Origin of the sequence: Paenibacillus sp. Marseille-Q4541, assembly GCF_018310695.1 — a bacterium.
GTDB lineage: Bacteria > Bacillota > Bacilli > Paenibacillales > Paenibacillaceae > Paenibacillus.
Genome location: NZ_JAGXCY010000018.1, coordinates 1 through 50,263 on the forward strand (window position 1 = coordinate 1; position 50,263 = coordinate 50,263).

Here is a 50,263-nt window from a genome sequence, read left to right on the forward strand (position 1 = left end):
CTGATAAGTAATGATTTTTTCGTTTCAACGTGTGGTAAATGCTATATAATTAGAATTTCACGTGTTTACAAATCATTGATCTTCAGTAAAAACAAATAATTTTTACTAAGGCGCTATTATACTTTTAGCCAAAATAAGCAACTAAAGAAAAATAAAAGAATCCCTTTTACCTCATGTTCATGAAGTAATAGGGATTCTTCTTTAGATTTGTTCTAGTGCTAGCAACTTTATTCCCAGTAGATCCAATTCGCCATTCGAATACTCTAAACGAGGATTCCTTTCGATGTTCTGACACTTGGCAAACTATATCCACTTATTCTCTCCACAAATACTCTATCTACATGCCCGCCAAGAGTTCCTTCTGCAAAAACAACCTGGTCACTGTGCTCATCCACTTTCTCCGAGACCGCAAATGGAGTATCCTCATTCAGGGTATGGAATAAGGAGATGACATCCCCTGGATGTACATGATGAATGATCATTGATCCATCTTTACCTATTTGGATATCGGATGAAAGTACTTTGGCTGCATGCTCTGGATATCTTTCATCATATAATTCAAACGCATAAATCCGAGTATGACCGCTGCCATCATTGCTCGTCTGTGCTGGCTCAATCACTTGTAGTCTGAAGTACTGCGCAGTAATCTCATCTGCTAGAATCCGGTTGATAACATCTCCACTATTGTCTGTGACTTCATCAATCACCGTAAAGTGTTCCCCATCATGACTAGCTAAGATTTGCACATGCATCGTATTCCACAATCTCGTTTCTCCTGCTTCCGGATGACCGCAGTTCACAATCCGATATTGCTTCACCGTGCATGGCTGCTGCAAATCAACGGTCAGGAATGGACGAAGCTCTGTAGCGCACCATTTCCCTGTACTGATTGCACCATCGATTACTTTGCTCGCATTCGCATTCTCATCCGTGTAACTGGAGGCAGATGCAGTAACGCCGAGTGATTGTAAAGCGATGTTATTTTTCTCATAGGAAGGGACCACTAGCTTTTGTTCTGTACCTGCTGCAACAGCTACTTTTACGATCATGTCCGCGATGAAAGGTTTCATGACGAGTGTTCCTACATCAACGGTAAAATCATGCGGAACTCCTTCTTTTAAACGGTGTACTTTACATGCCTCCATCGAAGTTAGAAGCTTCTGCGCAGCTTCATTATGCTGTTCCATTGCAACAAAGTCACCTGCTTGGAACGCAATTACCGCGTGAATCACCTGCTTTGCCGCTTGTGCCATCCGCTTGAATGCATTCAAAAATGGTTCTAGTTCTTGCACTAAATGGCGATTCGAACACTTCTCATCTATGATATCTGCCGCTTCTTCCATGCGAATAAAGCTTTTCAAGAGCCTGCTTGCGTACTCGCTTACATCCAGCCCTTGTTCAACACTCTCTATTAATCTCTGTACATCCTCTTTCAAATCCCAGGACTCATCAAATAAAAATGTACCGCTCTTGCCTCCGTCATCCTTTAAATAGCAGCTATTAGAAGCAAAAATCTCCAGCTCCTCCGCTACCTCGGGTGCAAGGGCCCTGAATGAGGCCGAATAACTCTTCTCACAATCAAATGCATCTGTATTCCAGTTATGGTCTGCAATGCAGAATAAAGCTTGTTTAGATGCTTGAGATTGATTCATAGGATTGGCGAAAAATCCATTCACATTGTCCAAATCCGAACTTAAATTTTGGATTTTCCCCATTAATATTTTGGAGTCACAATAATCGTTAACTGGGTAGTTCCACCATACAGACAATGGTTTAGCCGAGTTGATCTCTCGTCTTGGAGCATCATATTGTTCTTTTGCAATGTTCGACATCGTCGCTGAACCTGTCCACATGATCTCTACATCATCATGAAGCGTATCTACGAATGGTTTAAAATACCCTGTCATGGAAGGTCCCCAAGCTTCACAATATCTTGTTCCTACCGTAATTAAAGGCTCAATATCGCCCTTAACTTTAACAAATTCAGCATCGATGCGATTAATAAACCTAGCCTGCTCGGCACCATCAGGTATTCCCCCAATATCATCGAAAAGGATACCAAACTGCCGTACTCCTAGTGCATACAGCTGCTCCAGCTTCAAGATTGCAGACTCGGCATCTTCCTCTGAGGAGAGATCAATGGAGTCACCTGGATGAATCGTCCACACGAAATTCATATGATTCTCGTGCCCCGCTGCTGCAAGCTCCGCAATTTCCTTCGCCTTATCGGCAGGGTATAGTTCTCGCCAGTTTTTCCTATGATAAGGATCATCTTTAGGGGCATAGATATAAGTGTTTAATTTCTGTTCTCCGCCAAATTGCATGAGATCCATACGATCTTCATGGCTCCATGGGTAACCATAGAAGCCTTCGATGTATCCTCGATAACGTATTTCAGGATAATCCGTCACGATACAGTTCTTCAAAACTCGGTTACTAGATTGATCTAATATGCTTCTAAGTGTCACCACACCATGGTGGATTCCGTTACTATCACTTCCAACAATCGCTAGATTGCTAACAGAGCTGCCATTAATAATCAGACTATAGCCTTCTGGATGCTTCACCTCGGGAATTTGATCTGAGTAAACGAATGCAGTCCATTCATCTTTCTTATCCTGATCGACTAGAAAAAGGTTCGTTTGATCCTCTACATAATGATCCGTTATCGTATGTACAAAGCCATGTCTCGTAAGCATTTCTTGAAGCATAGGCAGCGTTGCCTGATGAAGCTCGGACTGAATGACGATATTCACGCCATCTGTAATCTTCGCTTCTCCTCCCGGGTAACTTACAGCTTGCGGCACAGGAAATATTGCATATTCCTCATTACTCATTTGCTTGAATCTGTTCATCTAAGATAGCACCTTCTCCACATAGAATAGTATAAGCAAAGATCTCTAACCTTTAAAACTCATTGACTCATGAACTGTTGCTTAGCCATTCATCCTTCTTGCATGCTTTTACTAAACGAGCGCACCTGCAGTTACAATCCGTTGATAGGAATTGGAATCAATCGTCAAATATCCTTGCCCCTCAGGTAAATGAGGATCGAACAATAAAGGCTGTTGCTCCAGCTCTTCTAAACGATCTTCGCGTCCTATCGCAAAATCCCTTAACCGCTCACTTGCAGTTTCCAATCTTGCCATAATTCCACCATAACGGATATCCAATACTTCCCATCCGCACGCCTTATTTGTCTGCATCCACAACTTACGATGTATGCGTCGTAGTTCATTTACTTGTGTGCGAACAGCAGGTAGGCGATGTTCAGATACTTCTAGCAGGGCATCCTTGTTACCGCCTTCATATAGACGCCTAATTTCTAATCCTAACATGCCTTTCATCGCAATGACACCGCTAAGATGCTCATAGAACGCAAACACCGTTCCGAAAGGTCCCTCTGCCTTTTCTTTACTCTTACACCATTGTTGTTGTAGTGACAAGTAATATTGGGGAAGATCTTGTTCTGGATCCCCCTCCAGATGCTTATCAAACAACCCCTGAAGTACATCTTGATACAGCATAAATTTTGACGGTCTTGCCATCCAGTGATTGCCTTCCCCGATCCCAGGTGTTTCATCCATGTACTTTAAAGCAACGATATCATCAAACAGATCCATACCCGTACATGCCGCAAATCGTTTACTCAACTGCTCATCATTTACATCATCAGAATAACCATACTCCGCATACAACTGTAATCCCGGTAGGATCGTGAAATGATTCGTTTCTTGCCCGTTATCGCCCCATGCCGTTGCAATTACCTCTCGAACATCTTGTGCTCTGCATGCACGTAATGCGGGATGCGACGTCTCCCACGTCTTCCCGTAATTGGGACTAAGGCCACCCCAGCAGTGTATCCCTCCTGCAAAGATCGGCGTCGAGCCGAGCTCCTTATGCTTAAGTATAATCTTCTCATACTTTGACTGATCTGTTGTACCATAACACCAATACACATATTGCAGATCAGAAGGCAATTTATCCAGCTGTTCTTTCGCAAAATTAACATCCAGCGGATAATGGAATCCATTCTTATCATTCGATAAGAAATGAAAGATCATATCACTCCAAATCATTGGTTTTAGTCCATATTTACTAGTAATCTCCAGCACCTTACTCAGATGACTTTGCATAATATCAAAACGATCCTGATAACCATGCTTCGCTAAATAACGGCCCAGCCCTACAGCGAATGCTTCGTCCATTCCAATATGTATCCGCTTAGATCGAAAAGGTGCACTTGCCGCCGAAATCATATCTTCGATAAACTGATAAGTTTGAGGTTCTCCGATCAGCAGGATGTCATCGTGATCTTTCATCTCCGATGCGTAAGACCATTTTAAAGCTTGTTGTAAGTGAGCCAGCGTCTGAATGCAAGGAACCACCTCCACCCCGAAGAGTGCGGCATAGTCATCAATCTCCTTCAGTTCTCCCTGCGTATATCGGCCTCGCATGTATCCAAAGTAAGGACGAGATTCTATTTCATAAGTATCCTCGGTATATAGCATAAGCCCATTTAGGCCCATGGCAGCAAGATACCGAATCATCTGTTTGACAGCATTTATGTTCAATACAGCATTGCGCGACATATCGAGCATTGGCCCATTAAAGTCGAACCTTGGACTCTCACATCGTTTAAAATGATTCGTTTGTTTCGCATACTGAGTGAACAATCCTAGAGCACGAAAGAAGTGTATCGGCTGGTCGTATTGGATGAATCCTTGTCCCTGTTCTAAAGAAACAATTAGTTCACCACCTTCTTGAATCACTTCAATTGGTAAACCGTCCTCTTTCCACTCAAAGGACAACTGACCCTCAAGCTCTTCAATTCCCTTACGTAAGGTTTCTATAGATGATCCTATAAAATTCAATTTCATTCTATAATCCCTCCCTTTCGCGCTTGCTTCCCGTGCTGTAATCGGAATTCACCTGCACTAAGTCCGGTATACTCTTTAAACTTTCGATAGAACCAGTCTAGTTGACGATAGCCTACTTCATTTGCAATCATGTATACTTTTTTGTCTGAATGAATCAACTGCAGTTTGGCCTGTTCCATTCGAACTTGCATTAAATAATCATTAAAGGAAATCCCTACTACCGATTTGAACAGATGCCCCAAATACACCGAATTCATAAAGATTTGTTCTGCAATGTTTTTCAAACTTACGTTACTTCCGTACTCGGTCGCAACGATACGCTTAACCTGTTCGATGGCACTCGTATGTTGAGGTTCCCTTGTTTCCTCTACTCGCTGAATAACATCTCTACATTTCTCCTGGGCATATTGAAAAAGCTCTTTAATCGTAGACGCCTTCATAATGCGTCCATATTCATCAGGTGACAAATGTAAGGCATCGTCAAGACTGCTTACTTTTTCACGTTCCAACCGAACTAGACTTGCGAACAGATCCAAGATCATGACCTGAACCAGTGATTTCGGAGCTGATTTTGTAATCAAATGCTCCATATGCTCTTGTAGTAAAGGAATCACTTGAGCGAGATGACCTTGGCTTAGAACATCCTCAAACTGCCTTTTCATATCTCGAATATTGATCATTTCACTTTTACTCAAATCATTCGGCAGATCGATACTATTAATAATGGAAAGGTCACCTAACAAAAATTTACGATCCAACATCATAAGAGCGGTGTAGTAAGAGCTTTCCACTTCCTTGATCGAATCTACAATCTGTCCAATTCCAATGGTCAGTGACACTTTTGCAAATCGCAGCACGCTGCTCTGGATCTCTGTAGCAAGCTGTACATACTGGTCTGGCTCACAATGCCCGTTCTCGTGGCACAACAAGATTCCATAACGTTCCTTTGATTCTTCAAATAGATATCCACGGCGATCAAGCACTTCACTCACGACATTACGTACTGCAAACCGCTCAGCCTCAATATCCTTTTCAGTCATCTTCACATTACTAGCTTCATGAAAATCCATCTCCATGAGCATACAGCAAAAGAAACACGGTTCATTAAATTCGATATTTAGAAGACTCATCTGCTCCAACGCCTGGTCGGTATGAATTCTACCTTGTACCCACAACTTTAAGGTCTGATCCTTAATCGCCGGAATACCGAGATAAAGCTGTTTATTTAATGTCTTCTTCACATGAATCTCCTGCGCGATCTGGGTTAGTAATTTGCTCACATCTTCTTCGCTCACCGGTTTTAACAAATAATCCTTCACGCCGAACTTAATGCATTGCTTTACATAATCGAATTCATCAAATCCGCTTACTACAATAATCGGGATATTCGATTCTGATCTTATGGCCGCAATTAAATCCAAGCCGCTAATACCTGGCATGCGAACATCTGTAATCATAAGGTCATAGTGATGATTTTTCAGCATCTCAATTGCTTCATGACCATTGGCTGCTTCTCCTGTAACCTGAAAACCGAACGTCTCCCAATCTAGTAAATACTTGAACGTTTTGATTGCACCGGGTTCATCGTCAACCAGTAACACATTCATCATGAGATGTCTCCTCCTTCGTAGGTATTGTCAGGTATGATGATGGAGACCTGGGTGCCTTGGCCTTGGACACTTTCAATTTGCAAGCCGTAAGATCCACCATATGTTCTTTGGAGACGCTGATGGATGTTGCGCAGTCCCACTCGGTTTGATCTAGCAATTTCGGAATCTTCATTGATCCATGCTAAGATTTCTTGCAATCGTTCTCCAGATAGTCCGGGGCCATTATCTGAAACCGTAATCCTCACCTGCTGATCATCGTACCTCTCCGCAGTTATTGTCACTTCAGTAACCCCAATGGATTGTTCTAGCGCATGCACGATCGTATTTTCAATTAAGGTCTGCAAGGATAACCTGGGTATAGCAAGCTGCAAGAAATCAGGTGGTACATCAATGGAGTACCTGAGACGGCTGCCAAAGCGGAATACTTGAATCTTTAAAAACGTATCTACAACTTCCAGTTCTTCTCCTACCCCATTCAGCTCGGACGGTTTACTCAGTACTTTGCGAAATGATAACGCTAACAACTTAATTATCTCGGCATTCTCCCTGTCTCCCTTTTCTAGGAGACTGCCCCTGATTGCATTCAATGTATTGAACAAATAATGCGGATTAATTTGTGCCTGCAATGCATACAGCTCAAACTCTTTCTTTAAAATATCCGCTTGGTACACTTCCTTGATCAGTTGATTAATTCGCACTATCATCTGCTGAAAATGATGGCTCAATTGGCCAATTTCATCATTTCCTCGTATCTCAATAGTCGTTGTCAGTTTCTCGATATCCATCGTTTTGATCTGCCTTGCGAATTCCATCAGCCGCTTCGTCATCCGAAGTGAAATAAAATAAATCGCTGCGATAGAGACCGTTCCAGAAGCAATCAACAGGATAAAAGCAACATCCTTCATCTGATTCACTTTTGCGAATAACTCGTCAATCGGCATCATTTGAATGACCTTAAGACCTCGAATACTGCTACGTGAATCTAAGGTTTGTACCGTAAGTAGATACTTCTTCCCATCTTCTTCATAAACGTCCGAATAATCATCGTTTTCTTCAATCAGATTATAGAATGGAAGCTGCTTTGTATCCTTTATATCCCTCTGTTCCACACTAGTATCAACAACGATGGAATGGTTTGGCAATGTACCTTTGAGACTCATTTTCTCGGGAGATCAGATTGTGAATCATCCGATCTTCAATATCGATCACCGTGTACATCTCTCGATTAGTTGCCGCATTATGTACTTTTTGTGCAAGACGAATGGTCCCTTTACGCAGCAAGGCGTATTCTTTGGACACAGTCCACGTTTTTACAAGGGTCTTATTCTGTCCTTGCAAACTGCGATACCAGTCCGTACTCTTCACTTCCTCATCAATGTAATGAACCTGAGCATATTGAAAAGTAGGATTATCTGTATATATGGAAAATTGCAGCAGTTCTCTAGAAGTCGTGATCCATTGTTCATAGGGCTGGATGTAATTTAGATATACCTGCTGTACCTCTGCGAATGAATTGTAATTGTCCAGCAACATATTTTGCATTTCGGTACTTACATACAGCGAATCTACGATCTGCTCATAAGTCTGAAGCAGTGTATCAATATTCTGAGACAGCTGCGAGATGGAGTAACCTGCATCTTCTTTGGCTTTGTCCAAAATGATGTTACTGCTAAATGCGCTCATATACAAAGTAAGTACAGTAAGCAACACTAAAGAAACTCCTGCATTAGCGAGAAATATCTTCATTCGGATGTTCAAGTTAGCTTCACCTCAGGTTCCTAAGCAGGAGATAGCACAACACCGGACACTCCTTGTATAAGGGATGTCCGGCATTTGTTGTTATGATCCGATCGCCGCGTTAAAACGATCCAAGAATTCATTCCAAGTCTTCGTCCACACTTCATCATACTGCTTTCTTCCTGCCTTGTTAACTTGATCCACAAAATTGTCCCACGCAGCATCGAATTCAGCATCTGTTTTGGCCAAAATCATCTTAGGAACTTCTTTATTCAATGTTTCTTCTAGCTTAATGAAGATCGCTTTGCTTTCTTCCGGCTCGGATAATTGCCACAACATAGAGGGTACTCGGATCGGCTCTGATGGCAAGAAATCAGACCATGTCTCTTTTCCGTACTTCGATAATACTTCTTTCGTAGCTTCATCATAGTTTGCTATAACGGATTCTTTCGTGTTGGAGGTAGCATAGTCCCCATCATCGAGCAAAGCACCATCACCGATCGTGAAGTTAGTCATTGGGCCAGCTGGGCCATTTTGATATACGAGATCAGGATTTTTCTTCAATTGATCCACATAATCTGCTTTCTTTACTCGCTTGCCATCTTTCACTTCATACTGCAGGCCTTCCACTCCCCAGTTGATAAGAAGTTGACCCTCGTCTGAGAACAAGAAATCGATCATCTGTACGATACGTTCTGGATTTTTTGCCGTATTCGTAATGGCCCAGTTCGAGCTTGAATTGGTGATCGCCATCATGAAGGATTGATCGACGGTATTTTCATCAATGAGAATAGGAAATTTCGCATACTGACGTTCAGTTAGACCCGCTGCAACGATCGATTTCTCTGGTGTATTCAGCAGCCAACCTGGCATGAATTCAGCGAGTACTCTCCCTTGAGCAATCTTAGATAAGTTCTCTTCTCCTTTACCGAAGATGTTCTTATCTAACATCCCTGCTTTTTGGAGTCTGTTAAGAAACTTGTAGTATTCCTTCGCAAACGGTTCTGTTAAACCAAAGCGAACATTGTTATTCTCATCTACGATACTCCACCCTTGGTCCGGCAAACCTGCTGCCGCAATAACTGGATTCGTAAACGTATACCCTCCCCAATAACCCGAGAAAGGAATGGTTGGCTGACCTTCTATTGTTGGGTGTTTCTTATAATAAGCCTCGATGATATCGAATAATTGATCAAACGTCTTCACTTCCGGATAGCCCGATTCCTTGAGTACATCATATTGAATAATGAAAGAAGCAGCTGCGCTTGCAGGTGGTTCTTGCGAGAGATTAATGCCATAGAGAGAATAAATATGTCCATCTTCATCTCTTAGCAAATCATAATATTTACCAAAACGCTTCTTGATGTTAGGTCCATACTCGTCAATTAAGTCTTCTAGAGGAATAAGAGCATCTGCGTCACGATATTTACCCGTCATATTCGGTGACAATGTTAACATGTCAGGGTAGTCACCCGATGCTAGCCAAAGATCCATCTTTTGAGCTTCATCTCCAACGATCGGAAGATACTCAACGGATACGCCTGTTTTATCTGTAATCGATTTATCCACAGGTGTACCCCATTTCAACTTCGTGTCCGTAGTACTCATGGTGTATGTTGCTGGCGCATTCGGATCCTCATTCTTTACTGAACTTTCTGACTTTCCGCATCCAGCAAGCAAAGATGTGACGAGCAAAAAGCAACTCATAGACAAAGCTATTTTTTTCAAATCATGCCACCCTCTCTATTTCTTTTTTTATACCAACGAAAATAAGTTCCGCAGATAACTATTCTTTAATCGCACCAATTAAGGCGCCTTTGATAAAGTACTTCTGCAAGAATGGATAAACGAGCAGAATGGGGAACGTCACAATGATGGTCATCGTTGCACGGATAGCCTCAGGCGTAATATTTTTCATACTTTCACCATCCACATAACCTGTTGAAGAGGCATTACTCGTCATCTGACTCGTCGATTGCATCAGTATTTTCATCAGCTCGAATTGAAGTAAATTCAGGTTATCTTTCGTATTGTATAAGTAATTATCAAACCAAGAATTCCAATGTCCAACGGAATTGAACAATGTTATAGTAGCGAGAACCGGTAAGCTGATAGGTACGATAATTCGGAATAGAATCTGGAAGTCATTCGCACCTTCAATTCTTGCGGACTCTAGCAAGCCGTCTGGCAAACCTTCCATCGAAGTACGCATAATAATGACGTTAAATACCCCGATAAGTCCAGGTATGATGTAAACCCAGAAGGAGTTCGTCATACCTAATCCTTTGATGAGCAAGTAAGAAGGGATGAGACCACCGCTCACATACATGCTAATAATCATCATTAAATTAATTGATTTTCGCAGGACGAAGTCTTTTCTAGTAAGTGTATAAGCTAGCATCATAGTGCAAGTCACTGACAAGAATGTCCCAAGTACGGTTCGAAGGACCGAGCGCACGGCCGCCATATACAATGAGTGATCCTCGAAGACCAGTTTGTAATTGTCCAAGGTAAACTTATTCGGTAAAAAGTATACTTGACCTCGAATCGTATCCAGCGGATCATTCAGCGATACAGCTAATAGATTAATAAAAGGATATAAGGTGAAAAATCCCAATAAGGCGAGTAATATGTAGTTCACCACATCAAAGCTTAGATCTCTTAAACGAAGCCGAGGTTTCATGGTTGCAAGTCACTCCTTCATTCAGGCTAGAATAAACGTATTCCGCTCGTTTTCTTCGCGAGAAAGTTAACGGATATCACGATGATTAAGCTGATAATCGATTTAAAAATACCTAGTGCTACACCGACTGAATATTGCCCGGAACCAAATGATAGATTTAGTGCATATAAGTCTAGTACTTCTGAATATTCCATATTAAGCGGATTACTTAATAAAAACTGCGATTCATATCCAATATTGATGATATTGCCCATCGATAAGATCAGTAATATAATGGCTGTCGGCATAATACTCGGGATAGAGATGTTCCACATTTTCTGAAATCGCCCAGCTCCATCCACATCAGCTGCTTCATACAAATCCGGATTAATCCCGGCGAGTACGGCCAAGTAGATAATCGTACTCCAGCCCAGTTCCTTCCACAGTCCAATTAATGTGTTGATAAACCAGAATAATTTCCCTTCCCCCATAATAAACATAGACTCTTTCAGAATTCCCATCTTGATTAACAAATCATTTACGATTCCCTCAGGGGCTAAGAAAGTAAGCACGATATTGGCAATAACGACCATGGAAACAAAGTGAGGAATATAGGTTACCGTCTGGATCGTTCGCTTGAAAAAGGAATGACGCACTTCGTTCAAGAGCAGTGCCAGTACGATTGCACCAACAAAACCCGATACAAGGCTCATCCCACTCATCGCTAGCGTATTACGCAACACGAGGAAGAACCGCTCATCATGAAAAAGCGTGACAAAGTTATCGAGACCAACCCAGGGACTTTTCCAGATTCCTTTACCTGGGGAATAACGTTGAAAGGCCATCATCCAGCCCCACAAAGGTATGTATGAGAAAATGAATAATAAGACTACGAATGGGACTGACATGATCAGAAGCTGATATTGAGACTTAAGTTTGATCAGAAGCTTACGGTTCTTCTTCTTTCTTGAATTCAGCTCCGGTGCCGTTGATAAGTTCATGGAGTTTGCTCACACCCTTCTTTTCAATACCTTAATTGTAAGAAAGTGTAAAATAGCTAACAACCACAGCACCTAAAGAATATAGCCATTGTAATTAAAGGGGGTTTCTATTTTATTCAATCAAATGCAATGAAGGCGCTTTGGTAAAAGGCTACTGTTTCGGGGAATAAACACATAACTTAAGGTAAATACCTACCGAAGGATGTGTATCTATGAGTGAAACTCCTATTTCACTGCGGGGAGTGGGAAAGCCTAATTTTCTCGTGCTCCTCGTAGATGAGGAACGATATCCCCCTGTTTATGAATCGGCGGAAATAAAGGAATGGCGCAAACAAAATCTCATTGCTCAAGAACGCTTAAAATCTCATAGCCTGGAGTTCCATAGACATTATATAGGAAGTACAGCATGTTGCCCCAGCCGGGCTACCCTGTTTACCGGGCATTATCCTTCTCTGCATGGAGTTAGCCAGACGACAGGTATGGCCAAGGAATCCTTCGACTCTGACATGTACTGGCTCGATCGAAATACAGTTCCCACCATGGGAGATTACTTTCGCGAAGCCGGCTACCAAACTTTTTATAAAGGCAAATGGCACATATCGGAGGAAGACATTATAAATCCTGGGACGCACCAAAGCCTGCCAAGCTACAACACGATGACCGGCGTGCCAGACAAGAAATTAGAACATTTATATGATCGTGCTGACCGTCTAGAAAATTACGGTTTTTCGAGCTGGATTGGACCTGAACCCCACGGAAGAAACCCACGGAATTCCGGTTCCTCTGCCGCTTTCGGAGTCAGCGGTAGAGATGAATTTTATGCAGATGAAGTCGTTGAACTCCTCCAATCCCTTGAACACCAAAAAAGACATGACCATAACGCAAAACCTTGGTTAGTCGTATCTTCCTTTGTGAACCCACATGATATTGTGTTATATGGAGCAATCACTGCGCAGCTCCCTATGTTCCGGTTTGAGGTAGACCCGACAGTGCCGTCCGTGGATCCTCCGCCAACCCTACATGAGTCGCTGATCACGAAACCCCGCTGTCAGGCTAGCTACCGCGAGATTTATCCAACAGCTTTGCAGCCTATTAATAACGAACCCTTTTATCGTCAGCTTTACTACCAACTGCAAAAGAACGTGGATAGGGAAATGTTGAAAGTGTTGGATGCTCTTACTCGTTCTTCTCTCTATGACAACACTATTGTTATTTTCACATCGGATCATGGGGATTTGTTAGGTGCTCACGGCCATCTCCATCAAAAATGGTACAGTGCCTATGAAGAGTTTCTTCATGTCCCTTTCCTCATTCACAATAAACACCTGTTCCCGCAATCTAGAAATGTAGATACATTGACGAGTCATATTGACCTTCTGCCCACCATGCTTGGGCTTGCTAACGTTAATATTGAAGAAATCCGATGCCGCTTAGAAAGCAGATTCAGCGAAGCACGCCCACTTGTAGGGCGTGACCTCACTCCTTTGATCTTGAAACAAAACCATACGGATATATCGGATGACCCGATTTATTTTATGACAGACGATGATGTCACCCGGGGTCAACACCAAACAAACCCTATGGGGGAGCACTATCCATCGGTTATTCAGCCTAACCATATCGAGACTATAATGATGAACATCTACACGAATGATAAAAAAGAATTGTGGAAATTCTCCCGCTATTTTGACAACGCACAATTCTGGAGTCAGCCTGGGGTAGAAGATGTAACGGTCCAGCCTGTTAGAGGAAAAGCGTCCGCACCATGGGTAAAGACCGTTAAAACAGAGCCTGTACATGATGAGTATGAGTTGTACAATGTATCCGATGATCCTCTAGAATCATGTAATCTAGCGCATCCTGCCTTTGCAACGCAGTATTCTAGAAGCATTCAACAATGGATGATGCAGCAATTGGATGAGCAACGACAGCAAAAACGTCTATATCCTTGTCATACTTGACTATTTTGAAATTTCGCCTAAAAAAGAAAAATGAGATGTTGCAAACATGCAGCATCTCATTTTCTTATTTGTTGTATTTAAGGGGTATCACCCGGCTCTGATGGAACCGAAGATGCACTACTCTCTCTAAGCGCACGGCGCAGCGTTTTGCCGGAACTATTCTTTGGAAGTTCTTCTATAAATTCAATGAAAGCCGGAAGTTTGTATTTGACGAGCCTTTCCTTACAGAACTCCATAAGTCCATCTGAAGTTAGCTGCTGATCATTTCTAACGACAAATGCTTTTACCTTCTCTCCAAATACATCATCCTTAACTCCAATGACTGCCGCCTCAAACACGCCCGGGTGCTGATAGATCACTTCTTCTACTTCCCGAGGATAGACGTTATATCCGCCGACATTGATCATATCCTTTTTCCGATCCACGATAAAAATATAGCCTTCCTCATCCATCTGGGCAAGGTCTCCTGTATAAAGCCAGCCGTCCTTCAAGGCTGCTGCTGTCGCTTCAGGCATATTAAAATATCCTTGCATCACATTCGGGCCCTTCACGATCAGTTCCCCTACTTCTCCGCGAGGAAGCTCATTCCCATCTACATCTATCACTTTATTGATAACATCAGGTATATTTACCCCTACAGATCCCCATTTTCTTATCCCCCCAGGCGGATTAAAAGCCGTCACCGGCGAAGCTTCCGAGAGCCCATACCCCTCACTTATTTTCACTTGAAACTTCTCTTCAAATTTATGAAGTACCTCTACAGGAAGCGAAGCTCCCCCAGAAGAACATAAACGAATGGAGGTAAAATCTTCCCTCTTCGCATCTGGATACTGTAATAAAAAGCTATACATTGTAGGCACACCAGAGAACATGGTTGCCTGCTGTTCACGAATAGTTCTCATGATCTCCGCAGGTTGGAAGCGCGGCATAATCAGAATGGTAGACCCTACAGCAAGAGGAGCATTCACACAGACGGTCATACAGTAGATATGGAACATAGGGAGGACGGTTACCACTTTGTCTGTACTTTGGATACCGAATATCGTATGGAGTGCATGAGCGTTAGTAGCCAAATTTCGGTGAGATAACATGGCTCCTTTCGGCTTGCCGGTTGTACCCGAAGTATACAAAATAACGGCAGTATCATTATTATCATTGTAAACGGATACAATATTATCATCACCAGAGGCTATTAACGCTTCCCAAGAGGAAGAACCTGTCTCTGCATTGGTGTACACCGTAAGCCGAACCGAGGGAATCTTCTCACTTAGTACTGCAATCATAGGTTTCAACGCCCCTACTGCAATCACGGCAGTAGCCCCACTGTTACCGAGAATATAGGCAATCTCCTCCGGTTTATACGTCGGATTTACCGGGACGACAATTCCGCCTAGATGAAGAATACCATAGTAGGAAATGATGAACTCCGGTGAATTGCCTAGCAATAATACAACCTTATCCCCTTTGGCAATGCCATGAGAAGCGAGCCCGGAAGAACACTGGCTAATTTGCTGCATCAGTTCAGCATAAGATGTACTTTTTTCCTGAAACACGTAAGCTGGGTGATCGGGGTTGCTTGCTGCACTCTTCTCCAAAATACGGACCAAATTCCAACTCATGAGGTATCCATCTCCTTTTTTGAACCGCTGTAGGGTCATTTTGGTGATGTCAGCAGTACTCCAATTACCCCTAGATATATTATTGGAAGCGGTAATAAATTCCTATGTAACCATAACAAAGCTTATAAATGTTTAACTAATCTCCCCTATCACTCGCTATAAGTAATTGGGATATGACATAATTTACCTAATGATAAACAATAACTAAACAAGGATGTGATCCACTTCAAGTACTTCATTAAGCTGAATGTCATGAGTATTCTGTATGCCTTGCTTCTCATTATCCTGATCGAACTTCAGGTGAATATATACCAAAAAAAACCACTTCATTATCGAGGCGGTTTTCTTAGGATATATCGTATCAGAATACACGTCATTTTAGCGCACAGAACCCACTATCGACTCGGACATCATTATTTTTTCTTCAGCCAATATTTTTCTGAATTTCTGAACCAGTCCGTCATACCATGCCGGCGCCTCATTCACGACTTCTTCTGACCTCTCAAGAGAACAGAGCAACCGGGTATATCCATGCACGCGTTCAAACCGCCTCAGGACAGCGTATGTGTAATTCCAATCTTCCGGAATCGTACGCACCGAGCCGTATCCTTTCAAGAACGAAGATACCCTCTCCTCTGAATCCTCCAAGTATCTCCCCTGTTCGTCGCAATCATCTTCGAGCACCCGAACCAAATCCATCATATAAAAATGGACCATCGTATCGTCAAAATCAATGACATCCGAGATACATCCATCTTCAAACATCACATTGTCGAGCTGAAAATCATAATGGACGAGACCGATATTCGTCTCATCTTCAGTCCAATGTTCCAGTTCTTCTCTTACCAGAGCAAGCTCTTGCTTAGCAACGGTTTCCTCTGGATGTCTTTGAAGTATCTTTTCCGCATCATTCAAAATCTCGCTCCAGTGCTTTCTTCCGGAGTTCTTATGCTCATACCTTTGAGATAACTCATGCAGCTCGGCTAGCGCCCTTCCCCATTGCTCCGCCTCTTCTTCCGTAGGCTGCCTATAGATATGATCCCCGCTCGCTTCTGAGAAAACGACGGCATAATAGATGCCTTCTTCCGTCTGCAATTCCTCTAGATATTCACCCGCCTGAGAAGCGATGAGGCTGACACAAGGAAAGCCGTGATCCTTCAAATACATCATGAAATGAAGCTCTGCCTCCAGCTGTTCTCGTTGATGATCACTTGCACTACTGAACCTTAGCCACTGTTTAATGCCGCTGGATTCAAAGTGATACACCACATTAGAACTGGCACGCCAGAACTGAAGTGTCCCCTCGTCACAGTCCCATTTTGCTGAGAAAGCCTCAGCGAGTGTATTTCCTCGCAAAGCGTACACCATTTCTTTCAAATTCATCATCCGCATTCCCCCATCCCTTATTCCTTACAAGCGGAACTATATCATGCAGAGAAAGATTCCGGGTGGGAGAGAACAGGTAAGTACAAGAAATACTGCGTACGGTGGACAATACGAACAGTTCATAGTGTTCCTTTTTCTCTAGCGAATGCTTCGAACTTGCCTCAATCTATAACCCCAGCATCTCATTTCGAAGACATGCATTTCGGTATTCGGACGGAGAGACCCCGACCATTTTTTTAAATACACGGCTAAAATAGTTAGGATCTCTGTATCCGATCTGCACACTGATCTCCTTCACAACCTGCTTCGGATCTGCCAGCAGTTCCTGTGCTTTGCCAATCCGTAAGGAAGTCAGGTAATCAATAAAGGTAACGCCACAGCGTTCATGAAACATTTTGCTAAAATAGTGGGGGTTTAAACCTATGTGCTCAGCTACCTCCTCCAGAGACAGCTCCTTCACGTAATACTCTGCCATGAATGTCTTAGCCTTCTCAATACTCCCGCGCTGCTCATCCCTATACATTTCATTCAGCTTCTCAAGCATCAATTTGAGCTGGAACTGCGCATGCGTACGTAAACTTTGCTCATCTTTTAATGCAGATAGCCCCCCAAGCTTTGGAAGCAGAATCCCCTTCTCTTTCAATAACTTGAGCATCTGAGAAAATAATTTACCGAGGTCATGCTTCACTCGTTCCAGATCATAATTTGTCATTCGTAGGAGCTCAGATAGATAATCATCGAAAACTTCCTCTGCCTCTGTTCCGTTCCCTCTTCGTACTTGTTGTAGCAACTGCTGCTCACTCTCGTGCGGATAGGGATAATCATCGTCCATTTCCATTGGAATATCCTCATAAAAACAGATCGCAGACTTTCCTGAAATTTGTGAAGCCAGCAAAGCTTCATGATACGAACGGACCCACATCGTTGCAGAAGAATACAGATTGCCGATTCCAATACTCACTTTAATATCGCCATGCCCTCGCTGTCCCTGCTGTAAAAGAAATCTTGCCATATGAGACGCTTGGGAACGTATAGTTCTTCTTCCTGCACCCTCTTCTTTGTCAGGCGGGAAGAACAAACATGGAAAATATCCTCCGATGGCAGGGCCGATGTGACAACCTTCAAAGGTCTTCATATACCCTCGCATCTCATTTTGAATTAGCCTCTGCTGCTCCTCAGCCATTGTGCCGCTGCTGCTAATAGCAAAAACCATGGCATACCCCGCACTGTTCTCCTTGATCCCTACGTCTTTCGCATAGCGCTTTGTCTCCTCACTCATCGCTCTCTCCTGACAAATCGCCGCAACCCATTCCGCTTCGATAAGCACACATGCTTGTTGAACTTGTTGCGCTCGTTCCTGCTCCCTTTGGATATCTTGCCGACTAACATCAATCCCCGCCAGAACCGTCTTTACCGCACTGATCATCTGATCCTTTTTACAAGGCTTTAGTAAATATTCCTTCACGCCGTACTTCATCACCCGCCGGGCATATTCAAATTCATCAAAAGCAGACACCATAATAAACTGCATATCGGGATACTCATTGCATAGTAAAGACACGGCTTCTATACCATCGATGCCTGGCATTTTAACATCCATTGTGACTACATCCGGACGTAACTGATGTGCCATCTCTACAGCAATACGCCCGTTCTCCGCTTCGCCTACGACAAGGACTTCAGGCAGATGTCTTTCAATCATCATACGCAAGGCACTGCGCTCAATCTGCTCATCATCCACAATCAGCATTTTATACATAAGCCGCCTCCTCTTTCATCATCACCGGTAACTTCAGCCGGATCGTTGTGCCCTTTCCGCACAGGGAGTCGATTTCCATGATGTCATCACATTGATAATACAATTGAAGTCTACGCATCACATTGCGAAGTCCGATACCGCTTCCGTTTCCTATTCCGTTAAGATCTGAAGGATCTCTCTCTCCTAAATGAGCCGTTCCACTTGAGGCATCAAACAGTCTAGCAATCTGATCTTCATTCATACCGACCCCGTTATCGCGAATCTCTACAATCACCCGTCCTCCCTCGTTATAAATATCTATGGCCAGCTCGCCGCCGCTTTCGGAAGATTCAATCCCATGCGCGAAACTATTCTCCACAAGAGGCTGGATCGTAAGTGAAGGGATCACACAGCCAAGACAAGCTTCATCAATATGTTCTGAAAACCGAATCCGATCCCCGAAGCGCATTTGCTGAATATAAAAATACTCTCTTACAATCGCAATTTCATCCCGCAGTACGACATTATCATGCATCTTCTTGAGATTATAACGAAGTAACATCGAGATCGAATCCACAAGATCACTCGTCTTCTCTGCTCCTTCTACATAAGCCATCTTAGACACCATATTTAGGGTATTGAACAAAAAATGAGGATTAATCTGGTTTTGTAAACTGCGAATTTCCATTTTCTTGACCAGTGTATCCAGCTCTGATTTCTGTTTGATCTCATGTATAAGCTGCCTGATATCAGCACACATTCCGTTAAAGGTCTCCGCGAGAAAATGTAGTTCGTCCCTGCTCTTCACCTGTACCTTCGCGACCTCAAAATTCCCCCTTGAAATCTGCTTTGCCGCTAGCGACAGCTGACGAATAGGGTTCGTGATGCCCTCAGAGAACCAGAAAGTGAACAAAGTACAAAACAAAGCCGCCGCCAAAAAGGCAAAGATGGCCATTTTTTGCAAATGTTCATTTTTAGCGTTCATGGCATTATAAAAGGATTGATAATTTGATAACTCATCGTTAATGAGCTTCAGTGTAGCATCCTGGATAAAGCTCGCGGTCCGGTCTGTCTCTGTCATATGCTCATAGTAGGAAGCAAGATCCTCATCACTCACACTGTTCATCGTCTGCTCCCCCTGTTCGAGAAAGCTATCAATCATATTGCTGTAGTTTTTGACGAGTACGTAATTGACATCATTCTCGATATCGGTCAGCAGTGAAGAACTGAGCTTGTTCAGCTCCTCCACCTGCTGTTCATAACTGTCTAAGAGTGCAGGATCAGCAACAGAATCCTGAACATAAGCCTGAATAGAACCATTCACGAGCTTCGTTCGCTGATGAATATCATTGAGTAGAAAAAATCGATTTAATATCCGGTCATATTGTTCAATCGAACGGCTGTTATTCTGAAACAGGATGAGAGCCAGCGCAGAAATCAGCACAATCAGGACCGTGAAGAACAGCATCAGCTTTGTTTTGAGATGGATCATAAGCCGTCGCCTCCCCGGTTATACGGCAAATTTGCTCCGCGTACGATCCGTGCATCGGTATTATAAACACTGACTATTTTTTGGCCTGCCAGATAATCGAGCATCAGCTCCACACCTTCTGCACCCATTTGGTAAGGCTGTTGAACTATGGTTGCGTCCACCACGCCTTGATCAATAAGCTCGACTGTCTCTGGCAGATCATCAAATCCAAAAATTCGAATTCGCTCATCCAAAAGAGTGCCTGGACTTTTCTTTATATCGTTCAACATTTGAGCAATGCCCATGGCATCAAGTGCACTCGTACCAAAAAACGTATCTAGTTCAGGATAAGCTTTAGCGAGTCCGTATGCAGCAGAGGCAGAACCAATCCGATCAATGTTGGATTCTTTCATGTCTAAAATTCGAATATCTGGTTCCCGTTTTACGGCATCCAGAAAACCACGCACCCTTTCTTTTAGGTTCACGGATTGGAAACTTCCTGTCACGATGCCTACTTTCGCTTTCCCTGCCGTGTCTTGTATGAGTGCCTTACCTGCCATAAACCCGGCAGCATAGTTATCCGTACCCACATAAGCAACTCGTTCGGTGTTCGGAGCGTCAGAGTCGATCGTAATGACGGGAATCCCCAGCTCAATCGCTTTATGAATCAATGGGGCAAACTGTTCATCATCGAGTCCCTGCGTCAATATCCCGTCAATTTTTGAAGCAACCGCCATCTCAATTAGCCGAACTTGTTCCTGGACATTCGCTTGTACCGGACCAACATACTCCAAGGTAGCCTTCCTCTTCTCGGCAGCACTTCGTGCTCCATGTTCAATAAGTCGCCAGTATGGATTATCCAGCTCTTGAGAAATAAGTACGAGATGAATCTGCGGGTCATGCGAGTTTTCATCAGAAAACATAGCAGATTCATACTGAAGCGCTTTCATTAAATGGAATAATGAAATGGAGACCGTGCCGATGAGCAGCAAGGTGATTAGGATATAATGTGGTCTCAGCCAAGTCTTGAACAAACAGGGTCCCTCCTCTTTTATAACAACGAAAGTAGGTTAGTAGCTCTACATATTCCCTAAATAACAACAAGCCCAGCCTAGGAACGTCCGATAAAGACCTTCTCAGCTGAGCTTACTTCTTTCCTTCCATTCTCGCAATCTATCTTTTAGCCTTTCACAGAACCCGCTAGCAGACCCCGAATAAAGTAACGTCCCAGCAAAATATACACAAGCAGCGTTGGTAATGCGGCAAGCACCGCTCCGGCCATTTGAACGTTCCAATGTACCACCTGGCTGCCCGACAAATTCTGGAGTGCTACCATAATCGGCTGCTGGCTTTGTGTAGTAAGGGTAACTGCAAACAAAAATTCGTTCCAGATATTCGTGAACTCCCAAATCCCAACTACCACAAAACTTGTTACGGATAGCGGCAAAATAATATGCCGATAGATTCCGAAAAATCCGGTTCCGTCGATCTGTGCTGACTCCATAATTTCATTCGGTATACTTACATAGAAGTTACGGAATATCAGTGTTGAGATAGGAAGTCCGTATATGACGTGTACGAGAATCAGCCCTGGAATTGTATTGTACAGTTTAATTTCTTGCATGAACTGAATGAGCGGAATTAAAACACTCTGATATGGAATAAACATCCCGAACAAAATAAGCGTAAAGAGTGTTTCAGAACCTTTAAACCGCCATTTCGCAAAAACATAGCCATTCAGCGACCCAAGCAGCGCACATAGAAGAGTAGCGGGAATGACTAACAGCATGCTGTTCCAGAGATGAGGAGCGAGCCTAGTAAAAGCCTCCTTATATCCGGACAAATCGATTGATTTCGGAAGCGACCACATCTGGTTCAGCGTGATGGCATCCAGTGATTTGAGGCTTGTAACCAGTACCACATATACCGGAACGAGAAACAATACCGCAAAAAAGATCAATAGCAGATAGATCATCGCTCGTGAAAACTTCGAGTGTACCACAGGTTAATCCCCCTTTCTGCTAGAGATAAGATAAGGAACGATGAGGAAGGATACAAACAGCAGTAGCAGGATAGCAATTGCTGAACCATTTCCGTAGAAATTGCCCCGGAACGTCGTTTCGTACATGTACACCCCCGGCATGTCGGTTACGAACATGGCACCAGGGCCTGTCATGGAATAGATCAGATCAAAAATTTTCAAAGAAATGTGTCCAAGTATAATGATCGCACTCACAATAACCGGTTTAAGCAACGGTAAAATAATCGCTGTAAAAATTTTGCGTTCCGAAGCGCCATCCACTCGTGCCGCCTCGAACAAATCTTCACCGATAGCGCGAAGTCCTGCGAGCAGCATCGCCATCGTATATCCTGCCATTTGCCACACTGCCGCAATAATGACGGCTACCAAAGCGACAGGGAATCCAAAATCAATCAAACCCATTTTGAAGAAAGAAATTATTTCTGTACTTACATACCATTTCGGCGGAGAGGAAATGCCTATATTTTTCAGCAAGATATTAATACCGGATGAAGGATTTAGCAGCCACTGCCACACAACACCCGTCACGATAAAGGATACAGCCATCGGGAAAATAAAGATGTTACGGAAGAAGGCCTCCCCCTTGATCTTCTGATTGACTAACATGGCGAGCAGTAGCCCAATGCCAAGACATGCAGCGATAAACAGAATCGTAAACAAGATGGTGTTGCGAATGTCAGATTGGAAGCGAAAATCTTGAAAGAGGAACGCAAAATTTTTGAATCCAGCGAAAGATAAATCCTTTACGAGACTGTTCCAGTTACTTACGGACACATATCCCGTCCAGCTGATGAAACCGTATACAAATATGGCAATTGCAAGTAAGGAAGGCATAAGCATTAGTATCCCCCACAACTTGTCTGGGACCTTCTTTTTCTTCTGTATACTGACGTTAGTCTGCATCCTCGTTTCTCTCCTTTGCCCTGCTCAAGTGGGTAGTCATGCTCCTTATGTTCTGTTCTATCGTTTTATTATAAAATCACACACGCACCCATCGTTCTGGACGATATTCAGGTGGTCTGGACATTCTTTTCGTACCAAGTAGACTTTAGATGGTTGAAAAGTAACAGCCTCCACAGGCCCTACGGACCTTATAGAGGCTGTCACTCCTTTCCATCATTACATTCCTGCAGAAGCAGCCTGTTTCAGACCTTGAATCGCTTGATCCACATCTCCGCTTGTTACAAAGATATTGATGATCTGATTCGCTTGGGTTACAAATCCTTCCGAAGCCGCAGAACCATGGGCCAAACTTGGTGTGAGTGCACTGTTCTTGAAATCTTCCATCGTATCTTTACCGTATTCATCATATTTGGATACATCCGCATCTACACGAGCTGGAATCGATCCTTTTAACGGATTAAAGGCATCCTGTCCTTCAACAGAGCCCAACACTTTCAAGAATTCTTTGACCGAATCTGGATCTTTTACACCTTTAGGCAGTCCAAATGTATCGGTGATCACCATAAAGCTTCCTTCTGTGCCCGGAGTAGGTACATAGCCAAAATCAACATTCGTCTTCAGTTTAAGATCACCAGTGAAGTAGCCTTTAGCCCAGTCGCCCATTACGTTCATTGCTGCTTCCCCCGTAGATACGAGCTGGGATGCATCTTGCCAGTTCCGGGCAGCATGATCTTCATTGACATAAGTGAGCATCTTCTTAAATGTTTCCAGAGATTCTTTTACCTTCGGATCATCAAAAGGAATCTCTCCACTCCACAACTGTTTATAGCCGTCCGGGCCTAGTGTTCCAAGAAGCACGCTCTCAAACAAATGAGTTGCGGTCCAAGGTTCTTTATCTCCGAGAGCAAGCGGTGTAATCCCTTTGGCTTTCAGCGCATCTGCTACTTGAAAGAACTCGTCGAATGTAGTCGGTACTTCAAGTCCGTTATCTGCAAAAACTTTTTTGTTATACCAAAGAACATTCCCACGGTGGATATTCACAGGTACGGACCAGATGTTGCCTTCACTGCTGACAAGATCAATCAGATCTTTTGGAAACTTTTCATTCCAACCTTCTGATTCATATAAGTCGTTCAGCGGTTCCATTTTACCTGCTGCAACCCATCCAGTGTTAAGCTCCGATCCTCCGTGGACCTGGAACGTTCCTGGCGGGTCCCCGCCTTGCATCCGGCTTGCGAGAACAGCTTTCGCATTTGTTCCTGCTCCGCCTGCCACTGCTGCATTAATGACTTCAATATCCGGCTGCTTATCTTTGAATTCTTGAATCAGAGCTTTGAGCCCAGCCTCTTCTCCTGCACCAGTCCACCAGCTAAATATCTCTACTTGTTTACTGCTGGCTGGCTGTTCCGGCTTGGCTGCGCTCCCCCCTGCCTCATTACCCGTTGTATCCGTTCCTGTGCCTGAACTACATGCAGATAAAGCAAGTGACCCCACAAGCGTAAGCGCTAACAAAAATGGTGATTTTTTCACATGGACACATCCTTTAATTCTAAAGTATGAATCTGAATAGCCTTGCACTGTTTACATGTCTGATTATAAATCCCAAAATGTAAGCGCTATTCTGGATTATCTTCAGGTGATCTGGACTATCTTTAGCCTATATAAAAAAGAGGTTTAGATGAAGGAAATCCCTTCGTCTAAACCTCTTTACGCTTTGTTTTTGATATCCGTTACTTTAATAAAAGTCCGCATCAGTTGGCCTTGGTCATATACTTATCGGTAAATTCCCATAGTGACGACATCACTTTACCGCTTTAAAATAGTAGTTGATTACGGTGTTAAAAATTGTTATATTCTGAAGAAATGAATTGATCATTTTACCCATCTGACTATACGCCAAAGGAGACTTACCTATGTCTATCACCCAAGTTATTGATGCTCAGCTTGAAGCTTACAATGCACGCGATATTGAGGCTCTACTTCTTACCTATCATCCCGAATGTGTCATTGAAGATGCACAAGGGAATGTACAACAAACGAACAGAGAAGAAATCCGTGCTAGGTATACAAAGACGTTCGAAGTCAGCCCCGAGCTGCATGCGAAGATTCTGACTCGTATTGTGAACGGCCCTTATGTCATTGATCATGAAGAAGTCAGCGGACATAGCGGAAGAACCGACTTGCTGTATGCCGTTCCGGTGTACCGTGTTGAGGATGGTCTGATTACGCATGTACGGTTTATCGGTTAATTCATAGCACTTATATAGAGATAATATATAAAATCAAACACCGTAGGTCCCCTTTCTTTACGATTGGGGACCTGCGGTGTTTGCTGGAAAGATAACAATTTTTTGTTACATCTAATGTGCAGAATGTGGGTCAGGATCTATGATTTGATAGGTTCCAATCAGGACAAAAAGGGCAGTCATTACAATCAAGGCAATCCCTATCCATAGATAGAAGCCTTTATTTTTAGGATCACTTTTGGATTTCACTAGAAAGAAAATCCCCATTACTATAAATAAAATTACGAATGCGATAGCTATTCCCATTCTAATAATCTCCTTATTTTCCCATTCTATATGAACTGTATATATCTTACCTTATTTTGCTCTATGCAGCTGCCAATATTATACTTAAGATCTTAGGGTTATCCTAACTTGCTCTACCAACCATCTTGAAAGGGGCATTCTATCATGAAATATAACTATCTAGGTCAAAGTGGTTTGCAAGTTTCTCAGCTCGGACTTGGTACCAATTCCTTTGGCAAAAGGGCCGATGAGAAAGACTCAGCACGCATTTTGCATCACGCTATTGATAAAGGTATTAACTTTATTGATACCGCCAATATTTATGCCGGAACCGAATCAGAACGAATTATTGGACAAGCTTTGAAAGGAAAACGGGATCAGGTCGTACTTGCTACGAAAGCAGGGCTTATCAAAGACGATACCCCTAACGGACGAGGTTCTTCTCGTTATCATTTACATCTTGAGCTGGAAAACAGCCTGAGACGTTTGCAAACAGATTATGTTGATCTGTACCAGATTCATACCTTTGATCCAAACACACCGTTGGAAGAAACACTGCGGACACTCGATGACATGGTCCGTTCGGGTAAAGTACGTTACATAGGAGCTTCTAACTATGCTGCTTGGGAAATAATGAAGGCGCTCGGGATTAGTGAACATAGGAATTATGTGCGGTATGTGTCCACACAAACAAGTTACTCACTTGCAGATCGTACGCCGGAACTTGAGCTTGTACCGATGTGCCTTGACCAAGGTGTTGGGATCATTCCTTATTTCCCACTGGCCGGAGGAATTCTTACTGGGAAATACACAAGCAAAAACAGTGCTCCAGCGGGTTCTCGTGCCGAAACTGATCCGAACTTCAACCGATTCTTAGAAGATCATAACTTGGAACTTGGACGCAAGGTAAGTGATCTCGCTGCTAGTCACGGTCATTCCCCAAGTGCCCTTTCTGTCGCTTGGCTCATGAACCGCCCAGCAGTATCAACGGTTATCGTGGGTGCGACTAAGACAGAGCAATTAGACGATAACATCAAGAGCCTTGAGATTGACATGAATTCAGAGCTTGGCGCTGAGCTGGATAGAATAAGCGAACCTTTCATTCATGCCAAACCTTTTGCAACGTACCGTATTTAACATTGAATTATGTATGATCCAGCTTTGATCATAAAAATGGAAAAGGGAGCCGTGCTATTCGCACGACTCCCTAATGATCTACCCCTTATCCTCCGCCCCCAGCTGCATTAGCTGACGATATTCATGGGGTGTAACCCCTTCAAGCTCCCGAAACACGCGGGAAAACTGCTTACTGTGTTCAAACCCTACAGCATCGCTAATGGCTGACATCCGTAGCTCCGTCTCCCGAAGCAATACCTTGGCTTTACTTATCCGTACCTTCTTCAGGTACAGCACAAAATTTTCACCTGTGTATGCTTTAAATGCCTCACTAAAATAAGAATAACTTAACGACACATGATTGCTTACCATCGCCATATTTAAAGGACGAGCATAATGCGTGTCAATATACTGAACGGCCTCTTTCATATCTGAATGCTCCGTGTGTGCAGATCGAATCTGGACGATGTAGTCATTCACACTGACAAGGAGGTCCGTAATTTTCCGGTAATAATCGTGGAAACTCCGAAAATTCTTCATATTCCCTGCGCGCTTGTACATCTTAAGTACTTCAACAGATGACTCCCCGTATTTCAAAAATACTTCATCGAATACCTTCTCATTCATCAGCCTGCTTACCCGCTCCAAATAGGCGATGTCCATATGTTTAAGCTCGTCCACCTGAAAAATAGTACCAAGCAGCTGCTTCATTTCTTTTAGCCGATCGGTTCCCAGCATGTTGAGCAGTTTGTGCAGTTCCGCATAGGGAAGGGGAAACTCGGTACGATGCTGTAATTCTTCACTATATTCAATTCCACCTGACTGCTGGAGTGAAAATGTATATTCTAGCGCTGTTAGCGCCTCTTGATACTGGACACGTAGAAGGGAGACGTGGTTCTGCCCTGAACTAATGCCCATTCGAAAACCATTCCAACCTTTGAGATGAGCCTGTAGAGCAAGTTCCTTGTACCAGGTGGTGGTATTGCCGATGAGTACAATCCTTCCGTCAAGCCCCGGAATAACAGCTTCCAGTCTATCTTCAACCATATGAGTGAGGCGTTCAATGAGCCGCATGATCTCTCCTGTCGTCATCTTGGAACCATCTTCGTGATGGCAGATCACAACAGCCACGGCCATCGTTTCACCTAGCGGAAAACCAATATCGGCTTCCGCCTGCCTCCATTCTTCCTCAGGCAAGGTATCGGTTCCACAAATAATCTGGCGCAGCCGGTTTATCCGCTGCTCCTTACGCCACACTTGGCGCTCCTTCGCCTGCTGTTCTTGAACCGCTTCCTGTTCCGACAATTCTTTGTTCACTCGTTTTAGCAGATCAAACAATTCCTTTCGCTCAATCGGCTTCAACAAATAATCCCTAACCTTATATCTTATCGCTTGTTTGGCATACTCAAAATCATCATATCCACTCAATAGTACAACCGCAGGCTGCGTTTCCGCTGGTTCAGCATGCAGTTCTTCAAGCAGCCGAATTCCGTCCAGTACAGGCATCCTTATATCGGTCAGAATAAGATCAGCCGGATTCTCCTTATTCAGTTCAAGTGCGATCTTACCGTTGCCGGCAAGTGCTATGTCATATACCGACTCAAATTCACGCTCAATCATCGCCTTAAGTCCCATCCGAATGTTCTTCTCATCATCCACGATAATCAATCTTCTCATCCGGCATCCCCTCCTGTCAGTAATACTTTAGGTAATGTCATCATGATCTCTGTTCCTTGTCCTTCCGCGCTTTGAACCATCAATCCATACTCTTTCCCGTAAAAGAGCTGCAGCCGCTGATGTACATTGGTAAGTCCAATGCCTCCGGGCTGCTTCATCCGTTCTTCTTCCTGTTCCCGGTTGAATTGCATCCTACTTACGATCTCCTGCAATTTGTTCTGATCCATTCCGCTTCCGTTATCTACAATCGTTAGCTGGAAGGTCTCACCGCTCGTTTCCGCCTGAATTCGAATTGTTTTATCATCTGGCTCTTCGGGCAGTTCTGCCCAGGCGTGTTTTACACTGTTCTCGACGAGAGGCTGGAGTGACATTTTGAGCACCTCGGCTTCCAGAGCATATTCCGGGATGTCTAGGACCAGCTGTATTGGAGTATCAAATCTGATATTCATAACCTCTATATAGTTACGGATATGCCTTAGTTCATCTTTCAGCTTCACATATTCTCCTGACCATTTAAAATTGTAACGCATCATACCGCCGAGTGACGTAAGTGCATCCGCAATTTCCCGCTGGTCCTCCATCTCCGCTAGCATCCGGATATTTTCAAGGGTGTTATATAGAAAGTGTGAATCAATCTGATTATGCAATGTCCGTAGTTCTGCTTCTTTGGACAAAGCTTCTTTTCGAACCGCCACGGCAACGAGCTCATTAATTTTGTTCATCAGCTTGTTAAAATGATACGCAAGCTCTCCAATTTCTCCGCCACCACGGATGACTACCCCGGTATATAACTCCCCGCGGCGCGCTTTTTTCATCGCATCCGTCAGCCTTACCAGATTTTTTAGAATAATCGAATTCATTATGTACGCAATAATCGTAAAGATGAGAATAAACAGTATATTGGCACCGATGGTCTGATTTCGGATCTTGGAAATTTGCCGCAGTACATCTTCCATAGAAACGACATTCAGCAGATAAGCATCCAGACCTTCGAGAGGTACGCTATGAAAAAGGTACGTTTTACCGCCTTCCTTGTATTCCGTTTGCCAGAAACCACCCGTGTCCATCAGACCAAGTCGCTCTACAATTGCCTTTTTCATCTGCGGATTGTCACTTAGTAGAGATTGCTCCTCGCGCGTAAATATTTGGCCTTTATGATCAATCAGAAACATCTGAGAACGTTCTTCCTGCACAGAAAACGTACGAGGAGCAAAATCCGATAAGAGCATATCCACCTGAATAATCCCCGAGTGTTCTCCGGCAATGACACTGATCTCCCGCAGCAATGATACCTTAGGGCTCGTCGCCTCTGGATTTGATTCATTGCGCTTCGTGAGGTCAAGTGACTGGTTCTGAAAATACCACATCTGTTGATCGCCAAGCCCATACGTATCGGAATACCAAGGTTCCTGCTTAATCCGCTGTTCACTGAAAATGATCGGCCAAATCTCATAGGCATACGGATTATCTGTAAACAGATGCAAATTTTCGATATTGGGATTGTTAAACTGGATACGAGTGAGATTAACGTAGGCGTTCATATTAAAATCGATTAATTCTCCAAGGGGAGGCTCCTCTTCCCTGGTCAAGTAGTTCACTACTTCCTTATCGGAAATGGCGAGCTGTGCGGAACGCTCCATAGATTCAATCTGATTCTGGATATGGAGTTTCTCCATATCTAACAAATTTGCACTTTTATCGATCGTATCCGAAATATACGTTTTATTGATGGAGTTGAAAGAAAAGACAGAGACCAGCAGACTCGGCAATAGAATAATGGCAATATAAGCGGCAATCAAGCGACTCTGTAAAGATCTCTGCTCCCACCAGACGGACAGATATTCTATGAAGCGGGGTCTCATTTTCATCATCGGCTGGTTCTCCTATCTGCATGGTCATCAAGTAATGTGATATCGAAAAGAAAAGATAACCCCAAAAACCCGCGGGTCGCGGGTTCTTAGGGATATCGTCATTATTTCAAAAATTCACCAAGCTTTTTCACATTGTCTTCGTATTTCTGCTGTTGGAACGCCTGAACTTTATCGAGTCCGTCTTTCACACGTTTCTCTTGGAATTCCGCCCAGATCGTATCAAATTCAGCATCCGTTTTTGCCATTAGCAGCTTCGGCAGTGTCTTACCCCACAATTGAGCGAGCTTCGTATTAATAATTCCTTCTGGTGAGTTACCCGTCGGATTCAGTAATTCAAATTCGGAAGCGCTTACTGTTTTTCCCTTCGTCCAGTCTTCCATTTGTTTGAATGGTTCTACGGTCTTAGGAGCCCACTGCGACGTAATATTGGTATTCATCAACATCCAGAAAGTATGGGATGCTCCATATTTTTTGTCAAATGCAGATCGATCTGTATTCAGCAGCTCCAGCACTTCTGGTTTAAATTGATCTTTTCCGTCGATGTTGTCGTACGATACGCCTTTTTCACCTAAGTACAGGTCTTTGTTTCCTTCTTCACTATTCAGATAGCTCAGAAAACGGATCGCGCGTGCTTTGTCTTTTACATTTTTGGAGATGAGCGTTACAGTCCATCCAGAGATGCCTGGTCCATCCAGTGTTGGTGTATCCAAGTTTTTATTCGAAGGTCCGTCTACAGCAATATACACGGAATTTGGATCATTTGCATAGAGCGTATTGAGCTGAGCTGCCATATCACTGCGTTGATAAATCATTGCAAAGTAGCGGCCTTGCGCAATTTTCTCTTCCATTTGCGGGCGTTTATCAATAAAGATATCTTTCGCCAGTAAGCCCTGTTCGTTTGCCTGACGAATCGTTTTTAGCCAGGTAATATACTCTGGATCAGTGGAACGATCATACAGTTTCCCGTCTTTTTCTTTTGGAATTGCGAGTAGATTTTGCAGGTAGCCTTCCATGGAATAGTTACCTGTCTCTCCAAACTCATGCATACCAAGCGGGATCAGCGGCTGGCCATTGATCTCTGGGAACTTCTCTTTAGCTGCTTGAAGCGCAGCAAGAAATCCTTCGGGTGTACGCATGTCCGGTTTACCGATCGCTTCGTACATATCTTTTCTTACTAGGAATACTTGGTTCGAAACATAGTCTTCTCCATACTTTTTGTAATCTTCAGGGGAAGAAGATGCGTTCGGATAAGCATAGACGTTACCATCTGCTTTCGTATACCAAGATAATTTTGCAGCATCGGATGCAGTATAGAAATAAGGGTCATACTCATCTGCCAGTTCGTTCAGCGGCAATACCAACCCACCGTCGATCATTTTCTGTACGGCATCATCGCCCTTATCAATCGTAATAAAGTCAGGCAGTTTACCGGATGCAATCAAGGTATTCATTTTCTCGCTCTCATTTCCTGCAGGAACGATAAAGTTGATGTTTACTCCTGTTTTTTCAGTAATGAATTTGGAGGTCGCATCGACACCCCACGTATTTGCAAACCAAGAAAAATTCAGGTACCAATCAAACGTAATAGGGGAAGTATCGACTTTCCAGCCTGGCTCATCCTTACTAAGCTGTACTGCTGGTGTCTCATTTGGTTTCACTTCTGCTTCTTTTTCTCCGCCGCCGGAAGAACAAGCGGTTGATACAACGAGCAATGTTGTAGAGAGTAAGGTAAGAATCCGTTTCATACCGAATTTTTGATTCATTTGTTTACCCCTTTTCTATTTAGTAATAGCAAAAACAGAATTACGCTGGCTGTGGGTGTTAGCCTTTGATGGACCCGATCATCATTCCCTTCACAAAGTATTTTTGTAGGAATGGATAGACAAACACGATCGGAAGCGTAGTCACGACCATGGTGGCCAGCTTGATAGACTGTGATGTTACCGTCTTGGTCACTCCACTTCCTTGCACCGCGGCAACCATCTGATTGGAACTTGACTGGGCAACAACACGATATAGATAAGTCTGAATCGGCTGTAAATCCGTATTATTGATGTAAATCATCCCCGTAAAATAATCATTCCACTGATATACCCCATGGAAGAGCGAAATCGTTGCGATAACCGGAAGGGAAACCGGAAGTACAACTCGCAAAAAAATAGACCAGTCGTTCGCTCCATCAATTCGTGCTGCTTCCTCCAGACCGCTTGGAATTTCGCGGAAGAACGTCATGAAGATAATCAGATCAAAGAAACTAAACATCGCTGGGATAATATACACGAGAAAGTTATCCAAGAGATGCAAATCGCGGATCAGCAAGAAGGTAGGGATTAAACCTCCACCAAAAAAGAGGGTTACGGTACCAATCAAAATGTAGATTTTACCACCGATCAGATCTCTTCGGGAAAGAGCATAAGCGACCATTGCAGTAAAAAAGACATGTACGGCCGTACCTATCACTGTTTTTGCTACCGTAATTCCCATCGCCGTCATAATTCCAGGACTTGCAAACACCGCCTTGAAATTATCAAGGCTGAATTCACGGGGCCACCAGTAAATACCACCGCTCATGGCATCCGATCCGTCGTTAAAAGCATTCACAAGCACGTACCAGATGGGATACAGTGTAAGAAAACAAATGATGATCATCGCAAGGGTGTTTAATGTATCAAATAAAGCCTCGCCTTTCGTTCTGCGATTAAGTGCCCACAACATAGGCTCCTCCTTTCTCCTAGAAAAGGGATGTTCCGTTTATTTTTTTCGATACTTTATTAGCTATAAGCAGTAGGATCAGAGCAATAACCGATTTTAGTAAGCCTACAGCTGTTGCATAGGAATACCGCCCAGAGAGTAGACCTGTCTGATAGACATAGTAGTCAATTACATTACTTGCACTATCATTTAGCGAATTGCGAAGGACGAGAATTTGATCAAAGTTCGAGTTCAGCACACCGCTGACCGCCAGAATAAATAGAATCGTAATCGTCGATTTGATTGATGGAAGGGTAACATACCACATTTTCTGAAATCGACCGGCTCCATCAATGGTAGCTGCTTCATACATTTCGGGCGATACACTGGAAATGGCAGCAAGATAAATAATAGCCGACCACCCAAGTTCCTTCCATATGTCCGAAGTAATGATGATGGTCCAGAAGTATTTAGGTTCTGCGAGATACGTAATTGGCGCATCAATGAAATTCAGGGCCATCAGAAAGTCATTAATAATTCCCGTCTCCGACAGCCAGGTAGCAAGAATGCCACCGAGCACAACCCATGATAAAAAGTGCGGCAGATATGAAATCGTCTGCACGGTTCTTTTGAACCGGACTGAACGAAGTTCATTAAGAAATAGTGCAAAAACGATCGGTAAGGGGAACCCAATGACGAGCTTCAGTAAGCTCATACCCAGCGTGTTGCGAATGACATTCCCCAGATTCTCATCCTCAAAGAACTCCTTAAAATGGTCAAGCCCCACCCATGGCGCTTCAGAGATGGTACCGATAATGTTGTACTCCTTGAATGCAATAATGATGCCGTACATGGGAATGTAGTTGAATATGAACATCCAGGCAATGCCAAGTAATGCCATCGTCTGCACATGCCGCTGCTGAATGAATCTTCGTCCCAAGCTGCGAGTTTTTTTCTCACGTACAGCATGAACCGGCTTTACGGATGCTGGCGATTTTGAGCTCGGTTCAATCTCCATGTTGCTTCCCCCTGCCTTTCCTATCTATTTTGTAATTTTCTTTAATGTAAGCACTTACATTTACTGTTATTATCATACTTCGAAAGTAGAGCGTGATATAAGGTCTCAAATTTCGTATGAGGGGCTCGTTTTTCGGATCAATTACAAAACAAGACCGAAAATATGACCACATTTGAAATAAAAGAAACCTGTCATTACTTAAAAAAGTAACGGCAGGTTTTATGTAATAAACATGTTATTTGGTTCTATAATTTAAAATTCTAACTTAGGTAATATTCTTACTTACGAATCTTCTGACAAACTATCCGCTGATCAATTCTACTTCTTCACTTTCTAATTGTTGCTTAGCCTCATTTTGTTTAAGCTCGTTGACCTTATACCGAAGTGCGCCCTTTTCCAGTCTTACATGAAGTAATTCGGTAGAAAGATCTATATTCATTTGATGGATACTCGTCACAATATCCTCTGCAGTAACAAAATCAATCGAATCGCCCTTCCCAGATATAAACTCGATTAAAATATCGATACATTCATTACATAAATCCATCCGTTTCAGCAGAGCCTCTTCTTCTTCATCCAGATGATGGTAATTCAATGTCAACTCATCCATTAGATCACACTCCCCCATGTATAAAGCTTCTATTTGATACGTATACAAGTACCAAACCTGAAAATATTATATGGTACGCTTATGCGTATAGTCAATACAGAAACAGAAGAGATGACGGTGGTAGAGATGACAAAAAAAGTAGTGGTGAACATACGTCAATTGACTAAAGAGCGCAATATTTCTTTGCGAGAATTGTCCAGGCTATCTGATGTCAGACATGCCGCTCTCAGTGAACTTTCAAATGGAAAAAGAGAAAACATTAGCTTTAGCCACATCGAACGAATTGCAGAGGCGTTAGACATTAAAGATATACGTGAGATCATTAATCTCGTTGATACACATGATTCGTAAGGACGACATAACTACAAATTCTAAAAAAAGAAGCCTATTGGATCATATCTAATAGGCTTCTTTTGGCTATTCTGATTTTTCATAACCAGCTCTTGCTACAAATGAAACCTCATGGTATGTTTATGAGAAATTTTTACAGGAGGAGTTAGCAGATGTCCATAGAGACCCAAGAAAAAATCATGTTATCGATTCCGGATTCCTTTGAAAGCCCAAGACTTATCATCCGTGCACCTTTATACGGGGATGGCGCCGCCTCCTATGAAGCCGTTCAGGAAAGCATGGAAGAACTGCGCCCATGGATGCCGTTTGCGAATGATTCGCTCACTGCGGAGAATTCTGAGATTAACATCAGAGAGGCCTATCTGAAATTTCTGGAGCGTACAGACCTGAGACTCTTACTATTTTCCAAAGAAAATGGACAATTCGTTGGAAGCAGCGGGCTGCACCGAATTGATTGGGATGTTCGCAAATTCGAAATCGGTTATTGGCTGCGAAGCTCTTATGCAGGACAAGGCTATATGACGGAAGCCGTTGAAGCAGTTACGAACTATGCCATCCATGAACTTGCAGCGAACCGAATTGAAATCCGCTGCGACGCGAGGAATGTAAAGAGTGCCAAGGTAGCGGAGAGAAACGGATTTGTACTTGAAGGAATTCTGCGCGGAGACAGTCTGGATGTGAATCATCAACTTTCGGACACGATGGTCTTCTCTAAGGTGCGGGGTAAAGAATTTTAGAATTCGTTGTTTACATCAAAAAGATACGGCGCTTGCCGTATTCTGTAAGACAGTCAAAGCTAAGTCTTTGGCTGTCTATTTTATTTGTATACTTTGTTCATTACGATAAACTCCCTGTCTCTACTAAGAAATGTCCTTCCCTTCTGAAAGCCAACTCTCTCATACACCTTAATGGCTCGTTCATTGAACGTAGCCACGACGAGTTGAACATTCTTCTGGTTCTTATTATTCCAAATAAAATGAAGACCCTCTACTAAAAAAGAGGCTCCTAGCCCGTTTCCTGTCAGGTCAGGTCTCATTCCTAGTCCTATATCTATTTGCTGATCGTTATTGTAAATGCCTGCTGCATATCCTCCCGGAACCCTTGCCGCTTCTCCGGTACAAATAAACCCAATGAGTTCCCCTTGTTCATCCAGAGCGGCATGATAACTTCCGTCCATGAGTTCATGAATCGTTTCTTCATCGTCTCCCATACTGTAGAACTGGTAAGGCTCAGGATATGTCCATGTAGCAATGTCTCTCGCGTACGCCTCTGTCATGGATAAAAATCGGATTAAATTCATAGTTATGACACCCTCTATCTGTTGGAAGTATTTTAATAACCCTCAATTGTACTTCTCATCCCACTGTCGTTTCCATGTCCCGTAATTCATTCCTGAGAACTCCTCCAGCGTCCGTCCATCTAGTGAGTACACCCCTCCATCTGTAGGGGAGTCTAGGTCCGGTAAGCTGTACCCTCCAATCACCTCATTCTCTGTCTGCATTACACACACAATGGTTTGGTCCTGAGGATTGGAAGGGGCCCTCTCTAAAGGGTGATTCGTAACATAGAACTTAGTGGTATAAATCATTTTCCCTATATACACAGCGGCATCTACAGATTGAACGCTCCAATACATTTGATGCGGCAGCTGTGTCAGATCTTCTCTAGTGAGCTTGTGTTCATAAACAGGATCTTCTTGCCGAATGATTTCATAACCTTGTTCTGTTAGAAACTCCCTAGAAGGAGAATCAAGAGGTTGCAATGAGCCGTTACTACATGCGGTAATCAAAAGAAACAAAACCATCAGCATTGTGAGCCTGTTCATTTCAATTGGCCGATCTCATTGTTCTGCTCATCGGCATTCTGAGTTTTAACCTCCACCGCTCCCAACTCCTTCGCTTCATTAGGTTACAGGCGCCTCAACAAAATATATTACAATATTATACATATATACAGTTCATTTGTAATTACAGGACTAAAAAACGGCCCTTGGAAACCACGCGTTATTTCAAAAGATGTTAATTATACAATTCTAGTAACATAAATCAAATAAAGAAGCACCCAGTTTATTTTGTATCCATTTCAAATCTGCTGTTTAAGGGTATACACTCTTTAGATGTAACACATGAAATCTACCTAACCAAGACGAGAAATGAGTGAACCGATATGAAGAAAGTGCTCATCACTTTATTCACGACAACGATGTTCCTGAGTGCCTGTGCTCAAGAGAATAATGAAAATTCTCCTCCCCCAAATGACACAGTGACCCAGCCAAACCAGACCGTGAATCAAGACCAATCAATCATAACAAAGAACGACTCTTCTACCTCTACTGAACAAGGTACGCAGACGAAAGAAGTGAACGGGGCAGATATTCGTACAATCGAAATCGGTCATCACTACATAGGAAATATTTTTATAAAAATGGAGCCTAATACGGACCATATCACTGCTACGCTGAATAACGAGGAACTTCATGAAGAAGTTGCACCTGAACTGCTTTTGTCGACAAGCGAGCACACACTCATTGTAGATACTCGCGTACCCGATGGGACCGCTGCAAAACCCAGTACTGTAAACGGAAATCTGAATAAAGAGCCGCTTACTCTCTCCCTTATTGTCCCTGAGAAAATGTATGAGCAGATTTCCCTTATTACGCAAAGCGGGAACATAACAGCAGAACATATGAATACTAATACAATGGTGATAAAAACCGATGCGGGTAACCTCGATATGAAGCAAGTGAATGCCAGCAAACTGAATGCTGAATCCGGTGCAGGAAATATCTTTTTTAAAACAGATACACCAGATGCATTTACCATCATTGCCGGAACGGGTGCGGGCAAACTGGAGCTACTTGGAGAAGTGATCGAACAAACAGAGTCATCTGAACCAGACCTTACGATCGGCACCGGAGCTAAGGAGGCTAGATTCGCAACAGGAGCAGGAAATGTACGAGTGTATGAGTAAAATTGTAAATATACATTGGGATATATAGAGCCAAATGGTATTTTTTCATAGCAAAAGCAAAACACCTTCCCCCTTCAAACTCAGGGTCTGAGGTGTTTTTTTGCATATATACAAAAAGTTTTAAAAACCTACAATTCTCCAAAAAAATTTCATTTCAAATGATTATTTCACTATAAGTTATGAATCGTTTCCAGACGATATAGTAATATAGACCTTTATTATAGAGTTCGTTTTACCTACAAAATACGCAACCCTTTTCACAAGAGCGAAAAGCCCTAGCGGGAATAGTGGCAGAAACATGTCTATAACAAGTGGTTACTAAGGAAATCACATCACCTTAACGAGAGGAAGAAATGAATGTCAGAAGAATTAAAAGAATTGCATCAACGAAATGGTCTAATGGTTAGATTGTTATGGATCTGTACCGCTCTTGGACTCGCTGCTTGTTATCGGAGTTTAGATATAATGCTATCTATTCTATGTACTGCTGTTCCCATAGCAGCGGTATGTACCCTGTTCTACTTTAAAAAATGGTACGTCGCTCAAACCATGTATATCGTCGCGATCGGTTTTAATGTCATTTGTTTTACTTTCATGTACGCAAGCAAATGGCCAGCAGATTATGTCATCTTGTTTGTGGGTCTAGCTCTTTGCTCTCTCTACATGGATATGAAACCGCTGCTTGTGAACGGTATCATTGGGCTGATCGTCCTCAACTATTTCTGCTATGCCATCTATGTAGGTGAGGATTTACTCGGATCTAACGCGTATTATGTGGTTACCTTGCTCACCTTGCTCGGTCAAAGCACGATAGGAAAACGAATGCTGAAACGCATGAAATCCAGTATGCAAGAATCGGATCTGGCCAGACAGAAAATGGAACTGCTCATGAACGAGGTACGTCATGTATCTACCGTTATGACTACGTCGGGAACAGAGCTTAACGAGAATGCAGACATGGCAGGCAAGATTAACAAAGAAGTATTGTCCGCTTTTCAAGAAATATCAACGGGTATTGAATCTCAAGCAGGCAGCGTGTCAGATATCAGTTCTGCGATGCATGAATTAAATGAATCCGTGGAAAGAACCCTTCATGCTTCAAGCACAACAAGCGAACGAGCTCGAGATGCGGCAGAACTAACCAAGGATGGAAAGATTCAGGTAGCGGAACTGACCTCTATTATTCGTCTCGTATCTGAAATCGTCGAAGACACCACGCAAATAATTGAAAAGGTAAATAAAGAGAATGTGAAGATTGGCGGGATTCTTTCTGCGATTCAAGATATCAGTACACAGACCAACCTGCTCTCTCTGAATGCATCGATTGAAGCAGCTCGTGCCGGTGAACATGGAAAAGGCTTCGCCGTAGTTGCCACTGAAATCCGTAATCTGTCACAGTCTACGCAGCGCTCTTCTGCTGATATTGCCGATATTTTGTATTCCATTCAAAAAGATGTCGGCACTGCAGCCATTCGTATTTCCGAAGGAAGAAAGGCTTCTATTGCAGGAACCGCTTCTACCAATATTATTGAAAAACTCTTTACAGACATTGATATCAATACAACCGAAGTTAGGGAGCAAGCTGCATACCTCGAGAACCTCAACAGTCAGCTAAAGGAATCCTCAGCACGAATTAATGATGAGCTGAACTCCGTATCCTCGGTGACCGAACAATCTGCGGCTTCCGTAGAGGAAGTCCTTGCTAGCGCTGAGCTACAACAGGAACGAGTTACCGATATGGTGCAGAGTATTGTGAGGCTTAATGAGACGACGCAGAGCTTGAATAAGGTTTTGCAGGGGTAACTGAATTCATAAATGAAAAAAACTCTTTCCACGTATTATTTACTTGGAAAGAGTTTTTTGTAGGTCTGGAATTATATTGTAAATTTATACTCATCAGGATCTGGATTTTCTAAAAAAACGTAAAGACTATTGCCTATCAAGACTTAATTATTTGATTTTTATTTTTCGATCTCTAGTATTAATCTTTTCAAACTCAAAATATATTTATTATTCTCATTATTTAATATTCTTAACTCTTCAACATATAGCTTAGTTTTATCTATTACTTCTTTTTTCAAGTCTTCATAAGTAACCCTTTTTTCTTTCCAATACTGATACATTAAATTCGGCATTTTTTTTGTTTCAATTGCTCCACTTCCTTTAGGTTTATCAGCAGAAACCTTACTTATTCCCACTACATCTTTTTCCTTTTTTAGTTCAATCCATATTGATGGCTTTTCGATATCACTTATTAAAACATATCTCTCAGTTTTCAGAATTAATACAGCCTCTAAAAGATAATACATCCACCAATAAACAGAAACAGAAAAATCATCAATTTCTTCAGTTATAAAAATACCATAGGTTTCATTATCAATTTCAAACTGAAAATATCCATCTGCCCCATTTAACTCGTTTCCTTCTACATTCTCATTTTCAAATAACTTATAACTGATTTTGAACATCATTCTCCACCTTATTCAGTCATTTTTTTAATATCCTCTACTGTGAATTTATGTCTTCCATACACTGTGCCAAATTGACCATCAGGATGAACAAAAACCTCTATTATTTCTCCGTCTATTTCATAGGTCAGATGACCAGTTTTACCTTGACTTTTTAAATCGTTATAAGCTATTTCAGCATATTTATTTATGTCATCTTTGCTCCATTTTGGATTAAAAAAACTAGATTCTAATTTATCTGCTAACTGGGCATCCGATAAATATATTGATTGTTGTGCAATCGACTCAATATTATGCTTGTTAAGATGCTTTTTATTAGTTGTACTTAATGGATATTTAATTTCAATATCTGATACTCTAGTATTATTAACCTCACTAGAACCTTCGGTCTTGCTTTTTCCTCCAGAACCTCCTAGAACATCATCCTTATTCTTCAGAAGCTTCCCTATCGTTAAATATGCAGCTGCCTGACTTACCACATAGCCGGAATAGTAACCTGCACCTTGTTTTTCATATCCTTGCTTCATCTCTTCTACAAACTGTTCAGCATCGGATCGTGCGGTTCCCGCTCCCCATGCGTAATCCCAAGCGAAGCGTAACCCCATACCAACGTCGACTACTTTCCCAATCGTAAGTGCATATCCTATATTGAAGGCCGCCCCGAATGGATTCTCCAAAAAGCTTTTCCCAACACCTAATGCATCATCAAAGAGTCCTTCTATTGTAGCGCCTACTCCCTTAACTGCAGAAGCTGTAAAATCAACTCCATTTTTTAGCTTTGCCTCAACTTCCGGAGGTAGGCTAGGCATAACAATTGCCGATCCTCCTTCACCATCCGCCTCAGCAAAACTTCTCGCAATAAAATTCAGCTGCTGTGCAATGGAAGAAATCTGCTCCATTGTCACGCCCATGGATTGCCGGGCCACTAGATACTCCTGGAAAAACCGTTCTTTTGTTGCCCCAGACCAGCCTTCTCTTATAAAATAAATTTGTTTATCCAGTCGATCGCATATCCGTTCCAGCTCCTGCCGCTGGGCCAAGAAGCGTCCGGCAACGTCCAGCAGCTGATCAGGTGAGACCAATATTTTCACCATAAGGCATTCACTCTCACTGTTATTTAAGGTGAGTTTATTCTATCAAATACTGGAAAATACTACATCCGACATTCTTCCCTACCTGTTATATCTTCTCTATCTTATGTACTTCATAAAAAGGAATACAATTCATGATTAGTCATTTCCAACTGAATCTACTTTATTGAACAACTAGTAATTTAAAAATAAGTTGCCTCCAGTATGTACTAGAAGCAACTATATGGCTTGTTAAATATCTCTCAACTATTTAATAGGATCCTGATTAACTTACTAAAGTATGGTTCCGCTCAAAGTAAACTGCTAACCGATACTGGGCAATTTCCCACGTCCATTGATACAGAACCTCAAGTGTTTCTACAGGTGCCTCCTGCAAATCTAGATGGACAACAAAATGCACACCATCATAATCTATCAACCCTTTTGCACTTCCCGCCCATTTCGACATCGGCATATCCGATATCAATTGTCCGATTTTATCGCTATCATAATCCCATAGCTTACGGGTCTTCTTGTCCGAAAAGTCTTTTAACTTGCGATACTCTTTATTCATAAGGTAATGATAGAAGAATGGGGCTGCCTCTTCCGCTGTAATCGATTCGTTCCACTTTTCTATTCCTCGATCCAGCATAGCTAGGAGGATAACCATTTTGTAACTCTTAGACATATTGGTGTTCTCGACTTCTTCAAGCCAATTCTTATACTTCTCGTATACCAGCTGCTCTTCATCCATTAGTTCCTCTGCCCAACTGAGCATACCAACATAGGAACCGAACTGCTGACGATATTGTTTTGAGTTCATCCCACCATGCAAATGTAACTCCACATAACTTGGTCTTCTCCCCAACTGTTGTTTTACATCCAAGTATGCAGAATGAAGTTTTTCCTTCAAAGGCTGCCGCTTGAGATGCAATTCCTTGAGTAAGTTTATTGCTTGCAAATCAAATTCAAGGGAACACCCCTCAGGAACAGCCGGAAGAAATGTTTCCTTTTTCTTTTTGGAGTTCTCCTCAGCACCAGGCGGTGAAAATAGTGACAGCTTCAAATCCGCATTTCGGTAGTTCCCGATTAAATCAATAATATGGCATACTTCTTTTCCTTTATGCGTCCGAAGTCCGCGCCCAACCTGCTGTGTAAACACAGTGAGTGACTCCGTTGGCCGAACAAACAATAACGTGTCCACAGCCGGGATATCTACCCCTTCATTAAATAAATCCACTGTGAAAATGAGTTCCAGTTCACCCGATCCCAATTGCTGTATGGCATCTGGTCTAGATATTTCTTTGGTGTTCGAATGAAGACTTATTGCTTGATGCCCCTGCTTACGGAACAAAGCCGTGAGATAATCTGCCTGTACAATGGAAGAACAAAATGCAATCGTCCGAGTCAGTTTATTTTCCAGCCAAGCCTGATAAATACGCTGTACGACGTCATCCTGTAATTGTTCTGTCAGTAGTTCCTGTTCATCGTACTTTGTCCCAAGCCAGCTTACCTTCGAATAATCAATTGCATCATATACTCCGTAGTAATGGAATTTGCTTAACCAACCTCGCTCAATAGCCTCAATGAAATGCATCGAAAATGCGACATTCCCATCACATAATGCATAGATATCTTTGCCATCCATACGGTCCGGTGTTGCAGTGACACCGAGTAAAAAACTTGTTTTCAGCTCCTGAAGGACTGCTTGATATGTATCTGCGGCTGCATGATGGAACTCATCTACCACAATCAGGTCAAAAGATTGTTCCCGAAAAACATCCCGGTGACGTTTCCTTCCCAGCGTATAGATAGAAGCAAATACCATGTCTTTATCTGCTTCCTTTGTTTTCCCATCGTACAGACCTGTCGATCGCTCTGGCATTACATGCTTAAAGGTGCGACGTGCTTGGTGAAGTAATTCTTCCCTATGAGCAATAAAGAGCACTCGCTTAAACCTTTCAGCAAAAAAAGCCGCCAAATAAGTCTTTCCAAGACCAGTTGGCATAATTGTAATCGCCCGGTCGTACCCTTCTTCTATCGTTCTACCCAGTTCTTCCAGTGCCATAGCTTGTGCCGGACGGGGAATGAGCATCGGCCGTTCTTCTTGTTTAACACTTGCTGATTCATCCCGATCCATCACATCACTAGACAACTCTTCTGGTGTCATAGGAGTAAGCTCAGACTCTTCCATTCGGGATACCATTGCTGTCATCTCCGGGTATTTATCCCGGTACTCCTGGTACTGCTGTTCATATATTAGGATGGTTTCTATATTTACTGGTTCGGTCTGCTCATGATAAAAGCTGTTCATGAACTTCTCTAGTGCTTCCTGAAACGTATAAGGCTCAGCCTGTGCACTCATAGCCAGATTCCATTCAAACCCCATCTTATAAGCAGAAGACGACATGTTAGAAGAACCTACGATAAACAGACCCTCATCACTGTCATAATCCAACAAGTAGGCTTTAGGATGAAAAGAGGTACCTCGGCTTCGCCATATGCGAAGTTCTAGACCCTCTATTTGCAGCAAACGGCGCAACGCGTTTGGCTGTGTAATATGTAAATAATCGCCGGCTAAAAGCTTGACTTCCGCTCCGCGGCGAATGGCTTTTTCGAGGTGAGGAGCTAATAATTTCACTCCCGAATCCATAACAAAAGAGGTCATAATGTAAATACCAGATGCCCGGCCAATGCCCTCGATGAGTTCATCGGCCAGGTTCTCTGTAATTAAACGAATATCCGGCATCTACTTATCCGCCTCAATGAGAAATATCCGTTTTTTAAATGCTCCACGCTGATCTGCTTTTACTTTACGAATCTCATTTAGTTCCTCTTCACTAATACCGTGAACGGAAGCCAGGGAGTAAATGACCTCCAGCATATCCGCTAATTCTTCATTAGCTAGTGCGTCTGTTTCCGCTTCTTGATATTCTTTATGTTCCTCTTCCAGCTTTGTTCTCAGCTCCATCTTGTAGGCTTCCTCACCCAAAATAGAAGTCTTACAGTATTTACCTTGAGACTGGATGATATTCGGAATTAAATCCCTTACTAACTTGTTGTATGTTGGCATGGTTCTGATCGTCCCCTCTCTATCTTCGCTCTATCATTGTCTAACTCATCATTTAAAATCATGAAACTACACACACTATGTGGTTTAGTCCATAAGCATCTGAACGAATGGAACATCTGCAGGTGCAAACCTAAATAGCCCTAGATCCTGCGGCCGTACCCAGCGAACATCATCATGATCGACTAACTGAATTGTTCCGCCAAGTAGATGCGCCTTGTAAGCAATCAGACGAATCGTTACCGTCTCATATTGATGCTCATTGATTCCAAAATAAGCATACGGCTCGATCTCAATTTGCATTTCTTCTTTTAGTTCGCGTTTGAGGCAAACCTCAGGAGTCTCCCCAGGCTCCAGTTTGCCCCCAGGAAATTCCCAGAATCCAGCTTGTGATTTCCCTTCACGCCTACGCGCGATTAGGATTTCACCCTCTTTATTCTCAATGATGGCTGCTGCCACTTCTAGCATTTTTATCACTTCCTACACGATGACTTTATTTGCTACCGGAACGAGTGCTGCCGGCATTTCTTCCTTAAGCTCCCATACAAAACTGACTGGCTTCGTTCCGCTGTGACTCACATAATTTGCTTCTCCTAAGAAAATGAATGGGGAAGTGAACTGATTCTCTTCCTTATATTCACGCACAAATAGAGCAATCTGGTGCCCAAGCTCTCTGTGGTGGATATAACGCTGTGCCGTACCCGATTCCGCTGACGTTCGGCTTTGCGACTGCCAATGAAATAGACGTTCATTTATTGCATAATCTTCATAGAGTGTGGAAGGTGAAAAATCCTTATCCGACTTATTCAAAGTAAATATAAAGATATCTAGCATCTTATCTTCAAAATGTTTCACACCTTCGCGAAAAGCGGGTGCCTTCTCTTCATTATAGTATCCAAATGCCGCCATTACCTGGTCCGTTGTATAGCTACAATGTACATCTAATGGGCAAGCAAATGGAAACGTATTCGGTAAATCAACAAAATCAATATGTTCCAAATTATATGTTAAAATCTCAACGATCTCTTCTTTAAACTCTTTGCAAGCGAGGATATACTGTATTGCTTCTTTCGTACTATTGAATCCTCGTTTCGATGGTTCAGAGCGGTAAAATGTATAATAGAACATCTGAATCATAAGCTGCTCTTCTTCCGTTATTGGCTCATAACCTTCATTAATGTAACGAAGTAAGAAATGGAGCCATCTTCTAGAATTAATGGATAAAATGGCTGGGATACGTCCCTTTATGTCTTCCAAGCCATCCATAGTGAATGCTTCTTTAACCCCAGCTTCTACCATCATTTCTCGGAACAATCTTTTACCAGAGCGTCCCCCATACAATTCATACAAACTCATTCCATAATAATTTGTAAAGTTTTTTATGGTTAGCGTTAATCTTGTATCGGATTCAAAATACTTCATTCGCTGGACGATGCTTCTTCGATTGATACGGGCTTGTTTTACATTTCGAAGTACGTATTCACGAGCTTGCTTTTCAAGTTCAATATAACTGCCTCGTGGTAAATGAGAGAATCCATTTTCTAAATAATATTGTATCGAATGTCTGCTTCTCCCGATCATCGCTCTAAACTTCTCTTGGAAGTTATAATCCTGATGTGCTTGTCCGATAAAATCCAGTACCGTTAAGCATTCTTTCCCTTCTGCTAACCGTAATCCGCGGCCTAATTGCTGCAAGAATACAGTTAAGCTCTGCGTAGGTCTGAGGAATAGAACCGTATTAATCTCTGGAATGTCTACACCTTCATTATATAGATCTACTACGAATATGAGCTTAATCTGCCCACTAACAAGCAGTTGTTTTGCCTGCTCACGTTCCATGGTACTGGAACCTCCATGTAGTGCGAGTGAAGGAATTCCGCTCTCGTTAAATACCTTCGCCATATAATTCGCATGCTCCACACCTACGCAGAATCCAAGCCCTTTCACTTCATTCAGGTCTGTTACATAACGTTTCAGACTATTTAGAATCTGAGCTACTCTAATTTTATTGTTTGTATATAAGTTTTCGAGTTCCTCCATGTCGTATCCACGACGCGTCCACTTTACCTTAGACAAATCTACCATATCCGCAATACCAAAATACTGAAACGGACTTAATAGTTTGCGATCAATGGCATCCGTTAAACGAATCTCAGCAGCTATAGAGTGATTAAAATACTCCAAGATATCTGCCCCGTCCATGCGCTCAGGTGTGGCAGTTAATCCGAGTAGAATCTTAGGATCATAATAGTTCAAAAGCTTCTGATAGGATGGAGCTGCCGCATGGTGGAACTCATCCACCACAATATAATCGTAAAAATTAGGTGTTGTCATCTCAGATAGCTTCATCGAATTGAAACTTTGAATACTAATAAATAGATGGTCTATCTCATCTGCCTTATGTCTGCCTACATGTAGTTCGCCAAAATTAAGGTCTTTTATTATATATCGAAATGTATCTCTACTTTGATTTAGTATTTCCTCACGATGGGCAACAAATAACAGTCTAGCCTTACCACCGTTCTCCTTACGAAACCTTTTATAATCAAATGCAGAGATAACTGTCTTTCCGACACCGGTAGCGGCTACTACTAAATTACGCATCTCCCCATAAATTTTTCGCTGTGCATCCAGTTTTTCAAGCACTTCTTTCTGGTATTCAAAGGGCATAATATCAAAAGAAAACGTCCCATTCTTATTCTCTACAAGATCCTTCGAACGACGGAGAGCCAGCTTAAGCTGATTCACATCTTGTTCATCTGCACCACTGAAAGATTTAAAATCTCTATCATGCCAATAACTCTCATAGGTAGCTTCTATTTTCTTGAGAACATCATACGAATCCTTCTCCGTAATCTTGATATTCCATTCCAGTCCACTTGTAAGTGCAGGATTTGACAGGTTAGAAGAGCCAATATAAGCTGTAGTAAATCCTGTATCTCGGTGGAACATATATGCTTTGGCATGAAGTCGCGTACGCTCAATGTCATAGGATATTTTGATCTCCGTATTCGGGAGCTTACTTAGCTCCATTACCGCCTTATAATCGGTTGCTTCCATATATGTAGTCGTAATCACGCGAAGCTTACCACCACGATCAGTAAATTGTCTGAACTCTTCCATAAGACAGCGAAGCCCGCTCCATTTAATAAAAGAGACGAGTAATTCAATTCGGTCGGCACTTATTATTTCATGCTTTAATTCATTCATGAGCTCTGGCTCGGCTTTAGATCCAGTGAATAAGGAGCTTTGGGACATAGGAGTGACAGGACGGAGCTCTTTGATATCCTTTACTGCTCTAATGGTATTGATCTTCGAGTAGATATGGGTAAGCACTTCGCCTTGCTCTGAAATCTGGAGATCGTCAAATTCTCTTTCATCCAGATTATTTTTGAGCGTTATAATCATGTCATTACAAGCTCTAATCTGGGCGAGAAGTGCCTCTTTGTTATCACTAATTTGTTCACGTACCATTTTCAGTGCTTTACGAGTGACAATCGAGATGTAACTGGAAAGTATAAGTCTAGCTTCCTCTGGATCCATTCCCTCTCGGCCAATTGTATATTCATTGGTATTAAGTTCATCTAGCTGTAGATTCGTGATTTGGTTGATAACTTGCTCGTATAGGCCTTGTTTCATAAGGACACCTCAATTTTGGAAATAGAAAAAAACTATACAGCAATGATTTATTCATATGAACTAGGCTTCTCTTCTGCAATAAGATTTTTCATGTTTATTTCCTTGTTCATATAATCGTATTTGTTCAACGCATTCAATTGCTGTATAAAGTATTTTTCTAATGCTTTATTTGTACAGTATACAAAGCACCCCTTCTGACCTCTAGTTAATAAAGTTCTGTAAGTATTTCTAATTATTTCATCTGCTAGAGTCAAGGCTTTATTGGGATCTTCCTTGTACATCTGCTTAATTCCTTTTAAAGAATTATCTGTTTTAGCTCTCTTCGAAAAATCAGTTTTTATCTCATCATTATCGAAGAATAGATCATCTCCAATAAATACACCTACATAATCAAATTCAAGTCCCTGAGAAGTATGAATACATCCAACCTGGTGAACTGAATTCTCGTCAATTGCCCAACTACTTGTATTAGCAAGATTCCAACTCATACCGAATTGGTAATCTGGGATAGTGATGTCATAGATATTTGAGTTATTTTTTCCTTCTTTGTTCCAGTTCCAGCAATAGCCAGCTAATAATCGTGCCTTATTATTCACCTTATTTAGTCTGAAAATTTCTTCTTTCATTTCATTTGGATTTTGAAAAACTCGAAAATCATAGTCAGTCCCAAGAAAATCAGCGTTAGCAGTCTCTTTAATTTGAAGAATATGGTCAATCCAAGCCATATATCCGTCAGAACCATTACATCTAAATTGTGAGTCTAATTCGGCAAATGAAACCTGAGCCTGAAGCTCAGAAGCATATAACTGTATCGAATCAATACTACCTGCGTCTTTTAATGTAACTCGTTGACGCTCGTCAATGAAAAATATAGAGAGCTTCGATGCATTAATAATCTCTTTCATTTGATTTTCACCCAAATGACTAAACATTCCGGATCTCTCGTTCAAGCGGTGTGCCTCATCAACAATTAATACATCAAACTCGTTAACAGGTGTCTCTATGTAACTCCCCGAGCTTTTAAAGAGATTATCTATATTTCCTTTTCGATAATCTTTTTTTAACTTCTGGGCATACACAGTTCTCGGTGCCGCATTCTTTGTCACATACTGACAAACCATGTTTTGTGCGGTAAGAGCTACAAGTAGATTAATAGCTAAGACAGACTTCCCTGTTCCAGGTCCTCCCTTTACTACAAGTACTTGCTTCTGATTTGTTCTGATTGCTTCTCTAGCAAGCCATTGTGCAGTTTCAAAAACGACTTTTTGCTGATCTATCATCACAAACTCATCATTCCCCTTCAACATTCCGAGGAGTGCGTCTTGCAAAGATTTGGATGGACGTATTTTCCCATTTTCAATCCTATAAAGGTTTAATTTGTTATCACCATATTTAATATATTTTTTAATGAAATTACGAAGTTGACTGGAGTCACCTTTTCTAAAAATCGGCGCCTTATCAACGTAATATTGATAGACTTCATCTACGATAGGATCATTTTCATTCAACTTAATATAATTGTGTAAATATGCACAAGGATATAGCTCAATCTGTCCTTCCTGAGCATTCGCATTATAATCCTTGATCAAGGAAGCATAAGACCATGCTTGATAAGAAGGATGCGTTGTTTCTCTTTTTCCTCCTCCTAGTACAGTCTTTACAACTGCTTCCTTTCCTTCTACTTTATCTATCTCTTGCCACTGTTTTAACTCTATTATTACAACGGATTGACTAGTATCATTACTACCAGATATAAGAAAATCCACTCGTCTAGACGTGTGCGGTACTTTAAACTCAACTGCTACTCCTACATCATCAGGTATACTCGGGTCCATAAGAATTTTATACATGTAATTCATAGAATTATCCCAAGAGCGCAATTCACTCTTATTTATCTTACCGATCTTATCCACGTAATTGTTCGATATGTTTTCTACCAGCCGATCTTCATAAACATCATTTAGAAATTCACTCTTTATTGCCTCATATACAATCATCTATCCCTCACCTTTCCTAGTTAGTCATCGTGTAGATAGTAAGTTAAGAGATTCTCCTAATTATAACTCTTCCAACTAATTCAGATCTTTATGTTTTTATTTAATTAGTAAATAAAACATAAAAAGCAACCCAAGATTTTCAGGTTACTTTTATTCTATCTATTAATATTTATAT

At 42.3% G+C, this 50,263-nt stretch carries 39 protein-coding genes; 7 read left to right on the forward strand and 32 right to left on the reverse strand.

Going from position 1 to position 50,263, the window contains the following annotated elements; genetic code table 11:
* Positions 1-263: 263 nt before the first annotated feature.
* The 8 genes from KFT32_RS16930 to KFT32_RS16965 form a co-directional block, all read right to left on the reverse strand.
* The gene (locus KFT32_RS16930) at positions 264-2,855 is read right to left on the reverse strand and encodes a glycoside hydrolase family 84 protein (protein ID WP_211748420.1); all 2,592 of its coding nucleotides are present in this window, start codon (positions 2,853-2,855) and stop codon (positions 264-266) included.
* A gap of 111 nt (positions 2,856-2,966) precedes the next feature.
* Positions 2,967-4,880, reverse strand: a complete 1,914-nt coding sequence (locus KFT32_RS16935; RefSeq protein ID WP_211748421.1) for a beta-N-acetylhexosaminidase — start codon at positions 4,878-4,880, stop codon at positions 2,967-2,969.
* Positions 4,877-6,490, reverse strand: coding sequence for a response regulator (locus KFT32_RS16940; RefSeq protein WP_211748422.1), 1,614 nt, complete (start codon positions 6,488-6,490; stop codon positions 4,877-4,879). Before KFT32_RS16940 ends, KFT32_RS16935 begins: the two co-directional genes overlap by 4 nt.
* The gene (locus tag KFT32_RS16945; protein ID WP_211748423.1) at positions 6,487-7,632 is read right to left on the reverse strand and encodes a sensor histidine kinase; all 1,146 of its coding nucleotides are present in this window, start codon (positions 7,630-7,632) and stop codon (positions 6,487-6,489) included. Before KFT32_RS16945 ends, KFT32_RS16940 begins: the two co-directional genes overlap by 4 nt.
* On the reverse strand, positions 7,607-8,248 hold the full coding sequence (locus KFT32_RS16950) for a cache domain-containing protein (RefSeq protein ID WP_211748424.1): 642 nt from the start codon (positions 8,246-8,248) through the stop codon (positions 7,607-7,609). Before KFT32_RS16950 ends, KFT32_RS16945 begins: the two co-directional genes overlap by 26 nt.
* Before the next feature lie 81 nt (positions 8,249-8,329).
* Positions 8,330-9,955, reverse strand: a complete 1,626-nt coding sequence (locus KFT32_RS16955; protein WP_211748425.1) for an extracellular solute-binding protein — start codon at positions 9,953-9,955, stop codon at positions 8,330-8,332.
* A 58-nt stretch (positions 9,956-10,013) separates the two neighbouring features.
* Positions 10,014-10,910: a carbohydrate ABC transporter permease gene (locus KFT32_RS16960; RefSeq protein ID WP_211748426.1), complete on the reverse strand. Its 897-nt coding sequence runs from the start codon at positions 10,908-10,910 to the stop codon at positions 10,014-10,016.
* Positions 10,911-10,936: 26 nt separating this feature from the next.
* On the reverse strand, positions 10,937-11,890 hold the full coding sequence (locus tag KFT32_RS16965; protein ID WP_211748427.1) for an ABC transporter permease: 954 nt from the start codon (positions 11,888-11,890) through the stop codon (positions 10,937-10,939).
* A gap of 212 nt (positions 11,891-12,102) precedes the next feature.
* On the opposite strand from KFT32_RS16965, the gene KFT32_RS16970 reads away from it, so the two are divergent.
* The gene (locus KFT32_RS16970) at positions 12,103-13,851 is read left to right on the forward strand and encodes a sulfatase family protein (protein ID WP_211748428.1); all 1,749 of its coding nucleotides are present in this window, start codon (positions 12,103-12,105) and stop codon (positions 13,849-13,851) included.
* A gap of 77 nt (positions 13,852-13,928) precedes the next feature.
* Here the strand turns inward: KFT32_RS16970 and KFT32_RS16975 are convergent, their stop codons facing one another.
* The 8 genes from KFT32_RS16975 to KFT32_RS17010 all read right to left on the reverse strand — a co-directional run bounded on the left by KFT32_RS16975 (position 13,929) and on the right by KFT32_RS17010 (position 24,539).
* Complete coding sequence (locus KFT32_RS16975; RefSeq protein WP_211748429.1) at positions 13,929-15,470, reverse strand: long-chain-fatty-acid--CoA ligase; 1,542 nt, start codon at positions 15,468-15,470, stop codon at positions 13,929-13,931.
* A 378-nt stretch (positions 15,471-15,848) separates the two neighbouring features.
* A complete protein-coding gene (locus KFT32_RS16980) occupies positions 15,849-16,856 on the reverse strand; it encodes a phosphotransferase enzyme family protein (protein WP_211748430.1) in 1,008 nt (335 codons plus the stop codon).
* 166 nt (positions 16,857-17,022) lie between these two features.
* Complete coding sequence (locus tag KFT32_RS16985) at positions 17,023-18,615, reverse strand: response regulator (protein WP_211748431.1); 1,593 nt, start codon at positions 18,613-18,615, stop codon at positions 17,023-17,025.
* The gene (locus KFT32_RS16990; RefSeq protein ID WP_211748432.1) at positions 18,608-20,086 is read right to left on the reverse strand and encodes a sensor histidine kinase; all 1,479 of its coding nucleotides are present in this window, start codon (positions 20,084-20,086) and stop codon (positions 18,608-18,610) included. Before KFT32_RS16990 ends, KFT32_RS16985 begins: the two co-directional genes overlap by 8 nt.
* Complete coding sequence (locus KFT32_RS16995; RefSeq protein WP_249435945.1) at positions 20,083-21,099, reverse strand: sugar-binding protein; 1,017 nt, start codon at positions 21,097-21,099, stop codon at positions 20,083-20,085. Before KFT32_RS16995 ends, KFT32_RS16990 begins: the two co-directional genes overlap by 4 nt.
* A gap of 146 nt (positions 21,100-21,245) precedes the next feature.
* Entirely contained in the window at positions 21,246-22,040 is a 795-nt protein-coding gene (locus tag KFT32_RS17000) for a carbohydrate ABC transporter permease (RefSeq protein ID WP_211748494.1), read from the reverse strand.
* A gap of 30 nt (positions 22,041-22,070) precedes the next feature.
* Positions 22,071-23,009, reverse strand: coding sequence for a carbohydrate ABC transporter permease (locus KFT32_RS17005; protein WP_211748433.1), 939 nt, complete (start codon positions 23,007-23,009; stop codon positions 22,071-22,073).
* Positions 23,010-23,225: 216 nt separating this feature from the next.
* Positions 23,226-24,539 carry an ABC transporter substrate-binding protein gene (locus tag KFT32_RS17010; RefSeq protein ID WP_211748434.1) on the reverse strand — a complete coding sequence of 438 codons (1,314 nt, stop codon included), beginning with the start codon at positions 24,537-24,539 and terminating at the stop codon, positions 23,226-23,228.
* A gap of 383 nt (positions 24,540-24,922) precedes the next feature.
* Here KFT32_RS17010 and KFT32_RS17015 point away from each other — a divergent pair, with 383 nt between their 5' ends.
* On the forward strand, positions 24,923-25,258 hold the full coding sequence (locus tag KFT32_RS17015; RefSeq protein ID WP_211748435.1) for a nuclear transport factor 2 family protein: 336 nt from the start codon (positions 24,923-24,925) through the stop codon (positions 25,256-25,258).
* A 111-nt stretch (positions 25,259-25,369) separates the two neighbouring features.
* Here KFT32_RS17015 and KFT32_RS17020 read toward each other — a convergent pair whose 3' ends face one another.
* Positions 25,370-25,561, reverse strand: coding sequence for a hypothetical protein (locus tag KFT32_RS17020; RefSeq protein ID WP_211748436.1), 192 nt, complete (start codon positions 25,559-25,561; stop codon positions 25,370-25,372).
* A gap of 144 nt (positions 25,562-25,705) precedes the next feature.
* Here KFT32_RS17020 and KFT32_RS17025 point away from each other — a divergent pair, with 144 nt between their 5' ends.
* Complete coding sequence (locus KFT32_RS17025; RefSeq protein ID WP_211748437.1) at positions 25,706-26,677, forward strand: aldo/keto reductase; 972 nt, start codon at positions 25,706-25,708, stop codon at positions 26,675-26,677.
* A 78-nt stretch (positions 26,678-26,755) separates the two neighbouring features.
* Here KFT32_RS17025 and KFT32_RS17030 read toward each other — a convergent pair whose 3' ends face one another.
* From KFT32_RS17030 to KFT32_RS17055, 6 genes are all read right to left on the reverse strand, one after another.
* Positions 26,756-28,333 carry a response regulator gene (locus KFT32_RS17030; RefSeq protein ID WP_211748438.1) on the reverse strand — a complete coding sequence of 526 codons (1,578 nt, stop codon included), beginning with the start codon at positions 28,331-28,333 and terminating at the stop codon, positions 26,756-26,758.
* Entirely contained in the window at positions 28,330-30,204 is a 1,875-nt protein-coding gene (locus KFT32_RS17035; RefSeq protein ID WP_249435946.1) for a cache domain-containing sensor histidine kinase, read from the reverse strand. Before KFT32_RS17035 ends, KFT32_RS17030 begins: the two co-directional genes overlap by 4 nt.
* A gap of 101 nt (positions 30,205-30,305) precedes the next feature.
* Positions 30,306-31,967, reverse strand: a complete 1,662-nt coding sequence (locus tag KFT32_RS17040; RefSeq protein ID WP_211748439.1) for an extracellular solute-binding protein — start codon at positions 31,965-31,967, stop codon at positions 30,306-30,308.
* Positions 31,968-32,025: 58 nt separating this feature from the next.
* A complete protein-coding gene (locus KFT32_RS17045; protein ID WP_481856347.1) occupies positions 32,026-32,916 on the reverse strand; it encodes a carbohydrate ABC transporter permease in 891 nt (296 codons plus the stop codon).
* 19 nt (positions 32,917-32,935) lie between these two features.
* A complete protein-coding gene (locus KFT32_RS17050) occupies positions 32,936-33,913 on the reverse strand; it encodes an ABC transporter permease (RefSeq protein WP_211748441.1) in 978 nt (325 codons plus the stop codon).
* Between the two features lie 301 nt (positions 33,914-34,214).
* Positions 34,215-34,523: a hypothetical protein gene (locus tag KFT32_RS17055; protein ID WP_211748442.1), complete on the reverse strand. Its 309-nt coding sequence runs from the start codon at positions 34,521-34,523 to the stop codon at positions 34,215-34,217.
* A 126-nt stretch (positions 34,524-34,649) separates the two neighbouring features.
* Between KFT32_RS17055 and KFT32_RS17060 the strand changes: the two genes are divergently transcribed.
* Both KFT32_RS17060 and KFT32_RS17065 read left to right on the forward strand, forming a co-directional pair.
* On the forward strand, positions 34,650-34,874 hold the full coding sequence (locus tag KFT32_RS17060) for a helix-turn-helix domain-containing protein (protein ID WP_211748496.1): 225 nt from the start codon (positions 34,650-34,652) through the stop codon (positions 34,872-34,874).
* A 152-nt stretch (positions 34,875-35,026) separates the two neighbouring features.
* Positions 35,027-35,611, forward strand: coding sequence for a GNAT family N-acetyltransferase (locus tag KFT32_RS17065; RefSeq protein ID WP_211748443.1), 585 nt, complete (start codon positions 35,027-35,029; stop codon positions 35,609-35,611).
* Between the two features lie 80 nt (positions 35,612-35,691).
* On the opposite strand, the gene KFT32_RS17070 is transcribed toward KFT32_RS17065, so the two are convergent.
* Positions 35,692-36,174: a GNAT family N-acetyltransferase gene (locus KFT32_RS17070; RefSeq protein WP_211748444.1), complete on the reverse strand. Its 483-nt coding sequence runs from the start codon at positions 36,172-36,174 to the stop codon at positions 35,692-35,694.
* A 42-nt stretch (positions 36,175-36,216) separates the two neighbouring features.
* Positions 36,217-36,699 carry a hypothetical protein gene (locus KFT32_RS17075; RefSeq protein WP_211748445.1) on the reverse strand — a complete coding sequence of 161 codons (483 nt, stop codon included), beginning with the start codon at positions 36,697-36,699 and terminating at the stop codon, positions 36,217-36,219.
* A 341-nt stretch (positions 36,700-37,040) separates the two neighbouring features.
* On the opposite strand from KFT32_RS17075, the gene KFT32_RS17080 reads away from it, so the two are divergent.
* Positions 37,041-37,844 carry a DUF4097 family beta strand repeat-containing protein gene (locus KFT32_RS17080; protein ID WP_211748446.1) on the forward strand — a complete coding sequence of 268 codons (804 nt, stop codon included), beginning with the start codon at positions 37,041-37,043 and terminating at the stop codon, positions 37,842-37,844.
* A gap of 357 nt (positions 37,845-38,201) precedes the next feature.
* Entirely contained in the window at positions 38,202-39,647 is a 1,446-nt protein-coding gene (locus tag KFT32_RS17085; protein ID WP_211748447.1) for a methyl-accepting chemotaxis protein, read from the forward strand.
* Positions 39,648-39,805: 158 nt separating this feature from the next.
* On the opposite strand, the gene KFT32_RS17090 is transcribed toward KFT32_RS17085, so the two are convergent.
* The 7 genes from KFT32_RS17090 to KFT32_RS17120 all read right to left on the reverse strand — a co-directional run bounded on the left by KFT32_RS17090 (position 39,806) and on the right by KFT32_RS17120 (position 50,088).
* Complete coding sequence (locus tag KFT32_RS17090) at positions 39,806-40,315, reverse strand: hypothetical protein (RefSeq protein ID WP_211748448.1); 510 nt, start codon at positions 40,313-40,315, stop codon at positions 39,806-39,808.
* An 8-nt stretch (positions 40,316-40,323) separates the two neighbouring features.
* Positions 40,324-41,406 carry a WXG100 family type VII secretion target gene (locus KFT32_RS17095; RefSeq protein ID WP_211748449.1) on the reverse strand — a complete coding sequence of 361 codons (1,083 nt, stop codon included), beginning with the start codon at positions 41,404-41,406 and terminating at the stop codon, positions 40,324-40,326.
* A 262-nt stretch (positions 41,407-41,668) separates the two neighbouring features.
* Positions 41,669-44,131 (reverse strand): DEAD/DEAH box helicase family protein, encoded by a 2,463-nt coding sequence (locus KFT32_RS17100; RefSeq protein WP_211748450.1) that lies wholly within the window; start codon positions 44,129-44,131, stop codon positions 41,669-41,671.
* Complete coding sequence (locus KFT32_RS17105; RefSeq protein ID WP_211748451.1) at positions 44,132-44,455, reverse strand: nucleoside triphosphate pyrophosphohydrolase; 324 nt, start codon at positions 44,453-44,455, stop codon at positions 44,132-44,134.
* Positions 44,456-44,539: 84 nt separating this feature from the next.
* Positions 44,540-44,920, reverse strand: coding sequence for an 8-oxo-dGTP diphosphatase MutT (gene mutT, locus KFT32_RS17110; RefSeq protein ID WP_211748452.1), 381 nt, complete (start codon positions 44,918-44,920; stop codon positions 44,540-44,542).
* A 12-nt stretch (positions 44,921-44,932) separates the two neighbouring features.
* Complete coding sequence (locus KFT32_RS17115; protein ID WP_211748453.1) at positions 44,933-48,091, reverse strand: DEAD/DEAH box helicase; 3,159 nt, start codon at positions 48,089-48,091, stop codon at positions 44,933-44,935.
* A gap of 47 nt (positions 48,092-48,138) precedes the next feature.
* Positions 48,139-50,088 (reverse strand): DUF2075 domain-containing protein, encoded by a 1,950-nt coding sequence (locus tag KFT32_RS17120; protein ID WP_211748454.1) that lies wholly within the window; start codon positions 50,086-50,088, stop codon positions 48,139-48,141.
* Between the last annotated feature and the right edge of the window lie 175 nt (positions 50,089-50,263).

Excerpts from the sequence above, each read along its gene's own strand:
- KFT32_RS16930 (WP_211748420.1), bottom strand. The coding sequence starts at position 2,855 with ATGAACAGATTCAAGCAAATGAGTAATGAGGAATATGCAATATTTCCT.
- KFT32_RS16935 (WP_211748421.1), bottom strand. The coding sequence starts at position 4,880 with ATGAAATTGAATTTTATAGGATCATCTATAGAAACCTTACGTAAGGGA.
- KFT32_RS16940 (WP_211748422.1), bottom strand. The coding sequence starts at position 6,490 with ATGATGAATGTGTTACTGGTTGACGATGAACCCGGTGCAATCAAAACG.
- KFT32_RS16960 (WP_211748426.1), bottom strand. The coding sequence starts at position 10,910 with ATGAAACCTCGGCTTCGTTTAAGAGATCTAAGCTTTGATGTGGTGAAC.
- KFT32_RS16965 (WP_211748427.1), bottom strand. The coding sequence starts at position 11,890 with ATGAACTTATCAACGGCACCGGAGCTGAATTCAAGAAAGAAGAAGAAC.
- KFT32_RS16970 (WP_211748428.1), top strand. The coding sequence starts at position 12,103 with ATGAGTGAAACTCCTATTTCACTGCGGGGAGTGGGAAAGCCTAATTTT.
- KFT32_RS16975 (WP_211748429.1), bottom strand. The coding sequence starts at position 15,470 with ATGAGTTGGAATTTGGTCCGTATTTTGGAGAAGAGTGCAGCAAGCAAC.
- KFT32_RS16980 (WP_211748430.1), bottom strand. The coding sequence starts at position 16,856 with ATGATGAATTTGAAAGAAATGGTGTACGCTTTGCGAGGAAATACACTC.
- KFT32_RS16985 (WP_211748431.1), bottom strand. The coding sequence starts at position 18,615 with ATGTATAAAATGCTGATTGTGGATGATGAGCAGATTGAGCGCAGTGCC.
- KFT32_RS16990 (WP_211748432.1), bottom strand. The coding sequence starts at position 20,086 with ATGATCCATCTCAAAACAAAGCTGATGCTGTTCTTCACGGTCCTGATT.
- KFT32_RS17000 (WP_211748494.1), bottom strand. The coding sequence starts at position 22,040 with ATGATCTATCTGCTATTGATCTTTTTTGCGGTATTGTTTCTCGTTCCG.
- KFT32_RS17005 (WP_211748433.1), bottom strand. The coding sequence starts at position 23,009 with ATGCAGACTAACGTCAGTATACAGAAGAAAAAGAAGGTCCCAGACAAG.
- KFT32_RS17015 (WP_211748435.1), top strand. The coding sequence starts at position 24,923 with ATGTCTATCACCCAAGTTATTGATGCTCAGCTTGAAGCTTACAATGCA.
- KFT32_RS17020 (WP_211748436.1), bottom strand. The coding sequence starts at position 25,561 with ATGGGAATAGCTATCGCATTCGTAATTTTATTTATAGTAATGGGGATT.
- KFT32_RS17025 (WP_211748437.1), top strand. The coding sequence starts at position 25,706 with ATGAAATATAACTATCTAGGTCAAAGTGGTTTGCAAGTTTCTCAGCTC.
- KFT32_RS17030 (WP_211748438.1), bottom strand. The coding sequence starts at position 28,333 with ATGAGAAGATTGATTATCGTGGATGATGAGAAGAACATTCGGATGGGA.
- KFT32_RS17035 (WP_249435946.1), bottom strand. The coding sequence starts at position 30,204 with ATGATGAAAATGAGACCCCGCTTCATAGAATATCTGTCCGTCTGGTGG.
- KFT32_RS17040 (WP_211748439.1), bottom strand. The coding sequence starts at position 31,967 with ATGAATCAAAAATTCGGTATGAAACGGATTCTTACCTTACTCTCTACA.
- KFT32_RS17050 (WP_211748441.1), bottom strand. The coding sequence starts at position 33,913 with ATGGAGATTGAACCGAGCTCAAAATCGCCAGCATCCGTAAAGCCGGTT.
- KFT32_RS17055 (WP_211748442.1), bottom strand. The coding sequence starts at position 34,523 with ATGGATGAGTTGACATTGAATTACCATCATCTGGATGAAGAAGAAGAG.
- KFT32_RS17060 (WP_211748496.1), top strand. The coding sequence starts at position 34,650 with ATGACAAAAAAAGTAGTGGTGAACATACGTCAATTGACTAAAGAGCGC.
- KFT32_RS17065 (WP_211748443.1), top strand. The coding sequence starts at position 35,027 with ATGTCCATAGAGACCCAAGAAAAAATCATGTTATCGATTCCGGATTCC.
- KFT32_RS17070 (WP_211748444.1), bottom strand. The coding sequence starts at position 36,174 with ATGAATTTAATCCGATTTTTATCCATGACAGAGGCGTACGCGAGAGAC.
- KFT32_RS17075 (WP_211748445.1), bottom strand. The coding sequence starts at position 36,699 with ATGAACAGGCTCACAATGCTGATGGTTTTGTTTCTTTTGATTACCGCA.
- KFT32_RS17080 (WP_211748446.1), top strand. The coding sequence starts at position 37,041 with ATGAAGAAAGTGCTCATCACTTTATTCACGACAACGATGTTCCTGAGT.
- KFT32_RS17085 (WP_211748447.1), top strand. The coding sequence starts at position 38,202 with ATGTCAGAAGAATTAAAAGAATTGCATCAACGAAATGGTCTAATGGTT.
- KFT32_RS17090 (WP_211748448.1), bottom strand. The coding sequence starts at position 40,315 with ATGATGTTCAAAATCAGTTATAAGTTATTTGAAAATGAGAATGTAGAA.
- KFT32_RS17095 (WP_211748449.1), bottom strand. The coding sequence starts at position 41,406 with ATGGTGAAAATATTGGTCTCACCTGATCAGCTGCTGGACGTTGCCGGA.
- KFT32_RS17100 (WP_211748450.1), bottom strand. The coding sequence starts at position 44,131 with ATGCCGGATATTCGTTTAATTACAGAGAACCTGGCCGATGAACTCATC.
- KFT32_RS17105 (WP_211748451.1), bottom strand. The coding sequence starts at position 44,455 with ATGCCAACATACAACAAGTTAGTAAGGGATTTAATTCCGAATATCATC.
- mutT (WP_211748452.1), bottom strand. The coding sequence starts at position 44,920 with ATGCTAGAAGTGGCAGCAGCCATCATTGAGAATAAAGAGGGTGAAATC.
- KFT32_RS17115 (WP_211748453.1), bottom strand. The coding sequence starts at position 48,091 with ATGAAACAAGGCCTATACGAGCAAGTTATCAACCAAATCACGAATCTA.
- KFT32_RS17120 (WP_211748454.1), bottom strand. The coding sequence starts at position 50,088 with ATGATTGTATATGAGGCAATAAAGAGTGAATTTCTAAATGATGTTTAT.